Annotated in this window: 52 protein-coding genes (1 of these 52 running past the window's edge); 34 read left to right on the forward strand and 18 right to left on the reverse strand. The window is 70.3% G+C overall.

Annotated elements, in window-relative coordinates; all coding sequences use genetic code 11:
• Nucleotides 1–357: 357 nt before the first annotated feature.
• Nucleotides 358–1014 carry a hypothetical protein gene (locus ASG88_RS07065; protein ID WP_056886733.1) on the reverse strand — a complete coding sequence of 219 codons (657 nt, stop codon included), beginning with the start codon at nt 1012–1014 and terminating at the stop codon, nt 358–360.
• Between the two features lies 1 nt (nt 1015).
• Nucleotides 1016–2005, reverse strand: a complete 990-nt coding sequence (locus tag ASG88_RS07070; protein WP_157559610.1) for a hypothetical protein — start codon at nt 2003–2005, stop codon at nt 1016–1018.
• A gap of 344 nt (nt 2006–2349) precedes the next feature.
• On the opposite strand from ASG88_RS07070, the gene ASG88_RS07075 reads away from it, so the two are divergent.
• Nucleotides 2350–2589, forward strand: coding sequence for a hypothetical protein (locus tag ASG88_RS07075; protein WP_056886735.1), 240 nt, complete (start codon nt 2350–2352; stop codon nt 2587–2589).
• Between the two features lie 178 nt (nt 2590–2767).
• Here the strand turns inward: ASG88_RS07075 and ASG88_RS07080 are convergent, their stop codons facing one another.
• A complete protein-coding gene (locus tag ASG88_RS07080; RefSeq protein WP_056886736.1) occupies nt 2768–4030 on the reverse strand; it encodes an IS110 family transposase in 1263 nt (420 codons plus the stop codon).
• Between the two features lie 1008 nt (nt 4031–5038).
• Between ASG88_RS07080 and ASG88_RS22980 the strand changes: the two genes are divergently transcribed.
• Entirely contained in the window at nt 5039–5254 is a 216-nt protein-coding gene (locus ASG88_RS22980) for a hypothetical protein (RefSeq protein WP_157559611.1), read from the forward strand.
• Between the two features lie 1736 nt (nt 5255–6990).
• On the opposite strand, the gene ASG88_RS22515 is transcribed toward ASG88_RS22980, so the two are convergent.
• The 5 genes from ASG88_RS22515 to ASG88_RS07115 all read right to left on the reverse strand — a co-directional run bounded on the left by ASG88_RS22515 (nt 6991) and on the right by ASG88_RS07115 (nt 12021).
• Nucleotides 6991–8130, reverse strand: a complete 1140-nt coding sequence (locus tag ASG88_RS22515; RefSeq protein ID WP_082600068.1) for a neutral zinc metallopeptidase — start codon at nt 8128–8130, stop codon at nt 6991–6993.
• Between the two features lie 149 nt (nt 8131–8279).
• Nucleotides 8280–8645, reverse strand: coding sequence for a hypothetical protein (locus ASG88_RS07095; protein WP_056886739.1), 366 nt, complete (start codon nt 8643–8645; stop codon nt 8280–8282).
• A gap of 180 nt (nt 8646–8825) precedes the next feature.
• On the reverse strand, nt 8826–9005 hold the full coding sequence (locus ASG88_RS07100; RefSeq protein WP_157559612.1) for a hypothetical protein: 180 nt from the start codon (nt 9003–9005) through the stop codon (nt 8826–8828).
• A 459-nt stretch (nt 9006–9464) separates the two neighbouring features.
• Nucleotides 9465–9920, reverse strand: a complete 456-nt coding sequence (locus tag ASG88_RS07105; RefSeq protein ID WP_056886741.1) for a Clp protease N-terminal domain-containing protein — start codon at nt 9918–9920, stop codon at nt 9465–9467.
• Between the two features lie 826 nt (nt 9921–10746).
• Nucleotides 10747–12021, reverse strand: a complete 1275-nt coding sequence (locus ASG88_RS07115; RefSeq protein WP_056886743.1) for an ATP-binding protein — start codon at nt 12019–12021, stop codon at nt 10747–10749.
• Nucleotides 12022–12476: 455 nt separating this feature from the next.
• Here ASG88_RS07115 and ASG88_RS07120 point away from each other — a divergent pair, with 455 nt between their 5' ends.
• From ASG88_RS07120 to ASG88_RS07160, 8 genes are all read left to right on the forward strand, one after another.
• A complete protein-coding gene (locus tag ASG88_RS07120) occupies nt 12477–13973 on the forward strand; it encodes a DUF4331 domain-containing protein (RefSeq protein ID WP_056886744.1) in 1497 nt (498 codons plus the stop codon).
• Between the two features lie 79 nt (nt 13974–14052).
• Nucleotides 14053–15360 carry a tetratricopeptide repeat protein gene (locus ASG88_RS07125; RefSeq protein WP_056886745.1) on the forward strand — a complete coding sequence of 436 codons (1308 nt, stop codon included), beginning with the start codon at nt 14053–14055 and terminating at the stop codon, nt 15358–15360.
• Nucleotides 15357–16979: a sulfite exporter TauE/SafE family protein gene (locus ASG88_RS07130; RefSeq protein ID WP_056886746.1), complete on the forward strand. Its 1623-nt coding sequence runs from the start codon at nt 15357–15359 to the stop codon at nt 16977–16979. Before ASG88_RS07125 ends, ASG88_RS07130 begins: the two co-directional genes overlap by 4 nt.
• Before the next feature lie 106 nt (nt 16980–17085).
• Nucleotides 17086–17772, forward strand: a complete 687-nt coding sequence (locus ASG88_RS07135) for an energy-coupling factor ABC transporter permease (RefSeq protein ID WP_056886747.1) — start codon at nt 17086–17088, stop codon at nt 17770–17772.
• Nucleotides 17769–18095, forward strand: coding sequence for a PDGLE domain-containing protein (locus ASG88_RS23480; RefSeq protein WP_056886748.1), 327 nt, complete (start codon nt 17769–17771; stop codon nt 18093–18095). The genes ASG88_RS07135 and ASG88_RS23480 overlap by 4 nt, the downstream gene beginning before the upstream one ends.
• Entirely contained in the window at nt 18095–18763 is a 669-nt protein-coding gene (cbiQ, locus tag ASG88_RS07145) for a cobalt ECF transporter T component CbiQ (protein ID WP_056886749.1), read from the forward strand. Before ASG88_RS23480 ends, cbiQ begins: the two co-directional genes overlap by 1 nt.
• A complete protein-coding gene (locus ASG88_RS07150) occupies nt 18760–19506 on the forward strand; it encodes an energy-coupling factor ABC transporter ATP-binding protein (RefSeq protein WP_056886750.1) in 747 nt (248 codons plus the stop codon). Before cbiQ ends, ASG88_RS07150 begins: the two co-directional genes overlap by 4 nt.
• A gap of 1352 nt (nt 19507–20858) precedes the next feature.
• Nucleotides 20859–21317 carry a response regulator transcription factor gene (locus tag ASG88_RS07160; RefSeq protein ID WP_056886752.1) on the forward strand — a complete coding sequence of 153 codons (459 nt, stop codon included), beginning with the start codon at nt 20859–20861 and terminating at the stop codon, nt 21315–21317.
• Between the two features lie 409 nt (nt 21318–21726).
• Here ASG88_RS07160 and ASG88_RS07165 read toward each other — a convergent pair whose 3' ends face one another.
• Both ASG88_RS07165 and ASG88_RS07170 read right to left on the reverse strand, forming a co-directional pair.
• A complete protein-coding gene (locus ASG88_RS07165; protein WP_056886753.1) occupies nt 21727–23025 on the reverse strand; it encodes a tyrosine-type recombinase/integrase in 1299 nt (432 codons plus the stop codon).
• Nucleotides 23022–23255: a helix-turn-helix domain-containing protein gene (locus tag ASG88_RS07170; protein ID WP_056886754.1), complete on the reverse strand. Its 234-nt coding sequence runs from the start codon at nt 23253–23255 to the stop codon at nt 23022–23024. The genes ASG88_RS07165 and ASG88_RS07170 overlap by 4 nt, the downstream gene beginning before the upstream one ends.
• A 210-nt stretch (nt 23256–23465) precedes the next feature.
• On the opposite strand from ASG88_RS07170, the gene ASG88_RS07175 reads away from it, so the two are divergent.
• A complete protein-coding gene (locus ASG88_RS07175) occupies nt 23466–24122 on the forward strand; it encodes an HAD family hydrolase (protein WP_268790659.1) in 657 nt (218 codons plus the stop codon).
• Here the strand turns inward: ASG88_RS07175 and ASG88_RS07180 are convergent.
• A complete protein-coding gene (locus ASG88_RS07180) occupies nt 24109–25014 on the reverse strand; it encodes a RecB family exonuclease (protein WP_056886755.1) in 906 nt (301 codons plus the stop codon). The genes ASG88_RS07175 and ASG88_RS07180 overlap by 14 nt on opposite strands.
• A 55-nt stretch (nt 25015–25069) precedes the next feature.
• Between ASG88_RS07180 and ASG88_RS07185 the strand changes: the two genes are divergently transcribed.
• The 17 genes from ASG88_RS07185 (at nt 25070) to secA (ending at nt 45489) form a co-directional block, all read left to right on the forward strand.
• Nucleotides 25070–26233 carry a site-2 protease family protein gene (locus ASG88_RS07185; protein ID WP_056886756.1) on the forward strand — a complete coding sequence of 388 codons (1164 nt, stop codon included), beginning with the start codon at nt 25070–25072 and terminating at the stop codon, nt 26231–26233.
• 1602 nt (nt 26234–27835) lie between these two features.
• A complete protein-coding gene (locus ASG88_RS07195) occupies nt 27836–28216 on the forward strand; it encodes an HNH endonuclease signature motif containing protein (protein ID WP_235534761.1) in 381 nt (126 codons plus the stop codon).
• A gap of 276 nt (nt 28217–28492) precedes the next feature.
• Complete coding sequence (locus ASG88_RS07200; RefSeq protein ID WP_082600072.1) at nt 28493–28915, forward strand: VOC family protein; 423 nt, start codon at nt 28493–28495, stop codon at nt 28913–28915.
• Between the two features lie 80 nt (nt 28916–28995).
• Complete coding sequence (locus ASG88_RS07205) at nt 28996–30387, forward strand: phosphomannomutase/phosphoglucomutase (RefSeq protein ID WP_056886760.1); 1392 nt, start codon at nt 28996–28998, stop codon at nt 30385–30387.
• The gene (locus ASG88_RS22520; RefSeq protein WP_082600073.1) at nt 30384–30548 is read left to right on the forward strand and encodes a Trm112 family protein; all 165 of its coding nucleotides are present in this window, start codon (nt 30384–30386) and stop codon (nt 30546–30548) included. The genes ASG88_RS07205 and ASG88_RS22520 overlap by 4 nt, the downstream gene beginning before the upstream one ends.
• A gap of 4 nt (nt 30549–30552) precedes the next feature.
• The gene (locus ASG88_RS07210) at nt 30553–31593 is read left to right on the forward strand and encodes an SIS domain-containing protein (RefSeq protein WP_056886761.1); all 1041 of its coding nucleotides are present in this window, start codon (nt 30553–30555) and stop codon (nt 31591–31593) included.
• Between the two features lie 123 nt (nt 31594–31716).
• Nucleotides 31717–32001: a hypothetical protein gene (locus ASG88_RS07215; RefSeq protein ID WP_056886762.1), complete on the forward strand. Its 285-nt coding sequence runs from the start codon at nt 31717–31719 to the stop codon at nt 31999–32001.
• A 123-nt stretch (nt 32002–32124) separates the two neighbouring features.
• Nucleotides 32125–33174 carry a DUF808 domain-containing protein gene (locus ASG88_RS07220; RefSeq protein ID WP_056886763.1) on the forward strand — a complete coding sequence of 350 codons (1050 nt, stop codon included), beginning with the start codon at nt 32125–32127 and terminating at the stop codon, nt 33172–33174.
• 94 nt (nt 33175–33268) lie between these two features.
• Nucleotides 33269–34711: an adenosylhomocysteinase gene (gene ahcY / locus ASG88_RS07225; protein ID WP_056886764.1), complete on the forward strand. Its 1443-nt coding sequence runs from the start codon at nt 33269–33271 to the stop codon at nt 34709–34711.
• 15 nt (nt 34712–34726) lie between these two features.
• Nucleotides 34727–35428, forward strand: coding sequence for an MtrAB system response regulator MtrA (gene mtrA / locus ASG88_RS07230; RefSeq protein WP_056886765.1), 702 nt, complete (start codon nt 34727–34729; stop codon nt 35426–35428).
• A 19-nt stretch (nt 35429–35447) separates the two neighbouring features.
• Nucleotides 35448–37079, forward strand: coding sequence for an MtrAB system histidine kinase MtrB (gene mtrB / locus ASG88_RS07235; protein WP_056886766.1), 1632 nt, complete (start codon nt 35448–35450; stop codon nt 37077–37079).
• Nucleotides 37076–38806: a GerMN domain-containing protein gene (locus ASG88_RS07240; protein WP_056886767.1), complete on the forward strand. Its 1731-nt coding sequence runs from the start codon at nt 37076–37078 to the stop codon at nt 38804–38806. Before mtrB ends, ASG88_RS07240 begins: the two co-directional genes overlap by 4 nt.
• A gap of 62 nt (nt 38807–38868) precedes the next feature.
• On the forward strand, nt 38869–39624 hold the full coding sequence (locus tag ASG88_RS07245) for a ComF family protein (protein WP_082600075.1): 756 nt from the start codon (nt 38869–38871) through the stop codon (nt 39622–39624).
• A 375-nt stretch (nt 39625–39999) separates the two neighbouring features.
• The gene (gene hpf / locus ASG88_RS07250; RefSeq protein WP_056886768.1) at nt 40000–40617 is read left to right on the forward strand and encodes a ribosome hibernation-promoting factor, HPF/YfiA family; all 618 of its coding nucleotides are present in this window, start codon (nt 40000–40002) and stop codon (nt 40615–40617) included.
• A gap of 49 nt (nt 40618–40666) precedes the next feature.
• Complete coding sequence (locus ASG88_RS07255) at nt 40667–41359, forward strand: response regulator (protein ID WP_056886769.1); 693 nt, start codon at nt 40667–40669, stop codon at nt 41357–41359.
• Nucleotides 41356–42579 (forward strand): winged helix-turn-helix domain-containing protein, encoded by a 1224-nt coding sequence (locus ASG88_RS07260; protein ID WP_056886770.1) that lies wholly within the window; start codon nt 41356–41358, stop codon nt 42577–42579. Before ASG88_RS07255 ends, ASG88_RS07260 begins: the two co-directional genes overlap by 4 nt.
• Before the next feature lie 69 nt (nt 42580–42648).
• Nucleotides 42649–45489, forward strand: a complete 2841-nt coding sequence (gene secA, locus ASG88_RS07265) for a preprotein translocase subunit SecA (RefSeq protein WP_056886771.1) — start codon at nt 42649–42651, stop codon at nt 45487–45489.
• Nucleotides 45490–45499: 10 nt separating this feature from the next.
• Here the strand turns inward: secA and ASG88_RS07270 are convergent, their stop codons facing one another.
• Both ASG88_RS07270 and ASG88_RS07275 read right to left on the reverse strand, forming a co-directional pair.
• On the reverse strand, nt 45500–46027 hold the full coding sequence (locus ASG88_RS07270) for an Rv3235 family protein (protein WP_056886772.1): 528 nt from the start codon (nt 46025–46027) through the stop codon (nt 45500–45502).
• Nucleotides 46028–46074: 47 nt separating this feature from the next.
• Entirely contained in the window at nt 46075–46728 is a 654-nt protein-coding gene (locus ASG88_RS07275) for a LysM peptidoglycan-binding domain-containing protein (protein ID WP_056886773.1), read from the reverse strand.
• A 110-nt stretch (nt 46729–46838) separates the two neighbouring features.
• Between ASG88_RS07275 and ASG88_RS07280 the strand changes: the two genes are divergently transcribed.
• The gene (locus ASG88_RS07280; RefSeq protein ID WP_056886774.1) at nt 46839–47369 is read left to right on the forward strand and encodes a hypothetical protein; all 531 of its coding nucleotides are present in this window, start codon (nt 46839–46841) and stop codon (nt 47367–47369) included.
• A gap of 36 nt (nt 47370–47405) precedes the next feature.
• Here ASG88_RS07280 and ASG88_RS07285 read toward each other — a convergent pair whose 3' ends face one another.
• The 5 genes from ASG88_RS07285 to ASG88_RS07305 all read right to left on the reverse strand — a co-directional run bounded on the left by ASG88_RS07285 (nt 47406) and on the right by ASG88_RS07305 (nt 52017).
• Nucleotides 47406–48620 (reverse strand): family 16 glycosylhydrolase, encoded by a 1215-nt coding sequence (locus ASG88_RS07285; RefSeq protein WP_056886775.1) that lies wholly within the window; start codon nt 48618–48620, stop codon nt 47406–47408.
• Nucleotides 48621–48722: 102 nt separating this feature from the next.
• Nucleotides 48723–49043, reverse strand: a complete 321-nt coding sequence (locus ASG88_RS07290; RefSeq protein ID WP_056886776.1) for a sec-independent translocase — start codon at nt 49041–49043, stop codon at nt 48723–48725.
• 3 nt (nt 49044–49046) lie between these two features.
• Nucleotides 49047–50192, reverse strand: coding sequence for an Mrp/NBP35 family ATP-binding protein (locus ASG88_RS07295; RefSeq protein WP_056886777.1), 1146 nt, complete (start codon nt 50190–50192; stop codon nt 49047–49049).
• Nucleotides 50193–50203: 11 nt separating this feature from the next.
• On the reverse strand, nt 50204–50728 hold the full coding sequence (locus tag ASG88_RS07300) for a DUF1003 domain-containing protein (protein ID WP_056886778.1): 525 nt from the start codon (nt 50726–50728) through the stop codon (nt 50204–50206).
• Nucleotides 50725–52017 (reverse strand): magnesium transporter MgtE N-terminal domain-containing protein, encoded by a 1293-nt coding sequence (locus ASG88_RS07305; protein WP_056886779.1) that lies wholly within the window; start codon nt 52015–52017, stop codon nt 50725–50727. The genes ASG88_RS07300 and ASG88_RS07305 overlap by 4 nt, the downstream gene beginning before the upstream one ends.
• A gap of 108 nt (nt 52018–52125) precedes the next feature.
• On the opposite strand from ASG88_RS07305, the gene ASG88_RS22985 reads away from it, so the two are divergent.
• From ASG88_RS22985 to ASG88_RS07330, 5 genes are all read left to right on the forward strand, one after another.
• The gene (locus tag ASG88_RS22985) at nt 52126–52581 is read left to right on the forward strand and encodes a hypothetical protein (protein ID WP_056886780.1); all 456 of its coding nucleotides are present in this window, start codon (nt 52126–52128) and stop codon (nt 52579–52581) included.
• A 137-nt stretch (nt 52582–52718) separates the two neighbouring features.
• Nucleotides 52719–54137 (forward strand): phospholipase D-like domain-containing protein, encoded by a 1419-nt coding sequence (locus ASG88_RS07315; protein ID WP_056886781.1) that lies wholly within the window; start codon nt 52719–52721, stop codon nt 54135–54137.
• Between the two features lie 205 nt (nt 54138–54342).
• Nucleotides 54343–56307, forward strand: coding sequence for an endonuclease/exonuclease/phosphatase family protein (locus ASG88_RS07320; RefSeq protein ID WP_056886782.1), 1965 nt, complete (start codon nt 54343–54345; stop codon nt 56305–56307).
• A gap of 102 nt (nt 56308–56409) precedes the next feature.
• Nucleotides 56410–57471, forward strand: coding sequence for a hypothetical protein (locus tag ASG88_RS07325; protein WP_157559615.1), 1062 nt, complete (start codon nt 56410–56412; stop codon nt 57469–57471).
• Nucleotides 57468–57671, forward strand: partial view of a glycosyltransferase family 2 protein gene (locus ASG88_RS07330; protein WP_056886784.1) — the 5' end (the start) only. Its footprint extends 678 nt past the window's final position; 204 of the gene's 882 nt are visible here — the first part of the coding sequence; it begins with the start codon at nt 57468–57470; its stop codon lies beyond the right edge, outside the window. The genes ASG88_RS07325 and ASG88_RS07330 overlap by 4 nt, the downstream gene beginning before the upstream one ends.

Consider the following 57671-nt stretch of genomic DNA (forward strand, 5'->3'; position numbering starts at 1 on the left):
CGTCGCATACGAACATCAAACTCCGCGCCGTTGCACAAGAACTCGTGTCCGAGGCAAACACCAAGTAGGTGGGCCCGCAGCACGACGGACGTTCTCATCTGCCGCCCCGAGTGCGTACGGCCCCTGTCGGGCACCTCGGGGTTGGTGCTGGACGGACATCGCCCGAGGAGGTCGTGTCCAAGCTTGTCCTCCGGGGCGGGCGTGCCTGTTCGCGGTTTCAGCCGTCCCGCCTGGGGCGGGCAGGTCACCATGTCGGTCAGAGTTCTGCTGCCACAGCGCAGGGAGCCTGACCGCGTCGAGACCCGCCGGGCCTCGGCGCGGCGGAATAGTATTCCTCCGCCCCGAGGCCGGTCGTGGTCAGGGGTAGATCTCGCCGGCGAACCAGGTGCTGGCGTCGATCCACTCGCCGTTGCCGCCGCCGCCCCAGCCGTTGTTGACGTAGAACGCGGTGTCCGTGACGGTCTCGGTCCAGTCCCACCAGAGGAAGGAATGGCGGACGGTTCGATGTTGCCAGGCGTATCCCCACGCAACGGGGTAGTGGCTGAGCCAGCCGGTGCCGATGACGGCAGGCGTGCGCCGGTAGGCGATCGAGTTCGCGGCGTAGTTGGCCAGCCGGGTTTCGTGGATGCCGAGGGTGTTCCAGTGGGTGTCGAGACGTGTGTAGCTGCGGCCGTTCAGGTACTGCCACGCGCCGGGCATGTCCCATGGGGCTGTCGCTCCGGAGCCAAAGGCGCAGAACGTGTCGACCTGCCCCCGGAGTTCGCCAATGACGTTGTTGACGCCCCCGTCCTGGGAGATCGGCGCCACGACGTCATTGCCGCGGCCGCCGTTCTCTCGGTAGAGACCGTTGCGACCGGACCAGTAGGAGTTGCCGCCCGCGGCCTGGCGGTCTCCCCAGCTGAACAGGATGCCCCAGGAGGTGGGTCCGCAGCCGACTGCGCACCCGGCGAACGGGAATTGGTTGTAGCGAGGCTGGTCGCCGGCGCCGCCGGCCCAGAAGTAGTTCCAGCTCATGTCAGTGCTCCTCTCCGAGCGGACCGATGCGGTTGCCGACGGTCGAGGGTGCCTGGTCGGGCACGATGAAGTACCGGAGCCGCTCTTCGCTTGCTGCGTATCGCAGGTGTACCTCGAAGCTCGTGTCCTTGACGCTGACATCGGCGCGAGGTCGCAGGAAAAGCTTTGGTGGGAGTGGTTGCGGGTTGAGCTCGGCGCTGACCATGTCGGCCGCCGGGCCTTCGATGGTGAAGTCGCCCTCCTCGAGGAGCCAGACCGTGTGCGTGGCGCCGGAGTGGATGCCTTCGCCGTATGTGTCTGTGAGCTTCTCGGTCTCCCAACGTGGTGCGGCGCGCTCCGCGAGCGAGGCCAGGTGAAGTCGGTAGGAGTCTGCGTACCCCTGGGTCAACTCGTTCCAGGAGCGCCACTCTTCGAGCTTGACGGGGCGCTTCTCCCGGGAAGTTCGAACACGCTGGGGGTCGGTCTTGTCGCCGTCCTCCGTGTCATGGGCAGCGGCTGGGACCGTGGTGGCGTACCCGGCGGGCAGTCGCTTCGGCAAGTCGTTTGGCAGCCCGGTGAGCTTGGGCGGCATCGTGCCGATGTGGCCGACGAGGTTCCCGCGGTCGTCGACCCCGGCGTAGCAGAGCGCGTCGAGCTTGACGATGCGGTTGATGGTGCCGGATTGGTCGAGCTGGCGGCTCGGGGGCGCGAGGTCGAGGCTGAAGTGCGGCACGGGAACGTCGTGGCCGCCGGTGGCGACGACGATGAATCCTTGCTCAGCGCGGCCGGCCTCGCCCTCAGGCACGGGCAGCTTGGTGGGGAGGCCGGCGATCTCGATCTCCCAGTACGCGATGTCCGCCAGATCCGGCCGGTACATCGGTGTGGCCTCTCCGAACCGCGGTTCTGCCTTTCGGAGCCTGGTCGGTGAGAGGCGGTCGCCGACAAGAGCGGCGACGGCGCGGGCGGCACGACGACGGACGTCGAGCGGTACCTCCTCGAACGGAATTCTCATGTGCTGCATCCCCCTTGCGGTTGCGTGTGCGGTCGCCCGCCGTACACATAGAGAGCGTCCGGTGTGCCCGTCTGATACCCCCGTGCGTCGGGTCAGCGACGGAGGACTGCGTCCTTTCGCCCATCGGGCTGCGCCCGGCGCCGACGGCCGACTGATCCGTCGGGACGAAATGCGCCTCTCAGTGCATGGCCGACATACGTCCCGACGTAAGAACAGTCCGTGGAGGTTCATGCCCGCGGTGCGGTGGGCGGTTGCCTCAGCCCGGGCGGGGAAGACCGCCGAAGTGGTGCTCGCAGGGGTGCCGCAGAGCGGCCTATGAAGAACGTCGGGCGGCGGCTGCTGGCGTGCTGGCGATCGAGTTCGTCCGCCCCGCCGCGACATCGTCCGAGCACGACCTGGGGGAGTGCGCGTCGCGAGTAGCGGCTTCGCCGACGGCGTGCAGACGCGTGCTGCAGGAGATGACCCAGTTGGCCCGGCGGGGCAATCTGTCGGACCCGAAATGGTCACCGGTCATCGAGGCTGTCGGTCGGTTTGCCGACGCCCTGGTCCAGCGACGCGCCTCGAAGTCCCGTTTTCAACGCTGAGAGGTCCTCGTAAGACGCCGGAACGTTTCGTACGGACGGATAACCAGACCGGCAGTGGGCCTCTATGTCTACTGTCGATTCCGGGCAGGGGTCCGGAGTAGCCTGCCGGGCAGGTGGGTGCGGTGCGAACGCCTCAGCGAAGAGCAGGAGGCTGAGAATTCTGCCGTGCTGCTGGCCTTCAGGCCGTTAGCCGCGCCTCGTTTGCGTCGTCCGCACCCACCGCCAACAACTGTCCACCGGCGACGGGTGGTCGTGGTCGCTGCACTGGTGAGGTGTGTGGTGAGTCCGGTGGTGAGGCGACCGGTTGGGTGCCAGCGGAGGCCTTCTCGGCGTCGGTGCGCATGGTGCGGTAGATGATGTCGGAGAGCCTGCGTTTGAGGCAGCGGATCGCTTCGCGGCTGGTCTTGCCCTCGGCTCGTTTGCGGTCGTAGTAGGCGCGGCCCTCGGTGTCTGCGCGGATCTGCGTGATCGCGATCGTGTACAGCGCACGGTTGAGCTGGCGGTTGCCGCCGGGGTTGAACCGATGCCGCACCGTTCGGCCCGAGGAGGCCGGTAGGGGAGCGGTGCCGTTGCTGGCCGCGAAGGTGTTCCGGTTGGGATAACGGCGTGCGTCGACGACCTCGGCGAGGAACCGGGCGGCGACGAGGGGGCCGATGCCGTACTCGTCGGTGAGCGTGGTGCCGCTTGCTTTGACCAGGGCGGCGATCTGCCGCTTCAGTTCGGCTGCTTCGGTGTCGATCGCGGTGACTCGTTCGAGTCGTCGTCGGCACAGGTCGGCGCGGACGCTGCGGTCGTGCTCGAGCAGGGCCAGGACGGCGCGGACCCGGGTGCGGGTGGTGAGGTTGGCGACCTGGGTCTGGTAGCCGGGGGACAGGCCGGTCAGGTCGGCGTGGACCCGGTTGACCAGGGCGGTGCGTTCTGCGATCAGGTCGTCGCGGTAGTCCAGGAGGGCACGCAGGTCCGCGGCGGGACCGGTGGCGAGCCGGACGGGTGGCAGCTCAGGTTCGCGGGCGGTGATCCGGGCGATCGCGAGCGCGTCGACGGGGTCGGTCTTGCCCTTGCCGGGCTGGGCTCGTCGCTCGCGTGAGGTCATCAGCGTCGGCACCTCGACGACGACCGTGTCCCGTCCGGGGTGCCATTCGATGGCCAGGTGGACGGCGATGGCGCGACCCTCGCGTGAGGTCATCAGCGTCGGCACCTCGACGACGACCGTGTCCCGTCCGGGGTGCCATTCGATGGCCAGGTGGACGGCGATGGCGCGACCGAAGTTACCGGACCCCCCGATGCCGACCCGGGTCACCTGGTGGGTGTCGAGGAGTCGTGCCAGGACGAGGAATCCGGGTTCGGTGTTGGGGAACTCGCGGTGGGCCAACTGGCGGCCGCTGTGGTCGATGACGGCGACCGCGAGGGTGTCTTTGTGGGTGTCGATGCCGGCGAACAAGCTGGTCTCCTTCAGCGGGTCCGGAGCAGCGGGGGTCGGCGACGCGCATGCACTTCTGGGGACCGGAGTTCGAGCTTCAGCTGACGGATTCCCATGCCTCTATTGAGCGTCACCGCCGACCACCGGACGCCGCCGGGAGGCATCCACTCTGAGAGCCTCACCCGCGCCTGCAGGGCGTGGATGGGCAGCGTGAGGTCGGGCCTTCCCGGCGACGTTTGCGGTCCGGAGTTTCGTACGGACGACAGGGACTGTTCCAGAAGTGCATGAGGTGTGAAGGCTCGCGGGCTCCGTCCGCTCATCGGGAGATGGGAGTCGCGGGGTCGCCGGTGACGTCGGGTCATAGCGGGGCAGGGTGGGCCAGTGAGGTGTCTGACGCGGGGTCTTGGGGTGCCTTTGGATTGTTGCTGCGAGCACGAGGGTCTGTATCCCGGCAGAGGACATTCCGAGCGACGCCCGGCCCGGCCGCCCGGGCCGCCGGCGGGTCTGGTGAGGGAGTTGAGCGGCACGGACGAGCCCTCACCTCGGGTGTCGTCTACGATCGGCGCGCCGGTCCGTCGCGTCAACATTCCCCCGTGTGTGCCGCGGCGGGCCGGTCTTTACTCCGATCGTCATCGTTCAGAAGGCGGTGAACGATCGGGGGAGTTACCCCGAAGTGGGCCTAGCCATCCTGCGAGGGCGAGCCTACGGTCGAACTGACGCCCGACGCTGCGTGACGCTCAGCTCTTCGGCCTCGCGGCAGGCGCCAGCCAGCCGCCCACGTCGCTCCCCCCGTGCGTGGGCGGTTTTGCGTTCGATCTCGCAATGATTGGGTCTCCCCCCATCGGCCGCACAGACCGGCGTCGGTGCGCTGGCCTGACAGATGGATCACCCTCTGTGGGTGGTACCGACGCGCACAGTCCCGCCTAGCATCGGGCTCGTGGTTCGCGGTCGGGGGAACAGTTCCGGCCATCATCCGACCGCCCGCCGGGCACGCTCCGGCGGGCGGTCGAGTGGCCTAGCATCCGGCCTGTGCCCTCCCACGTCTACCCGCCAGGCGAGCGGCCCGCGGTCGAGGTACTTGTCGATCATGTCTGGCACCCCGGCGAACTGCGTATGTGGTCCCAGCGCGACGACGGCACGTGGTGGGTGAACGTGAACTGGAGTCGCGACGGCATGCGCCACGTCGGCAGTTTCCCAGCCAATCGGGTGCGCCTCGACAAGTCCGAGTGGCGCCCGGACTGGTGACAACCGTCACCAACTTTCGGCACCTTCGCTGTTCACCCCCGCTGTAACCGGACCTCGGCCTAGTCTTTATGTCGCCTCCTGGGAGGGAGTCTGCCCCAGCCTCACGGCGGGCGGATCACTGCTGGCGAGTGTGAGTGGCTCCGGCCCGACCCACACCCCGGCCAAGCACGTGAGCATCGTCTGCCGGCGTCGTCGGAGCCCACCCCATGGGGCTCCGACGACGCCGCACCCCGCATGCCGGGGGACGGCGTGGGGTACGTCAGGTGTGCACCCACAACGGGGGTGGCTCCAGGGCCACTACCAGGGGGTGTGTGCCTTGAGCCATCAGGGTGCGATCGACGCGGCGCCCCGTCTCACGCTCTCCCGTGACAGGACGGGGCGTCGCCCAGCGCGAAGCGCGCGGTCTGACGTCGGGGTAGCTACCCGCCGTTGTCGTCCTGGTCGTCCCACCACTCGCGGTCGCGTTCCTCGAGTACATCCTGGAGGACGCGCCACGCTTCGTAGTCCTCGGCGGGCTCCGGTGCAGGCTGGGTCACCCAACCATGGTGCTCCCGACCGGTCCGTAGACGCCACGGAGACTGGCGCCCATGCGCGGGCGACCAGTTGAGTCAGCCATTGCCAACATCGGCGCCCGGCCGGAGGGGTGCGCCGCTTCTCGACGATGTAGTTCCGGGTCGCGATCCAGCCTTGGCCGCACGCCACGCGATCGCTGCATCGCTGGGCCTGTGCCACCGCCCATGCCGGCGCCGTGAGACAAACGGCTCAGGTGGCCGGTCATGGTCGCGTCGTAGACACGTCGAGGGTGTGTGCGCTTCGCCGAGCGGGTGCGCGGCTGGCTGCGCACGACCGAGCGAGAACAGCCACCGAGTGCTGCGCCCGGACTCCCAAGAACAACGACCTGCTTCGGGGACGATGTGAACGAACGGGTCAGGCGACTCGGGACTCCGAGCCGGCGCGGAGACGGTGGCCTGGGACTGTCGGCAACGGCTTCCAAGGGCGGGTTCGAGCTGGGTGCCCACATCGAGCCAGAACGAACTTGCCGACGTGCTGACGAACCCGGGCACGAGAGACCCATCTGAGCGTCCTCCGCGACCGCGTTCCCAGGCGCTCCTCGAGCCTGCGGAGGTGGTCCACTGAGGGCGAGGGCGGAGGAGCCGTGCCCGCGCCGCAGGGTCGGCCTATTGCGGGAATCCCTCCCCAGGTGACCTCGCCCCTACATGACGGCGGACACGCGGGGCCACGATTCCCAGATGGCGTGGTTCCTGCGAGCAATTGAGCAGCCCGACGGACGGTGGGCTTGTCGCCGCGGCGGGCACGAGTACGACGTGCACGAGTCCTTGGAACAAGACCAGGCGCACAGCACGGTGGCGGCCATGATCGGCCGGACGCCGAGTTGTTCGAGGAAGTCGGGACGCCAGGACCGCACGATCGCTTGAAGGGGCTTTCTCGTGCTCGTCGGCCTCTTCGGACCCGGCGGGCCAGGGACCGCAGGACGGTCACAGTGGTGGTGGTTTCCACGTCCCACCCACAGCCCAGCACCATCAGGCTGCGAAGAGAATTCTCACAGTCAGGCGAAGTCGGCGCTGATCCTCTGCTGCTGGCCGTCGACGGTGACCACACCGCCGTACGGCAGCACCACCTTCGGGGAGGTGTGCCCGAAGTCGACGTCCATCACGACGACGAGCTCCGGAGAAAGCCCTCCATCCCATCCGGACAGAGGGCCACTCCGTACGTCCCTAGAGGATGACCTGTGCGCAGTCGGCAGGGCTACCTGTGTTGTATCCGTACATGAAGAACTGTGCGCGTTCTTCACCAGAGGGGTACCCGGCTGACGAGTACCCGAACGAGATCAGCATTGCGATGGCTTCCTCGATGTCACCGCCCTCAAGGATTCCCTGGTAGTACGCCGAGTAGGCCCAGGTCCCTGCGAGGCAGTCGGCAAACCCTTCGGTCTGGTACTTGCTGAACACCTGGCCGGCGTTGGGCCACAGCTCCCAGGTGATGTTGTGCCCGAACTCGTGGGCCATCGTGAACGCGACCGCGAAGTCGCCTGGCTGGGCTGACGCCGTACCTCCCAGGAGGGTGGCGTAGGCGCCGTTCCAGATGTTCACTGCTGCCTGCTGGGGGAAGATGATGTAGTCGCTAACCGGGCAGAAGTAGACGGACGTGTCGTCCACCGCGTACGACTGAGTGCAGGCGTCGTAGATCGCTTCTCCTACGGATGGGAAGTAGTGGTAACCCGTGGTGGTTCCGTAGCCCCAGGCGTTGTAGTTCGCCTGCCAGTAGTTGGCCACGTTCTGGTAGACGTTCTCCTGGTAGGTCGCCATCAGTGGGTTGGACGCTTCGACCTGCCCGGTCAGTCCTGACCTGAGTCCGGTGCTGCCGGCTGGTGCGGCAGGAACAGGAGGCACTGTCGTCGGCGTCGGTGGGGCTTCGACGATGGTCAGCGTCTTGACCGGCGACTTGTCGAGGGTTCGTCCTTTGGCTACCAGGCGGACGCGGATCTTCGACGTGCCGGCTGTGTCCGACTTGAACTTGATGGAGTACTTGCCGTCGTTCTGCCTCTTCTTAATCCCGATTCGTGCCCAGCCTGCCTTGTTGGCGACCGCTGTTCTTGCCCCGGGGGTTGGGAATCGCGAGGACCCGGCCTTCCACTCGACGATGAGCGTCTTGTTCTTGGCCCGACCCGTGCGGGCGATCTTGCCCTTCACGGCCCACGTACCTCCGGTCACTGCACCGTCGACGTCCTTCATCGTGACCTTGGCGCGAGCTTCTCGTTCGGAAACCGGAGCGGCTTCGGCTGGGCTGATGGTCAGAGCACTCGTCAGCACGAGGGCTGCGAGCACCACTGTGGCTTTCGCCCGTGTACGGTCCATGTCCTTACTTTCTGTGAGCAACAGAGATGGAAGCCCGAGCGACCACGGCCGCGGCCCCGACCTGGGGCCTGCACTTGCAGCATGCCTCCGCCCGGGCTCTCAGCACATCTCCGAATCCGGGTATGTGCACCACGTTGGTCAACGTGTCGTCAGCCGACGGGTCCACTGCGAGACTCAGCCCCCGGCCCGCCGATCAGCACCGCCACGCCCAGCAGCATCCGGTCCTTAAGCCTGACCGCCAGGACGAAAAGGACTCCGTAGAACACGAGGACCAGGTCGCTCCACCCGGCAACAGCCAGCACCGCCCCCAGCGCCGCGACGAATGCCGCCCGGCGCAGCAGCACGCCCGCGCCGACGCCTCTGCGGCGCACGATAAGCGCCACCCCCACCCCAGCAAGAAGGAAGAACAGCAACCGGTTTCGGTTCGTCGCGACCGCCTCGACCACCTCGAGCCACGACGCGCCCGCGTCTGCTGCGTCTCCGGCGAGGTCGGACCGGGCGTGCGCCAAGACCATCCCGCCACATCTATCAGGCGCGCCAGGTCCAGGCCCGGCGGGCGCCGCAGCCTGGCGGCGTGTGCAACCCCGTGCGTCATCCGTCCACAGTGAACGGGCCCCGAGAACGCCACCATCGGGGTTGACCCCTGCGGTCCACGACCCGCCGACACCCTGGAGCTGGGCGGCCGTTGCCGAGTCTTACAGCCGCACGATGAGGTGGGCAGCCCTGCGACGCAGGCGGCTGGGAAGCCTCAGCGTCACCCGGCTCTGGGCGCGGTAGCGCGGCAACTCGACGGCCGTCGGAGAATGGCCGAAAAGGCGCTCGAAGTGGCGAACCAGCGCGTCGTCGGAGTCGGGCGGCGGAAACATCTCACTCACGGCGACGCTCCTCACGGGAACCTGAGCAGCGCACTGCCAGGCGATGTGACGACGGTACGGCACTGACCGGTCGCGGTCCATGGCCGTCATCTGGGGGCAATGACCTTGCGCGAGGCTGACTGTGGCGTGCGGGCAGAGTCCGGTAGGGCCAGGGGGTGGCTGTCAGATCGGGCCGCGGTGGGAGGCGAGTGAGCGACCGGTGAGTCTCGACGTCAGCACTGGGACCGGGAGCGCCAGGAGCTGAGCGCGGTGGCTGGGGTGATCGGCGTCCACAGAGTCCGTTCCACAGCAGAGGGCGATGCGCCGTCGACCACGGCGCCGACCGCCATGAGCTCGCTCAGGGCGGTGAACCCGCCCCGACACGCCGCCGTCCCCATGGCGCGCCTACCGCTAACGCCACCCGAAAGCCCCCGACGGCGGCCAACGCCCCGGCGGTCGCCTGCTCGGCTCGTGTGCCGTTCATCGGGATTCCGTCGCGGCGGCCGCCGTGGCCAGGGCGGCCCGGTCGACACCCAGGGTGTCGAGAGCGCGGACGAAGGTGCCCCGCTCGAGCCGGCATGCTGCGGCCAGGATATCGGCGCCGCGCAGACGAGCCGGTCTCCGCTCCTTCGAGAGCGCCACCGCGTCCTGGAACACCTGCTGTGCCTGGGGTGTCGACTGGAGGGCCATCCGGACCGGTGCGCGCAGCGGCGACGTGTCGTGAACCTCGCCTTGCACGTCCACCCCGACGGCGGGCAGGGCGTTGCGGTGAACCGCCTCGACCGCGTCCCGCAACCGATGGGCATCCACACCGACCCGGGCGAGGGCGCGGGCGGCTGTGCCATCCGGCAGCGCCGCTGCCGCGAGGACCAGGTGCTCCGGACCCGGGCGCTCCACCCCCGCCCGGCGGGCCTCAGCCTCCGCCGCGGTGAGCATCCGGCCGATCGTGCGTACGTCTCGACCAGCATCAAAGAGCCTCATCGTTCCCCTCCTCGTCACGACCCCGCCTGGCACGGACCTCGGCTGCGAACTTCTTGTGCGCTGCTTGGGCGCTGATGTCGAGCGCCTGCCCGATCTGCGCCCATGTCCAGCCCTCTGCGATGGCCTCCGTCACCGCATCCATCTCGAGTCGGCTCGCCAACTTTCGCAAAGCCGTCACGGCAGCCAGCGCGGCCTCCGGCTCGTGGGCTGAAGGCGGTGGTCCCGCTACCGACATGTCATCAACTTATGTTGATGCGCTCGGTTCGGTTCGTCAACGGAAGTTGATGCGACGGTTTCCGGTCCTCGCGTGGGAACACGAACGCAACCGGAGGCAGGTCCGGGCCGGGGTCATCGGGAGGGGTCAGGCGGCGGCGCAGGCCTTGGAAAGAACCGGCGGTGGACTCAACACCGACCAGCCTGGCCACCTCCGAGGCGTCGCACCGGACTGTCAGTATCAAGCGCGCGGGGTGCGGCACGGACGACGCTCGGGGTACTGGGTCGTCTCGCTGGCGCGGACCGCTGAGGTGCGCGGTAGACGCTTCAGTGAACAAGCATGCCGTGAAGGCGCGGTGCATTGAGACCGCGGGGTCGCCCGTGTTCGAGCTGGTTAAACACCGGAGAGAGATCGTTGAGTCTGGTGCTTGCCAGTCTGACGACATAAGGGATTGACGACATCGTCTCCGGATGGTCGCGACCCCGGCCGATGCATCTAGTGGCGCATCGACGGAACCAGGTGTCGAACCTTCCGTGGATCCGAGGCGGCCTGCGGCTATGCCGCGGCTCAGGGCAGCTCGGACCGGAGTGGCCGAAACTCGGCCACGAAGACGTGCTGGCTGCCGTCGAGACGTCGTGTCCGGATGAACAGGTCTACGGGAGCCTCATGACCGTCAGCGCGGCGGACCGGGACCCTGACCCATTGGTTGAGCAGAACATCGCGACCGTTGGTGGCGTGCAAGGTGATGCCTGCGATGTGGGCCTGCTGGTATCGGGTCGGCACCACCACGAGAATTCGCTGCCCGAGGAGGTCGGCTTCGGTGCGGTAGCCCAGGAACTGCAGAAGGCTTGGGGAGACGGCGACGATGACGCACGCGTCGTTCGTGACGAGAACCGGCGCTCCTGCATCGACAAGGCTGTCGTACCTCTGTGCGGCTTCGTGGTCGCCATTCGGTCGGCGGGGTTTGTGCGATCCGGGTTGCCAGGCGATGGGTTCCGCGTGGGCAGCTTGGCTGATGACCTGGCTGCATAGCCAGGCGCGCATCTCAGCCATCTCAGGCTGGATGGGCGGGCTCAGCAGCTGGCCATCGGAGGCTGCAGCTCGCGCCCGTCGCAGAAGGTCGTCGAGGACCTCGAAGTGGCGAACCGAGGAGGAGGGCACGCTCAGGATGACTTCGTCGGCGGTCACCGCCGGCTCGACCGAGCTCGCCAACACGGCGTTGGGGTCCGCCGGCAGGTCCGGCGTGGGCAGCTGTTCGTTGAGGACGCTCAGGGCGGTGCTGGCGGCTGCGTGGTCGCCGATCGCGTCGTCGTCTTCGAGGGAGTACAGGAGGTACTCGCGCAGCAAGGTTGCGGCATGCTCCTGCCACGCCCAGTGCATCACCAGCGGGACGCGCCGCAAGACGATGTCGACGGCGCCCGGGGACGGCCGGGCCGTGGGTGGCCGGGGAATGATCACATCGGTTGGGTCACCGATCTCGAACCAGACGATCTTCCCATCGTCGGTCCGGGCCGCATCCCACCGATCAGCGTGCTCCTCGACGAGCACGAGCCCGCGGCCGGTGCCGGCGGTCGCCGCTCGATGGCGGACGACGGGCAGGTGGACGCTTCTGTCCTCAACCTCGACGCGCAGGGCGGCGCGTTCGGCGGTGATGCGCAGCCGGACCTGTGTGCCGGCGTGCACCACGGCGTTGGTCACGAGTTCGGAGACCACCAATTCGGCCCGCTCGCGCAGATGCGCCGCACCCGCTTGCTCCAACGCCGCCCGCACAGCGCGCCGAGCCCGACCCACGGTCCTCGGCTCGGCAAGCATCGTCAGCTCGATGGTCGCGGATGCGCTCACGCTTCTCACGATAGTCGTGGGGCGTCCGATGTGCTCGGACCACCGAATGCGCCGTAAGGGTTAGGAACGCCTGTAGGACACGGCGCAATTGTGGCGCTGTTGAGATCCGGTCCTCGAACCCCTGGCGCATGGGCGACAAGAGCCGCACTGCCGGCCCGCTGCCCTCCTTCAGCCACGTCGGCAACGGCCGCGACAACACCGCAAAGGGGAGCACGGGTCATGAAGATCGGACTGCTTACCCGCATGCAGTTCAACGAAGAACCGGGTGGGCTCGCGACGATCGCATCGCGGCGCCCCCGGGTTGCCGACCTCGGGCTTCCCCCGTGGCCGGGCCAGCCAATCCGCGATGGGTGTGACTCCGAACACAGATCACCCCGGCTCACAGACGAGTCTCGGGCTGCCCGTGTCGGCGCACCTTCCGCCGATCCGAGCCGAGATCAAGGGAGTAGTTGCTGATGAACCGCTCACGACCCACCAAGCGGCACGGGGCAGTCGCCCTGGCCTGCGCCGGGGGCATGCTGACAGCCGTCGGCGTCGCCGGCCTCGGTCCGCTCGCCGCCACCGCGTCGAGCCACCGAGAGGCCCCGCTCATCGCAGGGATCCCGCAGTACGACACGACGGACCTCTACGCCTTCCGCAGCCCGGAGAAGCAGAGCACCGTCACCTTGGTCGCCAACTGGCTGCCCTTCGAGGAGCCCGCCGGGGGCCCGAACTTCTACAGCTTCGCCACCGACGCGCAGTACGACATCCACGTCGACAACAACGCGGATGCCAAGCCCGACGTGACGTTCCGGTGGACCTTCAAGGACCACTACGTCACCAAGGACACGTTCCTGGCCGCCACCGGACCCGTCACGTCCCTGAGCGACAAGGACCTGAACTTCTACCAGACCTACAAACTGGTCCGGATCAACCACAAGTCCGGCAAGGTCAAGAAGGTCGTCAACAACAAGCGGGTCGCCCCGTCCAACATCGGCAAGGCATCCATGCCCGACTACCCGGCGCTGCGCGCCCAGGCGACCACCACCCCGGAGAAGAACGTCAAGTCCTTCGCCGGCCAGGCCGAGGACCCGTTCTTCCTCGACCTGCGCGTCTTCGACCTGCTCTACGGAGGTGATCTCTCCCAGACTGGCGACGACACCCTCGCCGGGTTCAACGTCCAGTCGGTCGCCCTCCAGGTGCCGAAGCGGTGGCTCGCCAAGAAGAGCAACGCCGAGAAGAACCCGGTCATCGGGACCTGGTCGACGACGCAGAAGAGGTCCACCAACGGCAAGTTTCAGCAGGTCTCCCGCCTGGGCAACCCGTTGGTCAACGAGGTCGTCATCCCGCTGAAGCTCAAGGACGGCTTCAACGCCTCCAAGCCGACCCAGGACGGGGCGGCGCTCAAGTACGTCACCAACCCCGAGCTGCCCAAGCTCGTCGAGGCCGTCTACGGCATCGAGGCGCCCAAGACCCCGCGCAACGACCTCGTGTCGGTGTTCCTCACGGGCGTCGAGGGACTCAACAAGGCCAAGGGCAAGGTGACTCCGAGTGAGCAGCTGCGCCTGAACATGTCGACCCCGGTGACCGCGGAGCCCAACCGGCTCGGCGTGATCGGTGGAGACACCCAGGGGTTCCCCAACGGCCGCCGACTGGGTGACGACGTCATCGACATCGCGCTCCAGGTCGTCGAGGGCGAGCTCGTCGGCTCGGCGAACGACCTCGGGGACGGTGTCGACGCGAATGACGCCGCCTTCAGCGGGAAGTTCCCCTACCTGGCTCTCCCGGCCAGCGGCAGCAACGCCGATCCGCACCCGTCCACGGGTGGAGCGGCGAAGCAGTCGGCCGACACGAGTGGTCTTGTGCAGGGCGTCCTGCCGAGCCGCCAGAACTCCTTCGCGTTCGTCGGTGTGGGGCTCATCGCCCTGCTCGGCGGCATCGGCGGCGCTGCCCGCCAGAAGCGCAAGGACTGACCCTCTCACCAGCCCGGCCGCGCGGCGTACGCGTCGCGCGGTCGGGCTGCACCACCGCTCATCGTCGGAAGGACGTCCCATGCGCAAGAGCCTCACCGTGATCGGCATTGGCCTCGTGCTTGCCGTCGCCGGGGGCCTCGGTGTCGCGACCACGTCCGGTCCCGCGGACGTCCGTCCGGCCGCCTCGGTGGCCCGGGTCGTGCCCGACTCCGGGCAGGACCTCGAGGCGAGCATCGTGGCGTTGCAGGACACCCTGCGGCGCGTGCCCGGTGACCACTCGTCCTGGGCCAACCTCGCGGTGGCGTACGTCGAGCAGGCACGCGTCACCGGCAACGCCACCTACTACGAGAAGGCCGACGAGGCCGCCGCACGATCCTTCGAGGTCGCGCCGGACGACAACTTCGCCGCCCTGGCGGCCCGGGCCGCGATCTCCTCGGCGCGCCACGACTTCTCGGACGCGCTGGCGCGCGCCGACGAGGCCCTGGACATCAACCCGCGCGACCTCGGTGCGCTCGCGGTCCGTGTCGACGCCCTCAACGAGCTCGGCCAGTACGAGGAGCAGATGAAGGCCCTGCGCACCGCCGACCGGCTCCAGCCCAGCACGGCCGTCGCCACGCGCTACTCCTACGCCTACGAGCTCCGCGGCGACCTCCCACGCGCTCTCGACATCCTGCGCCGCGCGGCTGCCGCCGGCTCGCGCGCCGACCGGGCGTACACCCTGACCCTCGCCGCCGACATCCTCCGCAAGCAGGACCTGCTCGCTGCGGCCGGCCGCCAGCTCGACATCGTCCAGGAGGCCGTTCCCGGCTACCTGCCGGGGCTCGTGTCCTCGGCACGGCTCCAGGTCGCGCGCGGCGATCTCGACGGTGCGGTGGAGACCTGGCAGGACGTCGTCTCCCGCCAGCCCCTTCCCGAGTACCTCACCGAGCTCGGCGAGCTGCTCGAGCACCTCGGTCGACCCGACGAGGCAGATGCCCAGTTCGCCGTCGTGCGGACCACGATCGAGCTCCTCGACGCCAGCGGCGTCCGCACCGACCTCGAGACCGCGCTCTTCGAGGCCGACCACGGATCCGCCGACCAGGCCCTGGCGCAGGCGCGCGCCGAGTGGCAGCAACGCACCAGCGTCCACGTGGCCGACGCCCTCGCCTGGGCCCTGCACCGCACCGGTCGCGACCGCGAGGCAATCGACGCCGCCCGGGCAGCCACCCGGCTCGGCACTCCGGAGGCGAAGTTCTGGATTCACCGCGGCACCATCGAGGCCGCACTGGGGATGATCGACGAGGCCCGCACCCACCTGCGTCGCGGGCTCGGCACCGACGCCGGCCTCTCCCCGTGGCAGCGCGACCGGGCCCGCACCACCCTCTCCCAGATCGAAAGAAGCCGATGAGAGCCCTGACGCGTCTCCTGCTCGCCCTCGGTGCCATCGCCGCGAGCCTCTTCGTCACCGCCGCCCCAGCGGCCGCCCACCCGCTGGGCAACTTCACGGTCAACCGCTACACAGGGATCCTCGTTTCCCCCACCGGCGTGCAGGTGGACCATGTCGTCGACCTCGCCGAGATCCCCACCGCCCAGCTCGGGCGGGCCATCGACGACCTACCCGCCCTGGCCGAGCGCGAGTGCACGACGGCTGCCCGCGGGCTCGACCTGCAGGCGGGCGGCACCGCTGTCCGCCTCATGCTGGAGAGCTCGTCCGCCTCGCTGGGTGACGGGGAGGGCGGCCTGCCGATCACCCGGATCACCTGCGGCTACTCCGGCGCCGCGGACATCGGTGCCGGCGAGATCACCTTCCAGGACACGACCGCGCCCGGATCGGTGGGCTGGCGCGAGGTCACCGCCGTCGGCGATGAGATGACCGTGACCAACTCGGACGTCCCGAGCGAAAGCGCGAGCGACCGCCTCACCTCCTACCCCCAGGACCTGCTGCAGTCCCCTCTCGACGTCACCTCAGCCACGCTCGTCGTGTCCCCGGGCGGACCGGCCGGCGTGCTCCCGGGCGCGCAGGGGGAGGACCCCACGGCCGCCAGCGACAGCTGGCTCTCGGCCCGTGCCACCTCGCTCCTTGGCGAGAACGGCTGGGTCGCCGGCTTCCTCGCCGTCCTCGTCGCCCTCACCCTCGGCGCCACGCACGCCCTCTCGCCCGGGCACGGCAAGACCGTGATGGCGTTCTACCTCTCCCAACGCGGCGACAACTCGATGCGGTCGGCGTTCGCGGTCGGCAGCGCCGTCACCGCGGCGCACACCGGCTCCGTGCTTGTGCTGGGCGTGCTGGTCTCACTCAGCAGCGCCTTCGTGCCGGCCCGGATCTATCCGTGGCTGACCCTCGCCACCGGCCTGCTCATCGTGGGCCTCGGGCTCTACCTTCTGGCCCGGTTGCGCACCGGCGGCGCGCATGGGCATGGCCATGGCCATGGCCATGGTCACGGGCATGGTCACGGGCACGGGCATGGTCACGGGCATGGTCACGGGCACGGGCATGGTCACGGGCACGGGGTTGATCAGGATGCGGCGTACGACGACGCACCGGCGCACGTTCACGACGACCACCCGCACCCCCATCCGCATGAGCACGACCACGGTCACCCCCATGCCCCCGCCGGGACGCCTGCGCTTGCGTCGACCGGATCGGTGTCGGTCGCGACCGCGCCCGTGGTCGGGCGCGCGCCGGCGGAGCCCGCGACCGCGCCCGGTCGCTGGAGTGTGGCAGTGATGGGTTTGGTCGGCGGTCTGGTGCCCAGCCCGTCGGCTTTGCTGCTGCTCCTCGCGGCAGTGGCGTTGGGGCGGGCGTGGTTCGGCTTCGTGCTGGTCCTCGCGTTCGGCATCGGGATGGCCGTATCCCTGGCCGCGGTGGGCCTGCTCGCCCGCGACGTGGTGACGAGAATCGAGAAGTTGGCGCTCCAGCGCGGATTCCTGGCCGGCAAGGTGCGGACCGTCTTGAGGTATGGCGCCGCGTTCGGCATCTGTGTGGTCGGCGCCGGGGTCGTTATTCGCACGCTCATCGGGTTCTGACGAGAGCCGCGTCACAGTTTCTGACTGGATCTCCCATCCGGGCACCGGGTTCGCGCCGAACACACGTTGTTGCACATGGAGTGCAACAAGGACCCGGGAGGTCACCATGCACGTTCCCGACGGATTCCTCGACGCACCGACCTCGCTGGCAACGGCGGGGGTGGCGGCCGCCGGCATCGCGATTGCCCTGCGCGGTGCGCGCCGCGAGCTAGATGATCGGGTCGCACCGCTCGCCGGGATCATCGCGACCTTCGTCTTCGCCGGCCAGATGATCAACTTCCCCGTGGCGGGAGGGACCAGCGGGCACCTCATGGGGGGTGCCCTCACCGCCGTCCTCGTCGGCCCCTACACCGGCCTGCTCTGCATGACGGTCGTGCTTCTGGTGCAGGCGCTACTCTTCGCCGACGGCGGCATCACCGCCCTGGGCACCAACGTCGTGCTGATGGGGGTCGTCGCCGTCATCGTCGGCTACGCCGTGTTCCGCTGTGCCCTGGTCGTGCTGCCTAGGCGGATGTCGATGGTCGCTCCCGCCGCCGCAGTCGGCGCCCTCGCTTCCGTGGCGGCGAGCGCCGCGACCTTTGTGCTGCTCTACTCCGTCGGTGGTGTCGTCCCGATCCCGTTCGACACGCTGCTGACGGCGATGCTCGGGGTGCACGTCCTGATCGGGATCGGGGAGGCCGTGATCACGTTCGTGGTCGTCGCTGGGGTCGTCTCGGTCCGACCCGACCTCGTGCACGGCGCGCACAATCTCGTCGCCACCCGCGCGCTCGAGACTCGGACGGTCTCGGCATGAGGAGGGTCTCCACGCGCACCGTGCGCTTTACGGGTCTGGTCGTCGCGCTGGTCGTCGCCGGTGTCCTCAGCTACTACGCGTCCGCCAGTCCCGACGGGCTCAACCGTGTCGCCGGCGACCTGGGCTTCGCATCCGCCGAGCAGGCCTCCGGGGGCGGTCCGATCGCGGGCTACGAGGTGGCCGGCATCTCCGATTCCCGCCTCTCGGGCGGCCTGGCCGGGGTGCTCGGCTGCCTGGTGGTCCTCGGCCTCTCGTTCCTGCTCTTCCGGCTCCGGCGCTCGCCCGTGCCGGTCCGGGTCCGCTCGAAACATCGGGAGGGGTGATGGGCTCCCCGCACGGGCACCGGCTGCACTTCCACGGCCACTCCGTGATTCACCGGGCTCCCGCCCACGTCAAGGTCGCGGGGCTGGTCGGTTTCATGTTCGTCGTCGTGGCGACCCCGGTGGCGTGGTTCCCAGCCTTTGCGGGCTACGCCGTTGTGCTGGGCGCGTTGGTCGCCGTGTCCGGCGTACCCGTGTCCTACCTGGCGCGACGCATGGTCATCGAGACTCCGGTGCTCGTTTTCGCGGCGGTGCTGCCGTTCGTGGCCACCGGCCCCCAGGTCGAGGTCCTCGGCCTGTCGGTGAGCGAGCCGGGGCTGCTGGCCGCCGGTGGGCTGGTCACCAAGGCCACCCTCGGTGTGCTAGCGAGCCTCCTGCTGGCCGCGACCACGGACCCGCGCGACCTGCTGACCGGGCTCGAGCGGTTGCGGGTGCCGGCGCAGCTGGTGCAGATCTTGGGGTTCATGATCCGCTACCTCGACGTCGTCACCGACGAGCTCAGCCGGATGAAGACGGCCCGGGAGTCTCGCGGGTTCACCGCACGCAACCCCCGGCACTGGCCCGTGCTCGGCCGCTCGGTCGGAGCCCTCTTCATCCGCTCCTTCGAGCGCGGCGAGCGGGTGCACCTCGCGATGATCGCGCGCGGCTACGACGGGACCGCACGCCGATGACCACCCCCGTCCTCGACCTGCAGTCGGTGGCGTTCGCCTACCCCGACGGCCACCAGGCCCTCTTCGGCGTCGACCTGCACGTGCACCGCGGCGAGCGCGTGGCCGTGCTGGGCCCCAACGGTGCCGGCAAGACCACCCTCGTCCTGCACCTCAACGGGATTCTGATGCCCGGTCGCGGGACCATCAGCGTGTCCGGCCTCCCCGTCGTCAAGGAGAACCTGTCCGAGATCCGCCGGCGCGTCGGCATCGTGTTCCAGGACCCCGATGACCAGCTCTTCATGGGCAGCGTCCGCGACGACGTCGCCTTTGGCCCGCGCAACCACGGCATCCGCGGCGTCGATCTCGACCGCAGGGTGATGGCGGCCCTGGAGATGGTGGGGATGGCCGATTTCGTGGACCGGCCGCCGCACCACCTGTCGTTCGGCCAGCGGCGGCGGGTGGCCGTGGCTACGGTGCTTGTCATGGAGCCGGAGATCATCGTGCTCGACGAGCCGAGCTCCAATCTGGACCCGGCGTCGCGACGCGAGCTCGCCGACATCCTGACCGCTCTCGACGTCACCTTGTTGATGGTGACCCACGACCTGCCGTACGCCCTGCAGCTGTGCCCGCGCGCGATTGTCCTCTCTGGCGGCGTGGTCGCTGCCGAGGGACGCACCCTCGGCATCCTCACCGACGACGCTCTGATGACGTCACACCGGCTCGAACTCCCCTACGGCTTCGATCCTCATAGTCTGCGACGGTGATGAGGTGATCGAATGAAGGGACACCTTCCGATACGTCCTTGCGCCGGCTGGTCGCGTAGTCGGCTCGTATCGGTCGGCGGTCCGTCCGTAATCAGGACGAGGCGTGGATCGAGGAGCGCTGCCTTGGCTGTCCGCCACGCCCAAGGTCGTGGATCAGCAGAAGCGAACAGGCGGCGCGCGCAACAAAGGGTGAGCACGGCTGGAACGACGCCGACCTCGCTGGACGGTCACCCCGACGGGGCGGCGCCGCCGTCGGGTTGGACGAGGTACCAGTCGGGACGTAGCGGGCGACCTCTGCCTGTCGGTGCCAGCACAAATCTGTCCCCCTTCCCCTGTGGCTCCGGGTGGCTGAGGCTTGCGTGATGCGGGCTCGCGGGGGAGCGAGCCACCCGGCGGCTTGCCACGAGCGCGCGTTGAGACCAACTCGGGTGGCCGGTCAGGGCGCGCGGTAGACCTGTCCGTCGATGGTGTGTGTGCTTCGCCGAGCGGGGCAGGGCCGGCTGCGCACGACTGAGCGAGAACAGCAGCCGTCTGTTGCGCCCGGACTTCCCATGACCAACAACATGCCGTCGCCCTCGGTGGACCACCTCCGCAGGGTGGAGGAGCGCCTGGGCACAGGGTCGCGCAAGACGCTCGGATGGATCTCTCGTGCCTGGGTTCCTCAGCGAGTCGGCAGGTTCGTCGTGGCTCGGGGTCCGTGGCGTGACCCGTTCAGATCGTCCCCGAGGGGGGAGGAGACGTGCCCGCGCCGCAGGGTCGGCCTATTGCGGAAATCCCTACCCCAGGTGACATTCGCCCCTACATGACGGCGGACTGGCGGGGCCACGATTCCTGGATGGCGTGGTTCCTGCGAGCAATTGAGCTTGCCGACGGACGGTGGGCTTGTCGCCGCGGCGGGCACGAGTACGACGCGCACGAGTCCTTGGAACACTCGCTGGGACACCTCAGCCTGATTGCCGGCGAGCTCGGCAGCACGAAGTTGTTCGCACACCACCTTGACGGTCGCGTGACGCCTCACGGAGGGCGGCCCGCGCCCCCCTCGGAATGGGGGGCCACCGAGGCCGGCGACTAACGCCGAGTTCGCTGCCCGCCGCGGGGGCTGACAGCGTCGCCGAGGCCAAGATGCGCACGGTCCGGCGGGGCAGCCCGGACGCGGGGTTCCTTCGTCGCTCGGAGGCCGCGCATCCCGTCGTCGGCACTCGCTCATGCGAGCATCTCGCGCCGACGGCCGGCGGGTCGGCGCGCTGGGAGTGGTCGTGAGCTCTAACCCCAAGGATCCCCAAGGTCGATGCTGGACGATCCGTCTTACGAGGTCGGAATCGTGAGAGGAGATCGACATTCTCATCACGGTCATGCTGGTTGAGGACAACCGCGTGATGCTCGACGCGCTGACCTACGTGGTTGGTCAGCAATCCGGTCTCCAGCTCGTCGCCACGGCCGCCGACGCAGAGGAGGCGGTCACAGCGGGCCGGCGTACACGACCCCAGGTGGTCGTCATGGACGTCAGGTTGCCGGGACGCGACGGCATCGACGCCACCCGCGAGTTGTGTCGCGAGCTGCCCGACGTGCGTGTCGTCATCCTGAGCGTCACCTGCACCCGCAAGCTCGTTCGGGAGGCGTTCGGAGCCGGAGCCTGCGGCTACCTCGTGAAAGACGGGTCGCACCGACAGCTCGTCGATGCGATCCACTTCGCCGCCGACGGCGGCTGTCCCCTCACGCACGCCGCACGCAGCCTGCTCGAGGTACGAAGCGGCCCCGGCCTCCCACCCGGACAACCGAGCGACGGCCGGCGCCTCGAAACGCTGCGTTGACAAGACCTCCACCCGGCCCGCGCTCCTGACCGGGCTCCGCTGTGCCGTCGCTGCGACAGTGTCAGCAAACGTCACCCTCGACTGGTGTGGCCGACCGCGGGTTCACGCCCCTGCGGCGCTCACCCGACGGTCGGCCCCCGTGGCCGCGGTGGTCCCCCGACCCCGTGACCCCGGAGAGCGACTCTAGGCGTCAATGAGGACGACGTGCACCATTTTGTCGGTGTCCGAGACGCGCTCGCTGGTGGCGCACGGCGTGTGTGTGACACAAAGTCCACCAGTGACCGAAGCGCTGGTCTGCACGCCTTCAGGCAAAGGGCGTGGCTGTCCGATTCGGAATGCGTTGGCGTTACGTGGTTCAACCCCGTGGCGCATGGCCTCACTCGCGCAGTTCTGGTTGACCGCACGGGCCTCAGTGCGCCTCACGACCGGTTCCGATGCCCCCGCCGAGGAGATCGTTCAGAGCTGCCGCCGCGCGGGTCTGGGCGTCGTGGAGCAGGTGGGCGTAGGTGTTGAGGGTGACCTGGGCGCTGGCGTGGCCGAGGCGTTCCTGGACGACCTTCACCGACTGGCCGGCCTCGAAGAGCAGGGAGGCGTGGGTGTGGCGCAGCTGGTGCACCGTGAGGGCGGGCAGGTCGTGGTCGGGGTGCGCGTGGCGGTAGTGCTGTTGGACGCGTTGGAACGCGGCGAGCAGGCCGGACTGGGTGGCCGCGCGGCCGGGCAACGGGGGGAAGACGGGGTCGCTGGAGCGCAACCCGCGGAGCGCGGTGACGTTGTCTCGTTCCCCGGTCAGGGCGGCATGCAGGTTCCGGCGCCACTCCTGCAGCAGCGTGACGCAGGTGGTGTCGATGGTGACGGTGCGCGGCCGACCGCCCTTGACCGCACCGATCGCGTACCGGTCGCCGGCGGGCCGGGTCTCGTCGTAGTGCAGGGCACGCTCGATGCGCAGCTCCTGCTTGACGAGGTCGACGTCGCCCCAGCGGAGCCCCAACAGTTCTCCCGAGCGCAGGCCGGTGCGGGGCAGCAGCACCCAGGCCGTCGCCCAGGGTTCGTCCTCGGTCAGGGCCCAGTCGCAGAACCGGGTGAGCTGCTCGACGTTCCAGATCGCGAACGGCTTCACCCGCTTGGCGCTCTCGCCCTTGGGGCGGCCGGCGTGCTTGGAGTTGGCGGGGTTCTTGACGATCAGTCCCTCGTCGAGCGCTGCCAGGAAGATCGTGTTGACCCAGTTCGCGTACCGGGCCACGGTGGAGGTGGCCAGCCCCGGGTGTGGACGCTTGGGTGACGGCGGCTGCCGCAGCCCCCGTTCGAGCCCCCGGTAGGCCGCGGCCAGGTCGGTGGCCCGGACGTCCGTGAGCGGGACCGAGCCGATGTAGGGGTCCATCGCCTTCAGCACCCGTTGGATGTACATCCTGGTGCCGTTGCCGCAGGCGTGACCGTCGAGCCACCGTTGCCCATAGCCGCGGAAGGTGTCCCGTCCGACGGACTGCGGGATCCGGCGGAGCAGGTCGGCGCGCAGCAGGGTGAGGCCGGTCTCGGCCTCGTCGTGGCTGGTGAACCCGCCGCGGGACAGGGCCCGGGTGCCTTCCTCGGGCCGGCCGGGGTCGAGGGGCACGCGGATCTCGAAGCGCCAGCGGCGCCCGGCCTTCGTCCGGTAGGACGTGATGGACCCGGTGCCGCGCCCGCGGGCGGTGGAGGCCCGGCGCGCGGTCACGTCGAGGTCTCCTCATCGACGCCGAGGGCGCGCAAAAGGGGGCGCCGGGGGATCAGGACGCGGCGACCGATGTGGACGGCGGGGATGGTGCCGTCCTCGATGGCGTGGTCGACGGTGCGGGGGTCGAGGGAGAGGAGCGCGGCGACCTCGGCCCGGTTGAGGACCTCGCGGTCGCTGCTGCGCAGCTCGGCCCAGGTGGTGATCGGCACGGCGATGGTGTGGTTGCTCATGACGTGTACAAGCGCCACGGTCCGCGCGGGATCGGTCGCGAGGCGTCCGGATGCGGCCGGGCCGGGGCGGGGTCGCCGCCACGATGTTCTATGCCGGAGGGTCCCGTTCTAGGGTGGTTCGTCGCATGGAACGTCGCATGAAGCGCTTCGGAGGGCATTCTGAGTACCGTCAATTCTGATCTTTCCGCAGGTCAGCGCCCGGATGGGGGAGTGCGCCCGCCGGCGGCCGTCCTGTGGGACATGGACGGCACCCTCGTCGACACCGAGCCGTACTGGATCGAGACCGAGTACGCGATGGCCGCGAAGTACGGCGGCACCTGGTCCGAGGAGCACGCCCTCAACCTCGTCGGCAACGCGCTGCTCGAGTCCGGGGTCTACATCCGTGAGCACATGGGCATCGACCGCACCCCCGAGCAGATCGTCGACGAGCTGCTCGACGGCGTCGTCGAGCGGGTGCGCCGCGAGGTGCCGTGGCGCCCCGGTGGTCGTGAGCTGCTGGCCGACCTGCGGGCCCACGACGTGCCCTGCGCCCTCGTGACGATGTCGTGGATGCGCTTCGTGGAGCCGATCCTCGAGCACCTGCCGGAGGGCACCTTCGACACCGTCGTCACCGGCGACCGCGTGGAGTTCGGCAAGCCCCACCCCGAGCCCTACCTGAAGGCGGCGGCGGACCTCGGGGTGGAGGCGGGCGACTGCCTGGCCATCGAGGACTCCAACACGGGTGCCAAATCCGCCGAGGCGGCCGGCTGCGTGGTGCTGTGCGTGCCCAACCACGTGCCGATCCTCGACGGACGGCGTCGCGTCTTCGCCGGCACGCTCGCCGGCCTGACCACCGCGGACCTGGCGGGTTTCGTCAGCGGGCGGTGACGCCCTCGTCGGTGTCGACGTCCCCCGAGGGGTCCGGGACCGGCACCCGGTCGGGCAGCGGCGGTGGCGTGCCGCCGTACGACGGGCAGAACGGCTTGTAGCTGCACCAGTCGCACAGCCGGGACGGACTGGGTTGCCAGTCGCCGGTCGTCTCGCACTCGCGGATCGCCCGCCAGACCGCCTCGACCTTGCGCTCGGTCGCGAGCAGGTCAGCCTCGTCGGGCTCGTAGCGCAGGATCTCGCCGTTGCCGAGGTAGACCAGCTGGAGCACGCTCGGCAGCACGCCGCGAGTGCGCCAGACAACGAGTGCGTAGAACTTCATCTGGAACAGCGCCTTGGCTTCGAAGCCCAGCCCAGGGCTTCGTCCGGTCTTGTAGTCCACCACCCTGACCCGGCCGTCAACGGCCACGTCGAGGCGGTCGACGAAGCCACGGAGCAGCAGCTTGCTGTCCAGGACCGTCTCAACGTACAGCTCGCGCTCGGCGGGCTCGAGGCGGCGCGGGTCCTCGAGCGTGAAGTAGCGGTCGAGGACCTCCCGGCACGAGGTCAGCCACGAGGCGACGTCGGGACCCTCGTCGCCGAACATCTCCGCCACCTCGGGGGCGGCCTCGAGGAGCGCCTCCCAGGAGGGGACGAGCATGTCGGCCGCGACGTCGGGCGTGCGGTCCGCCGCGGGCAGGTCGAAGAGGTCCTCCAGCACCTTGTGCACGACGGTGCCGCGCACGGCGTCGGGCGACGGCTGCTCGGGCAGCTTGTCGATGGTGCGGAAGCGATACATCAGCGGGCAGGTCATGAAGTCGCCCGCCCGGCTCGGCGAGAGCGCGCCCAGCACGTCGACGCCGTCGACCGGGGTGGAGACCCGGTCGGCGGGTGAAGGGGCGGGGGAGCTCATGCGCCGCACCCTAGGTGACCCCGCCGACACCACGGCCCGCGGCTAGGCTCGTGGGGTGACCGAGACTCCTCCGCCGGCGGACAAACAGCGTGCCGATCGGCAGCGCCCTGCCGGCACGTTCCGCGTCGGCTCGGTCTCCGGGATCGACGTGCTGGTCACCAGCTCGTGGTTCCTCGTGGCCGCGCTGATCGCCTTCGCCATCGCCCCGCGCATCGAGCAGGTGGAGCCGGGGCTCGGCTTCTTCAAGTACGTCGCCGGCCTGGTCTTCGCCGTGATGCTCTACCTCGCGGTGCTGCTGCACGAGGCGTCGCACGCCCTCATGGCGCAGCGCTTCGGCTACGTCGTCAACTCGATCACCTTGCACTTCCTCGGCGGCATGACCGAGATCGACGGCGCCGCGCGCAAGCCCCGGCAGGAGTTCTGGATCGCCGTCGTCGGCCCGCTGACCTCGATCGCCGTGGGCCTGGTCGCCGCCGCCGCGTGGTTCGTCGTGCCCGAGGGGCTCGTCCGGGTGACCATCGAGGGCCTTGCCGGCGCCAACCTCCTGATCGGCGTCCTCAACCTCGTCCCCGGCCTGCCGCTCGACGGTGGTCGGGTGCTCAAGGCCTTCGTGTGGGGCGTCTCCGGCAACGAGCACCGCGGCACGCTGGTCGCCGGCTGGGGCGGGCGGCTCACCGCGCTCGCCGTGCTTGCCTGGCCACTGGTCCAGCGCGAGGTCTTCGACGTCGAGCCGACCCTCTTCGACTACGCCCTCGTCTTCGTGCTCGCGGTCTTCCTGTGGACCGGCGCGACGGCGGCCATGTCCCAGGCGCGGCTGCGCCGACGCCTCCCGCACCTGGTCGCGCGCCCGCTGGCGCGTCGTACCCTCGCGGTCCCGGAGGACCTGCCGCTGGCCGAGGCCGTACGTCGCGCGCAGGAGGCCGGCGCCGGGAGCATCGTCACCACCACGACCGCCGGTCGCGCCACGGGCATCGTCAACGAGGCGGCCGTGCTGGCCACCCCCGTCGACCGGCGTCCGTGGATGTCCGTCTCCGCCGTCGCCCGCACCCTCGAGGACGGGCTCTCGCTCCCCGCCACGATCGAGGGGGAGGAGCTGATCCTCGCGATCAGCCGACGTCCTGCCGATGAGTACCTGCTGCTCGAGGAGGACGGCCAGATCTGTGGCCTGCTCGTCACCGCCGACGTCGACAAGGCGTTCCGGGAGGCCCCGCGCCGCTGACCCGTGGCCGGACCTCTCGGTGGTTGAGGTGCGAGCGGAGCGAGCCTCGAAACCCCGCCCACCTACCCGGCCGCGACCGTGCTCTCGGTGGTTGAGGTGCGAGCGCAGCGAGCCCCGAACCACGCCCACCTGCCCGGTCGGGGCCGTGCTCTCGGTGGTCGAGGTGCGCGTGCAGGGAGCCTCTGAACCACGCCCACCTATCCGGTCGGGACCGTGCTGTCGGTGGCAGATGTACGAGCGCAGCGATCCTCGAAATCACTCGGGTCGCCCGGCCGCGACCGTGCTCTCGGTGGTTGAGGTGCGAGCGCAGCGAGCCTCGAAACCACGCCGGTCCTGGGTCCGTGCAAGTCGTCGAAAGTCGTGTCCACCATCCGGTCAGAACCGGTCCTTTCGGCCTCTGATTGTCGGTGGCTTCGTGTTGGCTTGGGTCATGTCATCGATCACCGCACCCGCTCTGCCGGACTCCCCGGCCGAGCTGTTGCGTGCGGTGCGCGACCAGAAGAAGGCAGCCGACAAGGCCGATGTCGAGATGATGCGCCTGGCGGTGCACTGGGCGGACCTGCACATCACGGACCCCGAGTTCGCAGAGGCGTGCTTCACGTCTCCGAAGACCTTCGCCGGGGAGGGGTCCCCGTCGATCGATGAGTTCTGTGTGCCGGAGTTCGCGGCGATGCTGGGTCGGACCAACGACAGTGCGGGGCGGTTCCTCACCGACTGTGTGGAGGTCGCCTACCGCCTGCCCAGGCTCTGGGGTGCAGTGCTGTCCGGGTTGGTGGCGGGGTGGCGGGCGCGGATCATCGCGCAGACCACCCTCGCCCTCACCTTGGAGGCTGCGACGCATGTCGACGAGCAGGTGTTCTGGTGTGCCTCGCGGCTGACGCCGTCGCAGCTGCGGCGGGTGGTCGACGAGGCCCGGGTGCGGTTCATGCCCGACGCGGTGCAGCAGGCGTTGGAGGACTCGGCGGACAAGCGGCATGTCACGTTCGACACCGAGCAGGCGTCGTTCGACGGGACGATGCACCTCGAGGCCGACCTGGAGATCCCCGACGCWCTSGCGCTGGCCGAGGCGGTCGCGTCCGGGGCGGAGCACCTCGCGAAGCTGGGGTCCACCGACACCGCCGACGGACGCAGGGCCACCGCGTTGGGTGACCTSGCSCGGCACCAGATGACCATCGGCTTCGACGATGACGACGCGGACGACACTTCGGGGGTTGGGGTGCGAGCGCAGCGAGCCTCGAAACCCACCACCCAGATCYACCTCTATGCCCACCTGTCGGCGGACGCGATCACCCACTTCGACAGCCCGGACGCTCCGGATGAGGCGTTGTGTGGGCGGATCGAGCAGGCCGGCCAACGTCTGTTGTCGGTGGACCAGATCCGGGCCTGGTGCGGGCGCCCTGACGTGCAGGTGACTGTCACCCGGGTCATCGACCTCCGNCGGATGAGGCGTTGTGTGGGCGGATCGAGCAGGCCGGCCAACGTCTGTTGTCGGTGGACCAGATCCGGGCCTGGTGCGGGCGCCCTGACGTGCAGGTGACTGTCACCCGGGTCATCGACCTCCGGGAGCGGTTGGAGTGCCAGGGCTACCGACCCACACCGGAGATGCGGGAGCACGTCATCGTCCGCGACGGGACGTGTGTGTTCCCGTGGTGTGGCCGCAACGCGAGGCTCTGCGACCTCGACCACGTCATCCCGTACGACCACGAAAATCCGGAGGACGGTGGTCCGACGGCGACCGACAACCTGGCGCCGTTGTGCCGCAGGCACCACCGGTTGAAAACACGGGGCAGGTGGCGCTACGAGATGACCGAGCCCGGGGTGTTCGTCTGGACCAGCCCGCTCGGCAACGCCTACCTCCGAGACCACACCGGCAGCCGGCCGATCGGCCGCGCTTGGCCCGAGCCTGGGGTCCCGTCCCCGCGCGACGGCACCGACGTACCGGATCCCGATGACCCGCCGGACGCACACCCGCCCGACCTCTGACCACCACGCCCCGGACCCCGCCCAGCGACACCGGCGGGGCCACTGGCATGTCTGGACCGTCCGATCCCCCTCACCGCGCGCCGCCCCGCGCTGCGCTGCGGGCCGCCGCCCCGCGGTGCGCTGCGGGCTGCCGCCCCGCGGTGCGCTGCGGGCCGCCGCGCCCGCGCCGGACGCGGACGTCACGAGCCGCGCCCGCGCCGGACGCGCGGTCCACCGCACCCAGCGAAACCCAGATCAGCCAGTTGCTCGCCGGACCCCAGAGATCCATCCTGAAGGATGCGCGTCTCTGGCTTCTCACACGTGGCACTCACCGTCAGCGACATGACGACGTCGCGGGAGTTCTACGAAGGAGCTCTCGGACTGCCGGTGCTGGACTCGAGCGACACCTACTGTGCCCTGTCGGTCGGCGGTGACACGGTGGCTGCCCTGATCCTCACGTGCCATGACGGCGGCACCTCCGAACCGTTCAGCGAGCTCCGCCCCGGTCTCGACCACGTGAGCCTCGCGGTCCCGGACCCGGCGAGCCTCGACGACTGGCAGACGAGGCTGGAGGAGCGAGGAGTGCCCGCCGATCGGCGCAGGAGCGAGTGGGGACACCACCTCAACTTCCGAGATCCCGACAACATCGCGGTCGAGCTCGTCGTGCTCGAGCCCGACGCCGACGTGCGCGAGGTCCTGGGTCGGGCGGGGTCGGCCTGACCGTCCGGCTCCGGGATCGTGCGCTCGACGAGCGCCACCGCCGTACGCACGGAGCAGCCGTGACGTCTAGGCTGCGGGCCATGCCCACGACCCCCGCCTCGCCGTCCCTCGAGGCCGCCAACGTCGGAGCCATCTTCAAGGCGTACGACGTCCGCGGCATCGTCCCGGACCAGCTCGACGAGGAGCTCGCGCGAGCCACCGGCGCCGCCTTCGTCGAGGTCGTCGGTGCCCCGGTGATCGTGGTCGGGCACGACATGCGCCCCAGCTCGCCGGGCCTGGCCGGAGCCTTCGCCGCGGGCGCCACCGCGGCGGGTGCCGACGTCGTGATGATCGGGCTGGCGAGCACCGACCAGCTCTACTTCGCCTCGGGCCACCTCGGCCACGCGGGCGTCATGTTCACCGCCAGCCACAACCCCGCGGCGTACAACGGCATGAAGATGTGCCGCGCCGGGGCCGTGCCGATCGGCTCGGAGACGGGGCTCGCGGAGATCCGCGACAGCGTGGTGGGCGGGGGCCACCAGCCGGCGATCGCCACCGGCAGCATCACCGAGGAGGACGTCCTCGAGGCCTACGCCGCGCACCTGCTGAGCCTGGCGCCCGTCGACGGCCGCCGGCTCAAGGTCGTGATCGACGCGGGCAGCGGGATGGCCGGCCTGACCGCACCCGCGGTCTTCGACCGCATCGGGTCCGACCGCATCGAGCTGGTGCCGATGTACTTCGACCTCGACGGCACGTTCCCCCACCACGAGGCCAACCCCATCGAGCCGGCCAACCTCGTCGACCTCCAGGAGCGGGTGCTCGTCGAGCGGGCCGACATCGGGCTGGCCTTCGACGGCGACGCCGACCGCTGCTTCCTCGTCGACGAGCAGGGCCGGGCGGTCTCGCCCTCCACGCTCACCGCGCTCATCGCCTCGCGCGAGCTCGCCAAGGAGCCGGGCGCGACGATCATCCACAACCTGATCACCAGCCGGGCGGTCCCCGAGATTGTCACCGACCTCGGCGGCGCCCCCGTGCGCACCCGCGTCGGCCACTCCTACATCAAGGCGACGATGGCCGAGACCGGGGCGATCTTCGGCGGCGAGCACAGTGGCCACTTCTACTTCCGCGACTTCTGGCGCGCAGACTCCGGCATGCTGGCCGCTCTCCACGCACTCGCCGCGCTGGCCGAGACCGAGCAGCCGCTCAGTGCCCTGCTCGCAGACTACGAGCGCTACGTCGTCAGCGGCGAGATCAACTCCACCGTCGCCGACCAGGCGGCCGTGGTCGCGACGATCGAGGCGGCGTACGCCGACCACGCGGGCGTCAGCACCGACCACCTCGACGGTCTGACGGTCACCCACGACGACTGGTGGTTCAACGTCCGCCCGTCCAACACCGAGCCGCTGCTGCGCCTCAACGCCGAAGGACGCGACCGCGCCACCATGGAGCGGATCCGCGACGAGGTCCTCACCACCATCAGGAGTGACGCGTGAACATCGACCCCCAGTTGCTCAAGATCATCGTCTGCCCCGACTGCCACGGCGACCTCCGCGAGGAGGCCGACGAGCTGGTGTGCACCGCGTGCGGCCTGGCCTACCCGGTCAAGGACGACATCCCGGTGCTGCTGGTCGACGAGGCACGCAAGCCGGCCTGACGTCATGGTGACGTGGTTCGACGAGGCCAGGCTCGACGACGAGCGGGTGCTGGGCGCCCACGACGTGGCGCTCCGGGCGCTCGCCGAGAGCGGGGCCCGGGTCCGCCGCGAGTCCCACGACGCCTCGGCCGCCACGGCCGAGGCGATCGCCGGCCAGCAGGGCCTCGACCAGCCCCGCGCGGTCATCGCCGCAGGCCCCGACTCGAGGCTGCTGCGTGCCGTGCTCGAGCCCTGGTGCCCGGTGCCCTTCGTGGCCTGGCCCGGACCGGCGCTCCCCGGCTGGGCGGGCAGCCTCGACCTGGTCGTGATGCTCGCCCCCGAGGGGTCCGACCGGAGCTCGGCGTCCGCGGTCGCGGAGGCCGTACGCCGCGGGTGCCAGGTCGTCGTCGCCTGCCCGCCGACCTCGCTGGTCGCCGAGCACGCCGCCGGTCGCTACACGACGGTGCTGCCCACGGTCACCGGCGACCAGCTCGCCACCGCCGTCGTGATGCTCGACTACCTCGCCCAGGTGCGCCTCGGGCCCCGGGCCGACGCCGACAGCGTGGCGATCGCGCTCGACGCCGTTGCCCAGGAGTGCTCGCCCTTCCGCGACCTCGCCGTCAACCCGGCCAAGATGCTCGCCATCGCCCTCGCGGACACCACCCCGATCGTCTGGGGCGGGTCCGTGCTGGCCGCCCGCGCCGCCCGCCGGGTGGCCGAGTCCATCCGCCGCGCGTCCGGACGCACCGCCCTGGCCGGTGACGCCGAGCACCTCGTCCCGGTGCTCGAGGCGGCCCGGCCCCGCGACGTCTTCGCCGACCCGTTCGCCGACGCCGCCGACGTACCCGCCGACCTGCGTCCGCTCCTGCTCGTGCTCGACGACGGCGCCGAGGACCCGGTGGTCCGCGAGCAGCGCGGCCGGCTCCAGGCCGCGGCGGCGCGCCGCGACGTACGCGTCGAGACGGTGAGCACGGACGCGGCGACGGAGGTGGCGAGGTACGCCTCCCTGGTCCTCCAGGGCACCTACGCGTCGGAGTACCTGCGGATCGGGTTCGTCGAGGACTGAGTCGACGACAGGGTCGAGGACCGATCCGCGGAGCGGTCACCCGTCGGGAGGGGGGTGCGTTTGAATCGTCGGCCCTCGCCTGCCACGGTGGAGGAGTCCCTGACCTCATCGGAAGGAGAGCACATGCTCACCCTCACCGAGAACGCCAGCACCATCGTCCGCGAGATCACCACCCAGGCCAGCGGGGCCGACGAAGCCGGTCTGCGCATCGCCCTCGAGTCGACGCCCGAGCCCGCCTTCGCGATCAGCGCCACCGACGGCCCCCAGCCGGGAGACGCGACGCTCGAGCAGGACGGCGCCACCGTCTACCTCGACGCCGGCGCGGCCACCGAGCTCGACGACAAGGTGCTGGACGCCAGCATCGACCCGCAGGGCGGCGTGGAGTTCGCGCTCGGCCTCCAGGGCTGACGCAGCACTGCACCACGTCCACGAGGGCGGCCGGGATCCGTCCCGGCCGCCCTCGGTCGCGTGCAGGGGACGTCCACCCCGCGGATAGGCTGCGCCCGTGAACGAACTGAGGGAGACCGCCTGATGGCCGCAGGACTCTTCGCCCTGCTCGACGACGTGGCCGCGCTGGCCCGCGTCGCCGCGGCGTCCGTCGACGACATCGGTGCCGCGGCCGGCCGGGCGAGCGCCAAGGCCGCCGGCGTGGTCGTCGACGACACCGCCGTCACCCCGCAGTACCTCCACGGCTCCGCGGCCGAGCGCGAGCTGCCGATCATCAAGAAGATCGCGATCGGCTCGCTGCGCAACAAGCTGCTCTTCATCCTCCCGGCCGCGGTCCTGCTGGGACAGTTCCTCCCTCAGCTGCTGCCCGTGATCCTCATCTTCGGCGGTGGCTTCCTCGCCTACGAGGGCGCGCACAAGGTGTGGGAGAAGGTCAGCGGTCACCACCCCGAGGCCGAGGAGGAGCTCGCCACCCAGGGGGAGTTCACCCCCGAGCACGAGGCGAAGACCGTCGCCGGCGCCATCCGCACCGACTTCATCCTGTCCGCCGAGATCATGGTGATCGCCCTCAAGGAGGTCGTCAGCTCCGATCCCGACGCGAGCATCTGGATGCGCGCGATCGTCCTCGCCGTCGTCGCCCTCATGATCACCGTGCTCGTCTACGGCGTGGTGGCGCTCATCGTGAAGATGGACGACGTCGGCCTGCACCTCACCCAGAAGTCCTCCGAGCTCGCCCAGAAGGTCGGCGCCGGCCTCGTGGGCGCCATGCCCAAGCTGCTGACGGCCATCTCGCTGATCGGCACGCTGGCCATGCTGTGGGTCGGTGGCCACATCTTCCTCGTCAGCCTCTACGAGATCGGCGGCACCGACGGCCTCCTCGAGGGGACCTGGCTCGGCGACGTCCTGCACGCGCCGTACGACGTCATCCACCACTGGGAGGTGGCCGTCCACGACGCCATCGGTGGAGCCCTCGGCAGCTTCGCCGGGTGGGTGGTCAACACGCTCGCCTCGGCGGTCGTGGGCCTGCTCGTCGGTGGGCTCGTGCTCGCGGTCCTGCACGCCTTCGGCATCGGTGGTGGACACGGATCGGAGACCCACGAGGAGACCCCGGCCGAGGATTCTCCGAATATGTGAGCCCAGTCCTACGCTTCTGAGGTCCGCGCGGGAGATCCCGACGGTGCACAGATGTGCGGCGCAGACACGCTCCACAGACTTCAGGAGACAACCGATGGACTTCAAGGTCGCCGACCTCAGCCTGGCCGACTACGGCCGCAAGGAGATCGAGCTCGCCGAGCACGAGATGCCCGGCCTGATGGCCATGCGCGAGCGCTACGGCGCGGAGCAGCCCCTCGCGGGCGCCCGCATCGCCGGCTCGCTGCACATGACGATCCAGACCGCCGTGCTCATCGAGACCCTCGTGGACCTCGGTGCCGACGTGCGCTGGGCCACCTGCAACATCTTCTCCACCCAGGACCACGCGGCCGCGGCCGTCGTCGTGGGTCGTGACGGCACCGTCGACAACCCCCGGGGCACGCCCGTCTTCGCCTGGAAGGGCGAGTCGCTGGCCGAGTACTGGGACGAGGCCGAGAAGGTCTTCGACTTCGCCGAGGGCGGCCCCAACGTCCTGCTCGACGACGGTGGCGACATCACCATGCTCCTGCACCTGGGCGTCGAGTTCGAGAAGACCGGCGTCGTGCCGTCGCAGGACAGCACCGACAACGAGGAGTTCAAGGAGGTGCTGCGCGTCCTGGCCCGCTCGGTCGCGACCAAGCCGCAGCACTGGACCAACATCTCGAAGGACATCAAGGGCGTCTCCGAGGAGACCACCACCGGCGTCCTGCGTCTCTACGACCGGTTCCGCGAGGGCACGCTGCTCTTCCCGGCGATCAACGTCAACGACTCGGTCACCAAGTCCAAGTTCGACAACAAGTACGGCTGCCGCCACTCGCTGATCGACGGCCTCAACCGCGCCACCGACGTCATGATCGGCGGCAAGGTCGCCGTCGTCTGCGGCTACGGCGACGTCGGCAAGGGCTCCGCGGAGTCACTGCGCGGCCAGGGTGCCCGCGTCATCGTCACCGAGATCGACCCGATCTGCGCGCTGCAGGCGGCCATGGACGGCTACGAGGTCAAGCGCCTCGAGTCCGTCGTCGAGACGGCCGACATCTTTATCACCACGACCGGCAACTTCGACATCATCACGGTCGAGCACTTCCACAAGATGAAGCACCAGGCCATCGTCGGCAACATCGGTCACTTCGACAACGAGATCAACATGGCGGGCCTGGCCAAGATCCCCGGCATCGTCAAGGACGAGATCAAGCCGCAGGTCCACCAGTGGATCTTCCCGGCGACGGACGACAAGCCCAGCAAGAAGGTCATCGTCCTGTCCGAGGGACGCCTGCTCAACCTCGGCAACGCGACCGGCCACCCGTCGTTCGTCATGTCGAACTCCTTCACCAACCAGGTGCTGGCCCAGATCGAGCTCTTCACCAAGGCCGACGAGTACGACCTCGGTGTGCACGTGCTGCCCAAGCACCTCGACGAGGAGGTGGCTCGCCTGCACCTCGACGCCCTCGGCGTCGAGCTCACCGAGCTCACCAAGGAGCAGGCCGCCTACCTCGGCGTCGACATCGCTGGCCCGTTCAAGTCCGACCACTACCGTTACTGAGGCAGACTTGGCGGCATGACACCACCTGCAGAGCATCCCACCAGGGGCAGCATCCTGGTCGTCGACGACGACTCGTCCCTGGCGGAGATGCTCTCGCTGGTGCTGCGGCAGGAGGGTTTCGAGAGCCAGGTCGTCGGTCGCGGTGACGAGGCCCTCGAGGCCTTCCGCAGCTTCCGCCCCGACCTGGTGCTCCTCGACCTGATGCTGCCCGGCAAGGACGGCATCGACGTCTGCAAGGAGATCCGCGCCGAGTCGGGCGTGCCGATCGTCATGCTGACCGCCAAGGGCGACACCGTCGACGTGGTCGTCGGCCTCGAGTCCGGGGCCGACGACTACATCGTCAAGCCGTTCAAGCCCAAGGAGCTCATCGCCCGCATCCGGGCACGCGTACGCCGCTCCGACGCGCCGACCTCCGAGGCGCTCACCATCGGCGACCTGGCCATCGACGTGTCGGGCCACTCGGTGACCCGGGCGGGTGCGGCGGTCAACCTCACCCCCCTCGAGTTCGACCTGCTGGTGTGCCTCGCGCGCAAGCCGTGGCAGGTCTTCACCCGCGAGGTGCTGCTCGAGCAGGTCTGGGGCTACCGGCACAGCGCCGACACCCGCTTGGTCAACGTCCACGTGCAGCGGCTGCGCTCCAAGGTCGAGCACGACCCGGAGAACCCCGAGATCGTGGTGACCGTGCGCGGCGTGGGCTACAAGGCCGGCACGGCGTAGGCCGGGTCGTCCTGCACCCATGTCCACCCTCTCCCCGCCCCCGGGGCTGCAGCAGACGATCGACCGGCTGTCGTACGCCCTGCGCCGAGCGCTGACGTTCTGGCGACGCTCGGTCCAGGCGCGCGTGGTCGCGTCCACCGTGCTGCTCTCCGCGCTGGTCGTGAGCATCGTGGGCTGGATCCTCATCCAGCAGACCCGCGACGGACTCCTGGACAACCGGGTCGACCAGGTCGTGGCCGAGGTGGAGAACGAGACGGCGCAGACCCGCGAGCAGCTCGCGGCCGCGTCGGGCACCGACGTCGACGAGGCGGGTCAGCGCGAGGACGTGGTGGAGCCGCTCATCTCGCGCGGTGCCGCCCGGGGCTTCGCGGTAGTGCTGTCACCGTCCGTCGGCACCGGCAGCCGGCTCGCCGACGGTGGCGCGCAGTTCACCCAGGGCCTCGACACCAGCAGCGTCCCCGAGAGCCTGCAGCAGCACTTCGACGAGCCCGCCGCGACCGCCTGGACCTACACCGACATCACCACCACGCGGCCCATCTCGGGCCTGCCCGACGGCCCCGGCGTCGTGGTGGGGAGCCAGGTGACCCTGCCGGCCGACAACCACACCTACACGCTCTACTACATCTACTCGCTCGACGAGGAGCGCGAGACGATGGCGCTCGTCACCCGGGCGCTCCTCACGGCGGGAGTCCTCCTGCTGCTCCTCGTCGCCGGCCTCGCCTGGCTGGTGGCCCGCCAGGTGGTCACCCCGATCCGGATGGCCCGGCGCGTCGCCGAGCGGCTGGCCGCCGGCCAGCTCCAGGAGCGGCTGCGGGTGAGCGGCGAGGACGACCTGGCGCGCCTCGCGACGTCGTTCAACCAGATGGCCTCCAACCTCCAGCGCCAGATCCGCCAGCTCGAGGAGCTGAGCCGTCTCCAGCGCCGCTTCGTCTCCGACGTCTCCCACGAGCTGCGGACCCCCCTGACGACGGTGCGGATGGCCGGGGACGTCCTCCACGACGCCCGGGCCAGCTTCGACCCCGTCACCGCGCGGGCCGCCGAGCTGCTCCAGCTCGAGCTCGACCGCTTCGAGACGCTGCTCGCCGACCTGCTTGAGATCAGCCGGTTCGACGCCGGAGCCGCCGTCCTCGAGGCCGAGGACGTCGACCTCGTCGACGTAGCCCGCCGGGTCGTCGACATGACCCGTGCCCTGGCCGACCAGCGCCACACGCAGGTGGTCATCGAGGAGCCCGGGCACGCCTGCCTCAGCGAGGCGGACCCCCGCCGGGTCGAGCGGATCGTGCGCAACCTCGTCACCAACGCGATCGACCACGCGGAGGGCCGCGACATCCGCCTGCTGGTGGCCGGCGACGAGCACTCGGCCGCGATCGCGGTGCGCGACCACGGTGTGGGTCTCGGGCCCGGTGAGTCGGCGATGGTCTTCAACCGCTTCTGGCGCGCGGACCCGGCCCGGGCCCGCACCAGCGGCGGCACCGGGCTGGGGCTGTCGATCTCCCTCGAGGACGCCCACCTCCACGGCGGGTGGCTCCAGGCCTGGGGGCGGCCGGGCGAGGGCGCCCAGTTCCGCCTCACGCTGCCGCGCCGGCTCTCCCAGCCGCTGCGCCACAGCCCGCTGCCCCTCGTGCCCACCGACACCCTGGAGTCGGCGTGAAGCGCCCCGCCGCCCTGACCGGCGTGCTCGCCCTCGTGCTCGCCCTGTCGGCCTGCGCACGGATGCCGACCGACGGCCCGGTCACCGAGGTGCAGACGTCGACGGTGTCCGCACCGCGGGCCCCGTTCGACTTCGACCCCAAGCCGCCCCAACCGGGGGAGTCGGCCTCCGAGATCGTCGCCCACTTCCTCGAGGCCATGAAGGCCCGGCCGATCACCACCAGCGTCGCGCGGCAGTTCCTCAGCGAGGAGGCGCAGCGCGACTGGCGGCCCGACGACGCGATCGTCACCTACGGTGAGATCGGCGACCCGGTCGGCGGGGACATCACCGTCCAGGTGCCGATGGCCACCATCAACGAGTACGACGACCGGGGCGCCTGGCAGCGCTCGCGGGACGCCGTGAGCCTCCAGCTCGGGCTGACGTCGGAGGACGGCCAGTGGCGCATCTCCGAGGTCCCCGACGCCCTGGTGGTCCCCGAGTCGTGGTTCGAGGACTCCTACCGGCGCGCCTCGCTCTACCTCTTCGACCCGACGACCAGCATCCTGGTGCCCGAGCCCGTCTACATCCCCGAGGGCGACCAGGTGGCCTCCTCCCTGGTCCCGGGGCTGCTGCCGTCGGAGGGCACCGACCCGCGCATCGAGCGCACCTACTTCCCGGAGGGCTTCACCTCGGCCTTCTCGGTGCCGATCACGTCGGCCGGCATCGCCAAGGTCGCGCTCGACGGCGACCCGGCCGCGGTCGACGAGACCACGAGCCAGCTGATGCTCACCCAGCTGATCTGGACGCTCCGGCAGGAGCCCCGGATCCGGGCCGTCGAGCTCACGATCGGGGACCGCGAGCTCGGCCTGCCGGGCGGGGCCACCCAGGTGGACCTCGACGTCGGCAGCGCCTACGACCCGACCGGGGCGCAGTCCACCGGTGACGTCTTCGGGCTGGTCGACGGCCGCCTCGTGCGCGGCACCGTGGCCTCGCTGCTGGCCACCACGGGACCCATGGGCGTCGAGCGGCTCGGTGTGCGCTCCATCGGGGTCAACCTCGAGGGCACCCGGGTCGCCGGCATCTCCGGCGACGGGAGCAGCGTGATCGTCGCGCCGGTGGACGACGACGGCCCCGCCGAGCAGGTGGTCAGCGGGGCCAGCGACCTGCTGGCGCCCGCCTGGGACTTCGCCGACCGGATGTGGCTGGTCGACCGCGCGGGCGGCCGGGCGCGCGTCCTGGTGGTCAACGGCGCCCAGGCGCGCGCCGTCCAGGTGCCGGGCGTGAGCGGCCGCGACGTCGAGCAGCTCCTCGTGTCGCGCGACGGCAGCCGCCTCGTCGCGGTGGTCTCCGGCAAGGACGGTGACCGGGTCGTCGCCGGCCGCGTCCTCCACGACGAGCGCGGACGCGTGCTCGGCGCCACCAGGGCCCGCACACTGGCCTACGAGCCCGACGCCTCCGGCCAGGTCCGTGACATCACCTGGCGGACGCCGACCGCGGTGTCGGTGCTCTCCGACATCAACGAGGACCTCTCCCAGGTGCGCACCGTGTCCGTCGACGGTGCCCCCGGGGAGATCGTCACGTCCGGCTCCGGCCGGGTGCGGGGCGCGTTCCGCAGCCTGGTCGGCTCTCCCGTCGAGGGGGCCGAGGTCTACGCCGTCGCCGGGGAGGACGTCATCGACCTCACCGCCCCGTCACGCCAGCTCGGCGCCCTGCCGTCGGGGCTGACCTCGCTCACCTACGTCGGCTGAGCCCCTCCACAGCCGGGTGGTCGGCCCTCGACGGCGGGCCGCCGCGCTGGTGCGATGGACCCGTGCGAGACGCGGCCCTGGACCTGCTCCTCGGGAGCAGCTGCGTCGGCTGCGGCCGTCCGGGCCGGATGCTGTGCCCGGCGTGCCGCGCCGGGCTGCCGGCCCGCGCCACGGTCAGCTGGCCCAGCCCGGTCCCGGAGGGGCTGGTGACGCCGTGGGCGACGGGCCCCTACGCCGACACCCTGAGGGCCCTCGTGCTCGGTCACAAGGACCGTGGGCAGTGGTCGCTCGCCCGGGTGCTCGCCGGGCTGCTGGCGACGTCCGTGCGCGCCGCGGCCGGCCCGCCCGACGGCTCGCCGCTGGTCCTGGTACCGGTCCCGTCGCGGCCAGGCTCCAGCCGCCGGCGCGGTTACGACCCGACCGGGGCCCTGGTGCGGGGTGCCGCCGGCCTCCTGGTCCGTGAGTCGTACGACGCGCTGCCGGCCGCGCTGCTCGTCTCCCGCGGGGGAGTGCGGGACCAGGCGGGCCTCACGGCCACGGAGCGGGCCGCCAACCTGGCCGGGTCGATGAGCTGCCCTGCACCCGGCCTGCGGCGCCTCGCCGCGCGGCGTACGCGGGCGCGCGTCGTCCTCTGCGACGACGTCCTCACGACCGGTGCGACCGCCCGGGAGGCCCAGCGTGCCCTCGCCGCGGTGGGCCTCGCCCCGGTCGCCGTGGCCGTCGTGGCGGCCACCCGCCGACGCCTCCTCATGGCCGGGACGGTTGGCGAGTCCCATTCGGGACCCCCGTCCCTTGGCCCATCACCCGGGAGGGGCTAGCGTCTGTACATGGAGTCCGTCCGGGTCCGTGGTTGCGTCATCCGGACACCTGTGCGCCCGTCAGGGATCGCGCAGCTGCACGGGTGGCAAGCCGATGCCAGTCGCAGGCGAAACGGCCCACGTAAGGCTGGAGACAGCCGATCACGGTGCGGCTTAGACGTAAGTCCTGCCTCGCAGCCGTCGTCATATGCGACGGTGATCGGGAGAGGGCCGGTAGTGACATCCAAGTTGCGGAAGCCCCTGCAGGCGATTGTGGGGACGAAGACCAGGTCGGCCGGGCGGACTCCATCCCACCTGTCCGAGGACTCGGGCACGCCCGGGCTCCTCACTGCTCGGGTGGGCCGATGAAGTAGTTCCTGCTACCAGGAGGTTCACATGGATGTTGTGGTCACCGGACGGCACTGCGAGGTGTCGGAGAGGTTTCGTGAGCACGTCTCGGAGAAGCTCGCCAGGCTCGAGAAGCACGACCACCGGATCATGCGAGTACAGGTCGAGGTGGAGCAGGAACGCAATCCGCGTCAACACGATCGAGCCGTGCGCGTCGAGCTGACCGCCTTCTCCAAGGGACCCGTGATCCGCGCCGAGGCCGCCGCCGAGGACAAGATGGGCGCGCTCGACCTCGCCATGGACAAGATGGCCGCCCAGATGCGCCGCGCCGCCGACCGCCGCCGGGTGCACCACGGCCGCCATGCCCCGGTGTCCGTCGCCCAGGCCCTGGCCGACATGCCGCAGGCGGAGACCATCGACATCGACGACGAGGTCGTCACCGAGCGCCAGGTCGGACCGATCACGGTCACCGGCGACGGGCCGCTCGTCGTGCGGGAGAAGTCGCACGGTGCGACGCCGATGACCCTCGACACGGCCCTCTACGAGATGGAGCTGGTGGGCCACGACTTCTACCTGTTCGTCGACAAGGAGAGCGAGCGACCCTCGGTCGTCTACCGCCGTCGCGGCTACGACTACGGCGTCATCTCCCTCGACCTGGACCGCTGAGCCGTGCACTCGTTGCCTCGGTCACGTCGGCTTCTGCAATGATGCGCCTGTGACCGAGGCAACGGGTGTTCCAGGCACCACCCCCCACGAGCCGATCCGCGTCCTGGTCGTCGACGACCAGGAGCTGTTCCGCCGGGGACTGACCATGCTGCTCGCGCAGGACACCGACATCGAGGTCGTGGGCGAGGCGGACGACGGGATCGCCGGCACCGACCTGGCGACGACGCTCGCGCCCGACGTGGTGCTGCTCGACGTCCGGATGCCGCGGCGTACCGGCGTGGAGGCCTGTCGGGCCATCAAGGAGGCCGTGCCGTCGGCCAAGATCATTATGCTCACCGTCTCCGACGAGGAGGGTGACCTCTACGAGACGGTCAAGAACGGCGCCTCCGGCTACCTGCTCAAGGACTCCTCCATCGAGGAGGTCGCGCAGGCGATCCGGGTCGTCAACGAGGGCCAGTCGCTGATCAGCCCGTCGATGGCGGTCAAGCTCATCGACGAGTTCAAGCAGATGTCCAAGCCCGACAAGCAGCAGAGCACCGCGCTCAAGCTCACCGAGCGCGAGCTCGAGGTGCTGCGCCTCGTCGCCCGCGGCCTCAACAACCGCGAGGTCGCCAAGGAGCTCTTCATCTCGGAGAACACCGTCAAGAACCACGTCCGCAACATCCTCGAGAAGCTCCAGCTCCACTCGAGGATGGAGGCCGTGATGTACGCGATGAAGGAAAAGCTGCTCGACCTGCCGTGAGCGCGGTCGAGCGGATCACCACCCTCCAGGCACGCCGGATCGCACTGGCCGCGCAGGGCTTCACCGACCGCGCGCACGCCGAGCCGACGATGCGCACGCTCGAGCGCACCCTGTCGCGCACCGGCGTGCTGCAGGTCGACTCGGTCAACGTCCTCCAGCGGGCGCACTACATGCCGCTCTACTCGCGGATGGGCGCCTACGACGTCGACCTGCTCCGCCGTGCCTCCGAGCGCCGCCCGCGGCGGATGGTGGAGTACTGGGCGCACGTCCAGGCCTTCATGCCCGTCGACCTCTGGCCGGTGATGCAGCACCGGATGTCCGACTACCGGGCCCAACGGGGCAAGTGGGGCTTCACCGCCGACGCGGAGCTCGAGCCCGGCGTGCTCGCGGCGGTCCGCGACCGGGGGCCGGTCACCGCGCGCCACCTGGAGGAGGAGTTCTCCGACGGGCCCCGCACCAAGGAGCACTGGGGCTGGAACTGGTCGCAGGCGCGCAAGGTCCTCGACTACCTCTTCATGGTGGGCGAGGTGGCGATCGCGGGGCGCACCTCCCAGTTCGAGGTGCTCTACGACCTGCCCGAGCGCGTGCTGCCGGCCGCGGTCCTGGCCGCCCCGACGCCCACCCGTGCCGAGGCGGACGTCGAGCTCGTACGCCGCGCCGCCCGGTCGCACGGCGTCGCGTCGGTGCGCTGCCTCGCCGACTACTACCGGATGTCCGTCGCGGCCACCCGGGCCGCCGTCGACACGCTCCTCGAGACCGGCGAGGTCACCCCGGTCACCGTGCCGGGCTGGACGCGCGCGGCGTACCTGCACCGTGACGCCCGGCTGCCGCGGCGGGTGGGGGCGCGGGCCCTGCTCTCGCCCTTCGACCCCGTCGTGTGGGAGCGCTCGCGGGCCGAGACCCTCTTCGGCTTCTCCTACCGGATCGAGATCTACGTCCCGGCGGACCAGCGGGTGCACGGCTACTACGTGCTGCCCTTCCTGCTCGGGGACCGCATCGTCGCGCGGGTCGACCTCAAGGCCGACCGGGCGACCGGACGACTGCTCGTGCAGGGCGCCTTTGCCGAGCCCGGCGCGCCGCCCGACACGCCCGAGGAGCTGGCCGCCGAGCTGGGCCGGCTCGCGGGCTGGCTCGGGCTGGGCGAGGTGGTGGTGGGGGAGCGTGGCGACCTTGCCCCGTCGCTGGCCGCCGTTGCAGCGGCCGCTGGGTGGCGTGGGTAGCATGATCGACGGCCATCCGGCCGCCCGTACGTTGCACAACTCACTCTCACTCAACGGAGTCGCATCACCGTGCCTGCCATCATCGACAAGCTCCTCCGCATCGGCGAAGGCAAGATCCTGCGCCAGCTCGAGACGATCGTGAAGGCCGTCAACGCCATCGAGGACGACTTCGTCGCGATGAGCGACGACGAGCTCCGCGCGATGACGGTGGAGTTCCGCGAGCGGCTCGACAAGGGTGAGGCGCTCGACGACCTGATGCCCGAGGCGTTCGCCACGGTGCGTGAGGCCTCCAAGCGGGTGCTGGGCATGCGCCCCTTCGACGTGCAGATCATGGGTGCGGCGGCTCTGCACCTCGGCAACATCGCCGAGATGAAGACCGGTGAGGGCAAGACGCTGGTCGCGGTGCTCCCGTCCTACCTCAACGCCCTCGAGGGCAAGGGCGTCCACGTCGTCACGGTCAACGACTACCTCGCCAAGTTCCAGTCCGAGCAGATGGGCCGCGTCCACCACTTCCTCGGCCTGACCGTCGGCGTGATCCTGCCGTCGATGCGTCCCGCCGAGCGCCGCGAGGCCTACGCCTGCGACGTCACCTACGGCACCAACAACGAGCTCGGCTTCGACTACCTGCGCGACAACATGGCCGACTCCATCGAGGACTGTGTCCAGCGCGGCCACAACTTCGCCGTCGTCGACGAGGTCGACTCGATCCTCATCGACGAGGCGCGGACCCCGCTCATCATCAGCGGCCCGACCCAGGACGAGGTCAAGTGGTACGCCGAGTTCGCGACGATCGCGCGCACCATGCGCATCGACGAGGACTACGAGGTCGACGAGAAGAAGCGCACCATCTCCGTCCTCGAGCCCGGCATCACCAAGGTCGAGGACCACCTCGGCATCGACAACCTCTACGACTCGGTCAACACCCCGCTCATCTCGTTCCTCAACAACTCCATCAAGGCCAAGGAGCTGTTCCGCAACGACAAGGAGTACGTCGTCATGGACGGCGAGGTGCTCATCGTCGACGAGCACACCGGCCGCATGCTGGCCGGGCGGCGCTACAACGACGGCCTGCACCAGGCGATCGAGGCCAAGGAGGGCGTCACCGTCCGCGAGGAGTACCAGACCCTCGCCACCGTGACCCTGCAGAACTACTTCCGCCTCTACGACACGCTCTCGGGCATGACCGGCACGGCCATGACCGAGGCATCGGAGTTCGACAAGATCTACAAGCTCGGCGTGGTGCCCATCCCCACCAACAAGCCGATGGCCCGCGTCGACCAGCCCGACCTCGTCTACCGCACTGAGGAGGCCAAGTACCTCGCCGTGGTCGAGGACATCACCGAGCGCAGTGCCGCCGGCCAGCCGGTCCTCGTCGGCACCGTGTCGGTCGAGAAGTCCGAGCTGCTCTCCGGGCTGCTGCGCAAGAAGGGCGTGCCGCACACCGTCCTCAACGCCAAGCAGCACGCGGACGAGGCCAAGGTCGTCGCGCTCGCCGGCCACAAGGGCTCGGTCACCGTCGCCACCAACATGGCCGGTCGAGGCACCGACATCATGCTCGGCGGCTCCGTCGACTTCCTCGCCGACCAGGAGCTGCGCAAGCAGGGCCTCGACCCGGTGGAGAACGTCGAGGAGTACGACGCCGCGTGGCCCGCCATGGTCGAGCGGATCAAGGCCCAGGTCGCCGCGGAGCACGACGAGGTCAAGGAGCTCGGCGGCCTCTACGTCGTCGGCACCGAGCGCCACGAGTCCCGCCGCATCGACAACCAGCTCCGAGGTCGTTCCGGTCGCCAGGGCGACCCGGGCGAGTCGCGCTTCTACCTGTCCCTCGAGGACGAGCTGATGCGCCTCTTCAAGTCCGACTGGGTCGACCGCGTCCTCCAGGTGCTCAAGGTCCCCGACGACGTGCCGATCGAGAACAAGCGCGTCACCGGCGCCATCGCCAGCGCCCAGGGCCAGGTCGAGTCGCAGAACTTCGAGTCCCGCAAGAACGTCCTCAAGTACGACGACGTGATGAGCCGGCAGCGCGAGGTCATCTACGGCGAGCGTCGCCGGGTGCTCGAGGGCGCCGACCTCGAGGACCAGATCCGCACCTTCGCCAACGACGTCATCGCCGGCTACGTCGCCGGGTCGACCGAGGGCTACGCCGAGGACTGGGACCTCGACAAGCTCTTCACCGCGCTAGGCCAGCTCTACCCCTGCAGCCTCGACGCCGAGGGCGTCGAGGCGGCCGCCGGGGGCCGGGCCGGGATGAGCCGCGAGGCGCTCGTCGCGGACCTCCAGAAGGACATCCAGGAGGCGTACGACCGTCGTGAGGCCGAGGTCGGCGACGAGGTCATGCGCGAGCTCGAGCGGCGCGTCATCCTCTCCGTGCTCGACCGCAAGTGGCGCGAGCACCTCTACGAGATGGACTACCTGCGCGAGGGCATCTACCTGCGGGCCTACTCGCAGCGCGACCCGCTCGTGGAGTACCAGCGCGAGGGCTTCGACATGTTCGCCGCGATGATGGACGGCATCAAGGAGGAGTCGGTCGGCTTCCTCTTCAACCTCCAGGTCGAGATCGCCGAGGACGACGGTGACGACGAGCACGACCACGCGCATGACCATGACCACGACCACGAGCCGACCCCCGTCGGTGCGGCCGCAGCGGCGCCCGCCATCGACATGGGCGAGGCCCAGGGCCACGCGCCGCAGTTCAGGGCCAAGGGCCTCGAGCGCAAGGAGCGGCCGACCAACCTCGCCTACTCCGCGCCCTCCGAGGACGGCGAGGTCGAGGTGAAGGCCGAGGGCGTCTCCGACGAGTACGCCGGCGTGGGTCGCAACGACGTCTGCCCCTGCGGCTCGGGCAAGAAGTTCAAGCGCTGCCACGGCGCGCCCGGCGGGGCCACCGGCCGCGCCACCATGGGCGGCTGATCGCTCCTCGTCAGCCGAAGACCAGCGCGACGCACTGCCAGCGACCGTCGCGCGCCTCGAAGCGGGCGGCGAGGGCGCGGGAGCGCTGGCCGTGGCGCACCCGGGCCGAGACCTCGAGCGCGTCGGCCGCGACAAGACTGGTGCGGACCGAGGCCACGGTGGGACGGATGGCACCGCGTCCACGGCCCGTGGCGGGGGTGGTGCCGGCGGCCGCGGAGACGGTCGCGGCCCGGCGGCCGAGCTCCTGGTAGAGCCGGTGCTCGGTGTGGCGCAGCAGCTGGCTCAGCGGTCGGTCGCCCATCGCGATCTCCACCGCCGCGCTGAGGTAGCGGTGCACGAACGCGTCGAGGCGGTGACGCCGCGCGCCGTCCACCGCGACCAGGTCGAAGTGGGGCGCGTCCAGCCCTCCGTCGACCTCGGGCGGGTCGAGCCGCGGTGTCAGGTCGAGGGCGAGCGCACCCTGGACACTCGCCACGGGCACGGAGCGGCGGATCGGGATGACCTCGGCGTGGGGTTGGGTCTGCCGGATGGTGGTCATGGACGGTCCTCTCCTCGTGGTGGTGGCGATCGGGCTGGTGCGGGGGCTCATCGGTCCTCCCGCTCGTCGGTCGGAGGCAGCTGCAGCCGCTGCCCGGGGCGGATCAGGCCGGGGTCGGCCCCGATCTCGGCGCGGTTGGCGGCATAGACCTCCCGCCAGGCCCGGTCGACCTCGGCCGGTCCCGCGGACCGGGGGAGCCGGGCGGCGGCCAGGCTCCACAGGGAGTCGCCGCTGCGGACCACGACCTCGTCGGGGGCCGCGACGGGTGCCCTTTGGGCGACCGGAGCCGCGCGGACGGGAGGAGCGGCCCCGGGCCGGGCGGACGAGCTCGCGGTGGCGCGGTCGGGGAGCGGGAGCCCGACCAGCCGGTCGGTGTCGCCGCCCTGGCCGGCGACCGCGGGGGTGGCCACCCCGGCGACGACGACGGCGCCGCAGGCGGCGAGCACCAGGCGACGGGTCAACCCGCGCGCCTCCCGGGGGACCCGCCCCCGCGCCAGCCCGACCGTCGTGGCGGTGGTGACCACCCACAGGCGGGCGCCGCAGCCCAGGAGGACGGCGGCGCACACGGCCACCAGCAGGTCCTCGAAGTTGCGCTGCCAGGTCGCGGGCCGCACGAGCGTGGCCGCGGTCCCACCCGCCAGCCACGCCGTGGCGGCCAGTGCGGCGCTCGCGCCCAGCCAGACGACCAGGCACCGGACCATCGATGCATTCCCCCGAGACATCCCGAACCTTTCGTTTGCGTCTGTTTGCATCATTCAAAGAACTTTTGCGACGGATGTCAACGGGTTGTGCACAGGCTAGGGTCGGGGTCATGCGCTGGGACGAGCAGCTCTTCGAGCTCTTCGACGACCTGGAGGGCCAGGCCTCTGCCCTGTACGACGTCGAGCGCGGCGCGGAGCTCGTCGACCGCAGCCGTGCGGAGTACCACCACGTCGTCCTGGCGGGGCGCCTGGTGGCGTCCGTGGGGTCGGTCGTGGCCCTGGAGGTGGCCGGCGTGGGCAGGGTCGAGGGCACGCTGCGGCGCACCGGCGACGGGTGGTGCCTGCTGCGCGGGCACCAGCAGGACTGGATCGTCCGCACCGCGCGCATCCACGTCGTCCACGGGGCCTCGGAGCGCTCGGTCCCCGAGGTCGCCTGGTCACGCCTGCAGAAGCTCGGCCTGGGGTCGGCGCTGCGACGGCTGGCGGAGTCTCAGGCGCGCTGCCTGCTGCACCTGGCCGACGGGGCCCAGCACGAGGCGGTCGTGCGCCGGGTGGGTCAGGACTTCGTCGAGGTCGAGCCACCGGCGGGGGCGCGACTGCTGGTCGCCTTCGACGGCATCGCGGCGGTCCAGTCGCGCTGAGCGCGGACGGAGCCGCTCACCGCGCGGCCGGGACGGTCAGGGACCGGTCTCCCAGACGCGGACCCAGTCGACGAACATGTGCTGGGGAAGCCGGCTGTCCTTCATCTTCGGGATCTCGTAGTCCGAGGCCAGGATGCTGAGGATGGGGTACTGGCGGTCGGAGGAGATCCCGCCGCGGATGCGGTAGGTCTCCTTGCCGTCGATGCGGAAGACGAGCATCTCGGGTGTCCACTCCACCGAGAAGACGTGGAAGTTCTTCGACCACCCGTCGCGCCGGCTCCTGAGGAACGACCTGAACTTCGTCATCCGAGCACCGGTCTTGACCACGGTGTCGCCCTCGTAGCGGTGGACGAACGTGCCCAGGCCACCCAGGGGGTGCTTGTCGCCGAAGTACTCGATGACGTCGATCTCGTGTCCGGGGCCGCCCGGGTACATGCCTCCGACCGGCTGCATCCAGAAGGCACCGTGCTGGCCGCGTGAGTGGTGGAACTTCACGCGGGCCGCGGCGACGCCGTACCGGAAGGAGAACGCGCCCATCGTGCCGATGTGGCCCTGGAGGCGGTAGGCGTACCGGCGGCCGGGCTTGCCGCGCACCCCGGCCCGGCACCTGGTGGTCCTGCTGCGGTCCCTGAGGACGCTCAGCCGCACGGCGCCGTTGCGCACCCGGACCGCGCTCGGGTCTCCCTTCGAGCACCGGCGCAGGCTCTGCGGCTCGTAGCTCTGGCCCCGGTGGCTCCACGAGGGGCCCAGGACGGTGCCCGCGAACTCGTCGTTCCAGGTCGGCGCCAGCCAGCGTTCGGTGCTGACGGGTTCGCTCACGACCGCCTCGAGCCCGTCGAACCGGAGCGCCTTCACGCGGTACGTCAGCGGCTGGCCGTCGGCCGAGACCGGGGCGGCGAACTGCGCCCGACCGGCCCGGTCCTGCTTGACCTTGTCCACGTACTGCCAGGAGAGGCCACGCTGGACCTGGAGGCGGACCGGGCGGCCGACCAGGACCGGCCTGACGGTGGCGGTGATGGCGGCCTTCGCCCAGCCGGCCGGGGCGGCCCGCGGTCCCTGCTGGACCACTTGGGGCAGCGCCTGCAGGAGGACCTGCTGCGTGCCGGCGGTGTGGACCGAGGTGGTCGCGGCTGGGCCCTCGACCGGGCCCTCGGCGGCGTCGTCGGCCCCGGCGGGACCGGACCACAGGAGGAGGGACGCGGGCAGCAGCAGCACGAGGCTGCGGCAGGCGAGTGCGCGGCTGGCAGACATGGTCGAGCTCGTTTCGGGTGGCGGTGTTGATCGTGCGACGCGCCCGAGCTCGTCCTGGTTGTCGGCCCGACAGGTATTCCCGCAGTCCGGTGACGCCTCGGATCAGGTGGCGTCGACGTCGTACGGCGGGATCTGGCCCTCGGCGAGCTCCGGCTCCTTCGGCGGCCGGTCGTCCTCGTCCTCCATCGCCTCGATGATGTGCTTGCGCACGATGTTGCGCGGGTCGAGGTCGCGCAGCTCGAGGTCGGAGTACTCCGGGCCGAGCTCGGTGCGCAGCTCGTCGCGGGCCGAGTCGGCCATCGCCCGGGCCTTGCGGAGCATGATGCCCGCCTGCTTGGCCATCACCGGGAGTCGCTCGGGCCCGAACACCAGCACCGCCACCAGGGCGATGAGTGCCAACTCGGACAGACCGACCCCGAACATGGGTCAGAACTTAGCGGTCGGAGTGAGACCGAGCTGCATGCCGGCGAGTCCGCGACCCCGTCCGGCGAGCCGGTCGGCCACTGAGCGCAGCACCACGGCCGCCGGGGAGGTGGGGTCGGACTCGACGATCGGCTTGCCGGCGTCTCCGCCCTCGCGCAGCGACGGGTCGAGCGGGATGCGGCCCAGGACCGGTACGTCGTACCCGAAGCGCTGCGAGAGCGTCTCGGCGACGCGGTCACCACCGCCGCTGCCGAAGACCTCCATGGTGGAGCCGTCGGGCAGGGTCAGGAAGCTCATGTTCTCCACGACGCCGATGACGCGCTGATGCATCATCGAGGCCATCGTGCCGGCCCGCTCGGCCACCTCGGCGGCGGCCTCCTGGGGCGTGGTGACGACGACGACCTCCGCGCTCGGCAGGTGCTGGCCCAGCGAGATGGCGATGTCGCCGGTGCCGGGCGGCAGGTCCAGGAGCAGGGCGTCGAGGTCGCCCCAGTAGACGTCGGCCAGCATCTGCACGAGGGCCCGGTCGAGCATCGGGCCGCGCCAGGCGACGACCTGGTCGCGGCGCGGCTTGAGCATCCCGATCGAGATGACCGAGACGCCCGAGGGGGTCGGGACGGGCATGATCAGGTCGTCGACCTGGGTGGGGCGCGCGTCGGCGATGCCGAGCATGGCGGGGACCGAGTGGCCGTAGATGTCGGCGTCGACCACCCCGACCTTGAGCCCCTGCGCGGCCAGCGCCAGCGCGAGATTGACGGTGACCGACGACTTGCCGACCCCGCCCTTGCCGCTGGCGATGGCGTAGACCTTGGTGAGCGAGCCGGGCTGGGCGAAGGGGATCTCGCGCTGGGCCTTGCCGCCGTTGAGGACCTCCTTGAGGCCCGCCCGCTGCTCGGGGGTCATCACGCCGAGGGTGAGGTCCACCGAGGTGACCCCGGCGACCGAGGTGACGGCCGCGGTGACGTCGCGGTTGATGGTGTCCTTGAGCGGGCACCCGGAGACCGTCAGCAGCACGTGGACTGCGACGGAGCCGTCCTCGGCGACCTCCACCGAGTCGACCATCCCGAGCTCGGTGATGGGGCGCTTGATCTCGGGGTCGTTGACGGTCGCGAGCGCGTCCATGACCTGCTGCTGCGTGGGAGTGCTCATGATCGATGAGTCTACGAGCCGCCTGTCTCCTCCGACGGCTCGGGCTCGGGCCTGGTCAGCTCCTCGATGTCGCTCATCAGGCCGCGCAGCTCGGAGCGGAGGAAGTCACGGGTGGCGACCTCGCCCACGGACATCCGCAGCGAGGCCACCTCGCGGGCCAGGAACTCCATGTCCGCGTGGGCGCGGGCGTTGGCCTGGCGGTCCTGCTCGGCGACCACCTTGTCGCGCATCTCCTGCCGGTTCTGCGCGAGCAGGATCAGCGGAGCGGCGTACGACGCCTGGAGGCTGAGCATGAGCGTCAGGAAGATGAACGGGAACGGGTCGAACCGGAGGTCCGCCGGCGCCAGTGCGTTCCACGCGACCCAGATGATCACGAAGAGCGTCATGTAGATGAGGAACTTCGCGGTCCCCATGAAGCGGGCGAACTGCTCGGCGAAGACCCCGAAGGCGTCGGAGTCGTAGGAGGGCCGGCGGACGAGGTGCCGTCGGGCCTCGCGGGGCGTGTCGAGGCGGGTGCGGGCGCGGGAGTCGCTCATCGGCCACCGGTCCTCGGGGTCCGCAGGGGTCGGTCGCTGATCGGGCCGGGACGCACCGTCTTGTCGCGCCAGTTGTCGGGGAGCATGTGGTCGAGGAGGTCGTCCACGGTGACGGCGCCCAGCAGCCGTCCCTCGTCGTCGACGACGGGCGCGGCGACGAGGTTGTACGTCGCGAGGTGGGCCGCGACCTCCTCGATGCGGGCGTCGGGGCGCAACGGGTCCAGCGCCTCGTCGAGGGCGGCGGCGACCAGCGTCGACGGCGGCTCGCGGAGCAGCCGCTGGATGTGGGCGGCGCCGAGCAGCTTGCCGGTGGGCGTCTCGAGCGGCTGGCGGCAGACGTAGACGAGCGCGGCGAGCGCCGGCGTGAGCTCGGGGTCGCGGACGTGCGCGAGTGCCTCGGCGATGGTCGCGTCGGGGGAGAGGATGACCGGCTCGGGCGTCATCATGGCGCCGGCGGTGTCCTCGACGTAGGACATGAGGCGCCGCACGTCCTCGGCCTCGTCGGGCTCCATCAGGCCCAGCAGGGTCGCGGCGGTCTCGGGGTTGAGGTCGGCGATCAGGTCCGCGGCGTCGTCGGCCGACATCTCCTCGAGGATGTCCGCCGCCCGCTCGGAGTCGAGGTGCTCCAGGATCTCGACCTGGTCCTCGTCGGGCAGCTCCTCGAGGACGTCGGCGAGGCGCTCGTCGTCGAGCGCGGCCACGACGGCCGTCCGCCGCTCGGGCGGGAGGTCGTGAATCATGTTGGCCGCGTCGGCGGGCTTCATCTCGTTGAGCGCGGCGATGAGGTGGGTGGCGCCCTGGGCGTCCTGGCGGCGGGTGAGCCCGGTGACGTCACGCCACTCCACGGTGTGGGTCTGGCCGCGGCGCCGGAACCCCTTGGACGGCTCCTGGATCGCCACCCTCGACAGCACCCAGTCGCGGTTGCGGGCCTGCTCCATGGCGACGTCGTAGACCGTGCCGGTGACGCCCGTCGAGGTGATGGTGACCTGGCGGTCCAGCATCTGGCCCATCACCAGCGTCTCGGTGGAGCGCTGCTCGAAGCGGCGCATGTTGAGCAGGCCGGTCGTGTGGACCTGTCCGGAGTCGATGTTGGTCACCCGGGTCATCGGCACGAAGATCCGCTTGCGGCCGAAGACCTCCGCGACCATGCCGAGGACCCGGGGCTGCGTGGTGTCGCTGCGCAGGGCCACGACGATGTCGCGCACCTTCGCCACCTGGTCGCCCAGCGGGTCGAAGACCGGCAGCCCGACGAGGCGGGCGAGGAAGACCCTGTTCGGTGTGGTGCTCATCGCTCCTCCTCGGTCGTTCGTGTCCGGCAGCGAAGGCTACTCGCTCCGACCCGCGCGAGCGCCGACGGTGATGTGGTGGCCGTCGCCACGTCACTTACAGTGGAGTGCATGGTCGCCATCTGGAAGAGCTCAGCCCGCTCGGGCGCGCTGCTCTGCGCCGTGGTGCTCGGATCCTCGGTGCTCGGCGCCTGCGGCTCCGAGTCGGGTGCGGACCAGGCCTCCGAGTCCTCGAGTGCCGAGCCCAGCACCACCGAGTCGCCCACGGATTCGCCCACCGAGTCGCCCTCGGACACGGCGCCGGCCGAGCCCGCCACCGACCCGGCCAACGGCCTCCCGGTGTGCGCGGACGTCTGGGTCGACGGGCTCGACCTCCCGAAGGACTACACCGCCTGCTCGGAGGACGGCACCGCCGTCAAGCCCGAGAAGAAGATGTGTGGCTTCGGCAGCCCGATGATCATCCACGCCGACCGCTTCTACGCGCTGCGTGGCAACCGGGTCAACGACGTCGGTGACACCGCCACCAGCGAGCAGTTCCAGTCCGCGCTGGCGGCCTGCCAGGCCTGACCCAGGTCGTCCGGTCCCACGGTCGCCGCCAGCGGCCCCCGACCCGACCGACCCGCACCGGACGACGGCCGCGCCGCCGACCACGACACCGCCCGGACCCGACATGCAGGGCCACGACACACAGGGGAACCACCACGATGAAGTCCAACCGCCCGATCACGGCCGCGGTCGCCGCGCTGGCGCTGATGGCGCCGCTCACGTTCCTGACGACCCAGGCCAGCGCCGGGGAGCCCGTGGCCGCCGCCGCGCCCACCACGACGCCCACGCCGACCCCGGCGCCGACGGCCACCCCCACGCCGACCCCGGCGCCGACCGAGACCCCCACCGAGGACCCGACGCAGGACGCCACGAGCAAGTGGCACCCGCGCCCCGGCGTGCGCTTCAACGAGCCGCGTGACCCCGAGCAGTCGCACAAGATCAACCGCTACATCCGCCAGGCCATCGCCAACACGCCCAAGGGCCAGTCGATGAAGCTGGTCACCTGGAACTTCAGCAACCAGCTCTTCGTCAACGACATCATCGCCGCCCACAAGCGCGGGGTGAGCGTCCGGCTGGTCATGGCCAACGGGCTCGCCGAGGACCAGAGCCGCTCCAACGGCTACTTCTGGCAGGTCCAGCGGGCGCTGCAGAAGGGCAACAAGAAGCGTCCCGGTTACCTCAAGAGCTGGGCCCGCACGTGCAAGAACTCCTGCCGGGGCAAGGAGGGCATCCAGCACGGCAAGTGGTTCATGTTCAGCCGCACCGGCGGTCGCAACATGGTCGTCATGTCCACGTCGGCCAACCTCACCGACGCCGCGGCGTACAACCAGTGGAACGACCTGCTCACCGTGCAGGGTCGCCAGGGCACCTACGCCGCCTACGAGGCCGTCTTCAAGGAGATGTCCCGCGACCGCCAGGTCAAGCCGGCGTTCAGGACGTTCGACGACAAGAACTACGACGGCTGGTTCTTCCCGCAGATGGGCCCGCTGCGCAACCACAACGTCATCCGCCTGCTCAACAAGGTGAAGTGCAAGGGCGCCCGCGGCGACGCCGGCAAGAACGGCAAGACGGTCATCCGCGTCTCGCAGGCCGTCTTCAACGGCCGCCCCGGCTCGGCGATCGCCGGCAAGCTCAGGGGCCTGAAGAAGGACGGCTGCAACATCAAGCTCGTCTACGGCGTGCTCAACAACAACTCGCGCAAGCTCCTCGACAACATCCCGAGCCGGACGATCCTCGAGGACACCAACGGCGACGGCTTCGTGGACCGCTACGTCCACATGAAGGCACTGACCATCTCCGGCGTCTACGGCCGCAACAAGTCCGCGCACGTCGTCTACCAGGGCAGCGCCAACTTCTCCGGCATGGCGACGCTCTCCGACGAGCAGGGCTTCATCATCAACAGCCTGGCGCTGGAGAAGTCCTACTCGAAGTTCATCAACTACCTCTTCAAGAACCCGCCGCCGCAGGGCCAGGACCTCGTCAAGGAGATCATCCTGCGCCAGTCGGCCGGCTACGACCCGTTCGCGCAGGTGCGCGAGGAGATGGGCATGGGCGCCATGCAGCCCGCGCTCGACTGACGTCGACGAGCACGACGTACGACGCCGACCGGCGGCCCCGGGACAACCCCGGGGCCGCCGGTTGCGTCTCTCCGGGGGGCACCGCGACGCGGCGTGGGGTCCCGCACGGCGGTCGAGGTCTGGCCCACTGTGGTGGTTGTGACTTACCGTGACTGGTGTTACTCGTGATGTCCGCTCTGCTGCACTGCCTACCCCGGAGGTTGCCATGAAGGCGTACACCGCCCTCATCGCCCTGGTCCTGAGCCTGTTGTCCCCGGTCGCGCTGGCCGCCCCCGCGGGCGCCGGCACCACCACGACCGGGGTCGGGATGACCGCCGCCTCGGCCGGTGCCCTGCCCGCCGCCGCGCGGCGCAAGGCGGGCGCGGAGGCCGTCTCCGGTGGGGGAGAGCACTCCTGCCGACTGCCCGGCGACGGCTCGCTGCTGTGCTGGGGACGCAACTCCTACGGCCAGCTCGGCGACGGGAAGAAGGGCACCCAGACCCCGACCCCGCAGCGCGTCACCAAGGGCAACCCGTGGCGACGCGTCTCTGCCGGCGGCGGCACCACCTGCGGCATCAAGAAGAACGAGCGGCTCTTCTGCTGGGGCGTCAACCACCGCGGCCAGCTCGGTGACGGCACCACCAAGCAGCGCCTGCGGCCCGTCGTGGTCGCCAAGAACAAGAAGTGGACCTCGGTCAACGCCGGCTGGTTCAACACCTGCGGCATCACCCGCCAGACGCAGCTCTACTGCTGGGGCGACAACGCCGCCGGTCAGATCGGCGACGGCGGCAAGGCCAAGGCCCGCACCAAGCCGACGCTGGTCAAGAAGGGCAAGAACTGGACGTCGGTCTCGGTCGGGAGCCGCTTCGTCTGCGCGACCAAGAAGAACGGCGCGCTGTTCTGCTGGGGCGGCAACCTCTTCGGCCAGCTCGGCCACGGCGGCTACGCCGGCAAGGCCAAGCCCGCCCGCGTGGGCACGAGCAGCAGCTGGGCCGAGGTCTCGACCTCGTGGACCCACACCTGCGCCCGCAACACCAGCGGCGGGGTCTTCTGCTGGGGCCGCAACACCTTCGGGCAGGTCGGCGACGGCTCCGTGACCACCACGCCCACCCCGCGCCAGGTCGTGGGCAACCTCAAGGCCGTCGACATCACCACGACCGAGGGCGCCTCCTGCGCGATCGACACCAACGCCCGGGTGCAGTGCTGGGGCAACAACGCCTACGGCGTGATCGGTGACGGCAGCAAGCCGTTCGCCACCTCGCCCGAGGCTGGCCCGGCCGACATGCGAGAGATCGAGGGGGGCTGGCGCCACGTCTGCGGCGTCACGACCTCCGGGGCGACGTCCTGCTGGGGCCAGAACGACCGCGCCCAGCTCGGCAACGGCACGCTCACCAGCAGCCCGTCGCCCACCGAGGTGGAGCCGCTGCCGCCGGCGGACCCGGCCGGGGTCACCGACTTCCGGATCGCCACCGTCAACGCGCTGGGCAACGGGCACACCCGCCCCTACGCCCACGACGACTCGTTCGGCCCGGCGACGACGCGGATGACCTGGATGGCCGACCAGCTCGACAACAGTGCGATCGACATCATGGGCCTGCAGGAGACCAACGCCGACCAGGTCTGGCACCTGCTCAAGGCCGCCCGCGGCACGTGGGACGTCTACCCCCGCCCCGAGGCCGGCGACGACGCGGCCGAGGCCGCCCTCGCCTGGCGCACCAGCGTCTGGGAGCTCGTGGACGCCACCACGATGATGAACCAGTTCATCAGCAAGGAGCTGCCGCGCCCGATCGTCAAGCTGCGCCACAAGGTGACGGGCAAGGAGATCTACGTCATCAACGTCCACAACGCGCCGTGGGACTACCAGTTCAAGCGCAACAAGGCGACCAACGTGCAGATCGCCAAGATCAACGAGCTGCGCGCGACCGGCACGCCGGTCTTCTACGTCGGTGACATGAACGAGAAGCGCGAGATCCTCTGCAAGGTGCTCGGCAAGACCGACCTGGTCAGCCCGTTCGGCGGTGCGTACGACGACACCACCGGGACGTGCACCAACCCGCGCAGCCGCATGCGGGTGGACTGGATCTTCGGCTCGCCCGAGGCGACGTACTCCAACTTCGAGTACACCCGTCCGCCGCTGCTGAGCCTGGTCACCGACCACAACATGGCGCTGGTCGACGTACGCCTCCCCTGACCGGACGGAGGGTGCCGGAGCCGACTCGGTAGGGTCGGCCCGGCACCACCGCACTACCGGCCGACCGGGGCCGGCTGCACCGGCACCTGGAAGGGAGTGGACGTGGCTGATCGCGTCGTCCTCCACATCGGCTCGATGAAGTCGGGCACCAGCTTCATCCAGAACGTCCTCGGCAACAACCGCGAGGCACTGGCCCAGCACGGGATCTCGTTCGCGGGGGAGCGCTGGCGCGACCAGGTCACCGCGGTCCAGGACCTCATCGCCCACGGCGGTCCTCGTCAGGAGCCGCTCGACCCGGCCGGGCCGTGGCTGCGGCTGGTCGACGAGATCAACGCGACCCCCGGCACCTCGGTGGTCTCGATGGAGTTCCTCGCCCCGCGCGTCACCGCCAAGATCGAGCTCGTCCGCGACGCCCTGGAGGGCGACCTCCAGGTGGTGCTCACCGGTCGCGACCTGGCGCGCAACATCGCCGCCATGTGGCTGGAGTCGGTGCAGAACGGCTCGGCGGTCGACTGGGACGCCTACCTCGCCGCCGTCCGCTCCGAGGACCGCTCGCAGCCGGTGGCGCGCAACTTCTGGAACCACCAGGGCCTGGCCGAGATCGCCCGGCGCTGGGCCGACGCGGTCGGCGAGGACCACTTCACGCTGATGACGGTGCCGCAGAAGGGCGCGCCGTCGAGCCTGCTGTGGGAGCGCTTCGCGCAGGTGCTCCACCTCGACCCCCAGGCCTTCGCCCTCGACGTGCGCGCCAACCCCTCCATCGGGCTCGCCACCGCGATGACGCTGCAGCACCTCAACGCGCTGCTCGAGGCCGACGGCTTCACCGACGACAAGTACTACGACCTGCTGGTCAAGCACCTGCTCACCAAGCGCGGGCTGGTGGCCCGCCAGGGCCAGGAGCCGCGCCTCGGTCTCGACGAGCGCTGGGTGATGAAGCGCGGGGCCGCGGAGGTCGCCGCGCTCCGCAAGCAGGGCCACCGCGTGGTCGGCGACCTCGACGAGCTGCTGCCGAAGCCGGTCCCCGGCGTCCATCCCTCCCAGGTCTCCACGCAGCAGCAGCTGGAGGCGGCGATGGAGGGACTGTCGCGGATGGTGCAGATCGGCGTCGAGCGCGAGGGCCGGCACCGCCGCCGGATCGCCCGGCTGAGGAAGGGCAACCGATGAGCTCGCTACCGCACGTCGCCGTCATCACGATGGCCCGCGACGAGGGCACCATGCTGCGTCGCTGGGTCGACCACTACTCGCGCGAGGTGGGGGCCGAGCACCTGGTCGTCGTCGACGACAACAGCTCGGACGGCTCCACCGACGACCTGCCCTGCCCGGTGCTGCGCATCCCGCCACTGACCAGCAAGAAGTCCTTCGAG

The sequence above is a fragment of the Nocardioides sp. Soil777 genome, from assembly GCF_001428425.1.
In the GTDB taxonomy this organism is placed as follows: Bacteria; Actinomycetota; Actinomycetes; order Propionibacteriales; family Nocardioidaceae; genus Nocardioides; species Nocardioides terrigena.

Excerpts from the sequence above, each read along its gene's own strand:
- ASG88_RS07065 (WP_056886733.1), bottom strand. The coding sequence starts at position 1,014 with ATGAGCTGGAACTACTTCTGGGCCGGCGGCGCCGGCGACCAGCCTCGC.
- ASG88_RS07070 (WP_157559610.1), bottom strand. The coding sequence starts at position 2,005 with ATGAGAATTCCGTTCGAGGAGGTACCGCTCGACGTCCGTCGTCGTGCC.
- ASG88_RS22515 (WP_082600068.1), bottom strand. The coding sequence starts at position 8,130 with ATGGACCGTACACGGGCGAAAGCCACAGTGGTGCTCGCAGCCCTCGTG.
- ASG88_RS07095 (WP_056886739.1), bottom strand. The coding sequence starts at position 8,645 with ATGGTCTTGGCGCACGCCCGGTCCGACCTCGCCGGAGACGCAGCAGAC.
- ASG88_RS07105 (WP_056886741.1), bottom strand. The coding sequence starts at position 9,920 with ATGCTCACCGCGGCGGAGGCTGAGGCCCGCCGGGCGGGGGTGGAGCGC.
- ASG88_RS07120 (WP_056886744.1), top strand. The coding sequence starts at position 12,477 with ATGAACCGCTCACGACCCACCAAGCGGCACGGGGCAGTCGCCCTGGCC.
- ASG88_RS07125 (WP_056886745.1), top strand. The coding sequence starts at position 14,053 with ATGCGCAAGAGCCTCACCGTGATCGGCATTGGCCTCGTGCTTGCCGTC.
- ASG88_RS07130 (WP_056886746.1), top strand. The coding sequence starts at position 15,357 with ATGAGAGCCCTGACGCGTCTCCTGCTCGCCCTCGGTGCCATCGCCGCG.
- ASG88_RS07135 (WP_056886747.1), top strand. The coding sequence starts at position 17,086 with ATGCACGTTCCCGACGGATTCCTCGACGCACCGACCTCGCTGGCAACG.
- ASG88_RS23480 (WP_056886748.1), top strand. The coding sequence starts at position 17,769 with ATGAGGAGGGTCTCCACGCGCACCGTGCGCTTTACGGGTCTGGTCGTC.
- cbiQ (WP_056886749.1), top strand. The coding sequence starts at position 18,095 with ATGGGCTCCCCGCACGGGCACCGGCTGCACTTCCACGGCCACTCCGTG.
- ASG88_RS07150 (WP_056886750.1), top strand. The coding sequence starts at position 18,760 with ATGACCACCCCCGTCCTCGACCTGCAGTCGGTGGCGTTCGCCTACCCC.
- ASG88_RS07160 (WP_056886752.1), top strand. The coding sequence starts at position 20,859 with ATGCTGGTTGAGGACAACCGCGTGATGCTCGACGCGCTGACCTACGTG.
- ASG88_RS07170 (WP_056886754.1), bottom strand. The coding sequence starts at position 23,255 with ATGAGCAACCACACCATCGCCGTGCCGATCACCACCTGGGCCGAGCTG.
- ASG88_RS07180 (WP_056886755.1), bottom strand. The coding sequence starts at position 25,014 with ATGAGCTCCCCCGCCCCTTCACCCGCCGACCGGGTCTCCACCCCGGTC.
- ASG88_RS07195 (WP_235534761.1), top strand. The coding sequence starts at position 27,836 with ATGCGGGAGCACGTCATCGTCCGCGACGGGACGTGTGTGTTCCCGTGG.
- ASG88_RS07200 (WP_082600072.1), top strand. The coding sequence starts at position 28,493 with ATGCGCGTCTCTGGCTTCTCACACGTGGCACTCACCGTCAGCGACATG.
- ASG88_RS07205 (WP_056886760.1), top strand. The coding sequence starts at position 28,996 with ATGCCCACGACCCCCGCCTCGCCGTCCCTCGAGGCCGCCAACGTCGGA.
- ASG88_RS07210 (WP_056886761.1), top strand. The coding sequence starts at position 30,553 with ATGGTGACGTGGTTCGACGAGGCCAGGCTCGACGACGAGCGGGTGCTG.
- ASG88_RS07215 (WP_056886762.1), top strand. The coding sequence starts at position 31,717 with ATGCTCACCCTCACCGAGAACGCCAGCACCATCGTCCGCGAGATCACC.
- ASG88_RS07220 (WP_056886763.1), top strand. The coding sequence starts at position 32,125 with ATGGCCGCAGGACTCTTCGCCCTGCTCGACGACGTGGCCGCGCTGGCC.
- ahcY (WP_056886764.1), top strand. The coding sequence starts at position 33,269 with ATGGACTTCAAGGTCGCCGACCTCAGCCTGGCCGACTACGGCCGCAAG.
- mtrA (WP_056886765.1), top strand. The coding sequence starts at position 34,727 with ATGACACCACCTGCAGAGCATCCCACCAGGGGCAGCATCCTGGTCGTC.
- mtrB (WP_056886766.1), top strand. The coding sequence starts at position 35,448 with ATGTCCACCCTCTCCCCGCCCCCGGGGCTGCAGCAGACGATCGACCGG.
- hpf (WP_056886768.1), top strand. The coding sequence starts at position 40,000 with ATGGATGTTGTGGTCACCGGACGGCACTGCGAGGTGTCGGAGAGGTTT.
- ASG88_RS07270 (WP_056886772.1), bottom strand. The coding sequence starts at position 46,027 with ATGACCACCATCCGGCAGACCCAACCCCACGCCGAGGTCATCCCGATC.
- ASG88_RS07275 (WP_056886773.1), bottom strand. The coding sequence starts at position 46,728 with ATGGTCCGGTGCCTGGTCGTCTGGCTGGGCGCGAGCGCCGCACTGGCC.
- ASG88_RS07280 (WP_056886774.1), top strand. The coding sequence starts at position 46,839 with ATGCGCTGGGACGAGCAGCTCTTCGAGCTCTTCGACGACCTGGAGGGC.
- ASG88_RS07285 (WP_056886775.1), bottom strand. The coding sequence starts at position 48,620 with ATGTCTGCCAGCCGCGCACTCGCCTGCCGCAGCCTCGTGCTGCTGCTG.
- ASG88_RS07290 (WP_056886776.1), bottom strand. The coding sequence starts at position 49,043 with ATGTTCGGGGTCGGTCTGTCCGAGTTGGCACTCATCGCCCTGGTGGCG.
- ASG88_RS07295 (WP_056886777.1), bottom strand. The coding sequence starts at position 50,192 with ATGAGCACTCCCACGCAGCAGCAGGTCATGGACGCGCTCGCGACCGTC.
- ASG88_RS07300 (WP_056886778.1), bottom strand. The coding sequence starts at position 50,728 with ATGAGCGACTCCCGCGCCCGCACCCGCCTCGACACGCCCCGCGAGGCC.
- ASG88_RS07305 (WP_056886779.1), bottom strand. The coding sequence starts at position 52,017 with ATGAGCACCACACCGAACAGGGTCTTCCTCGCCCGCCTCGTCGGGCTG.
- ASG88_RS22985 (WP_056886780.1), top strand. The coding sequence starts at position 52,126 with ATGGTCGCCATCTGGAAGAGCTCAGCCCGCTCGGGCGCGCTGCTCTGC.
- ASG88_RS07315 (WP_056886781.1), top strand. The coding sequence starts at position 52,719 with ATGAAGTCCAACCGCCCGATCACGGCCGCGGTCGCCGCGCTGGCGCTG.
- ASG88_RS07320 (WP_056886782.1), top strand. The coding sequence starts at position 54,343 with ATGAAGGCGTACACCGCCCTCATCGCCCTGGTCCTGAGCCTGTTGTCC.